Genomic DNA, 40,696 nt, shown 5'->3' on the forward strand with positions numbered 1-40,696 from the left:
ATGGTATACTGGGGCGTGCCGTCAAAATCAAGTTTTGTATCTGCCTGTGTATAGCCACCGATATAGTTTGCCATATACGTGCGTACCGGCCTGCCCTTTTCGTCATACAGCGTGTAGGAGGTTTCGCCGGTAGTGCCTGTGGGGCTGTCCAGCACCCTTGTCCAGCTGCCTACCGGCAACCCTTTGGGTATAGCCATTACCGGCTGTCCCTCTATGATCATTGATGACGCCGGGGTTTCCGGCCCACCCGGCCATGGATAGGCATCGCTGGCATACGTATCATAGTAATTTATGGTAAGCAGCTTAAAGCCCGGTGGTATGATGGTTCTTTTGTAACCAACAGGGATATTATCAATAATGTCACTGCTTCGCTGTACATTACTTACTGCACCCGTATGCTGCGCCTGCAGTGCCGCCCGTGCATTGCTGTTGATGCCCGCAGCGGCATACCAGCCGGTAAAAGCCGGCCTGCTCATAGTGTCATAAAAAGTGTACATCCATCCTTCCGTAGCAGCAACACCAAAAGGCGAGAGGGCAGGGCCGGTGGCTACCACCCTGTCCAGTATGTCATACACTATATATTCCCACTGCTTACCGGGTATCTTTTTCTCGGCAAGGCGGTTGCGGTGGTCATATTTGTAGTAATAGCAGAGGCCGGGGTCAAGAAGGCCTTCAGCAAGCGGCGGTATTACATAGGTGAGGTTGCCAAACTGGTCATACACATAGTAAGTGTCATATTTTTCATCCCGGTCATAAGCCCTTTTGAGCAGTACCTGTCCCTGCATGTTCTTAAACTCCTCGGTGCTTGCACCGTTTTCATTGGTCACTATGCTCTTATTTAGCTGTGCCTCGCTATAGTAGCCCAGGTCGGCAAAGGCTATGTCATATATCCCTGTAGTATTGTTCCATGTGGCGGTCGCGCTAAGGCGCTTCACTTCGTTTTGGACGTTGGCCCGGTAGGCAAATTTTACCGTTTTGTCATCATTGCTGCCGGGGTCGCCTATCCATGCGGCCCCGGGCGCTGCCTGCTTGAGCACCCGGTTAAGCGGTGAACTTTCAAAAAAGCTCCGGCTATAAGGGTTAGGCGTGTTTTCATATTGGGACGTATTATAAAACGTATACGTATTTACCTCGGCGGTACCGTTAAAAGCCAGGTTACTGTTTTCTGAAGCATACGGCAGGTAGCTGTATTCCTGCCGCCCGTAGGCATCGTATTTGATATGGGTGACAATGTCTTTACCGTTACCAGACATTTTACCGGCTATCTGTTGTATGGGCCTCCCTATAGCATCATAATAGGTTACGGTAGCATTAGCCTTGGCCTCATCACTAAAATAAGTAGCTTCCTTGTAAGTATAGGCACGCACGTAATTGTATGTATTGTCCTGGCCGTACAGCAACACCGGTAGGAGGGCCAGGGTATATATAATTTTTTTCATATAAAGTGGTTGTTTGTTTTTTAAAAGTTCCCGCCCCTGAAGTTGTATTTATATTCTGAAACCAGGTTTCCAAACGAGTCACGTACCAGTACCAGCCTGCCCAGGTAGTCATATTCATAAGTAAGGCGCAGCCCTTTGGGGTCGGTTACGCTTTTTACGCCTAGTACGGTATCAAATGTCAAGGTAATAATATGTGAGTTCCTGACATCCTGGTGCGCCCTCAGGTCATTAAGGGCTGCGGTAAGGGTGGTTTCGTCGCCCGTGTCAGAAGCATTTATGATATTAGTTACCTGTGTTGCGGGCAGTGTGGCATAACCTCCCGGCCTGTTATCAATCTTGGCTACCGGCAAAGTGCCGTTATAGCCCCAAATATAGCAGGTACGCATGCCACCTGCCAGGGAAACATCGGTTACATTACCTAAACTGTTATACCCGTGGTAAACCAGGCGGTCTTCCGCGGCAGCGGAGGGCTGCCCCCCTTTTATTAGCTGCACTTTGCCCGGCAATATCTGGTCAGGGGCAAAAACCTTGTATTTATTGATGAGGGGCTGCACCAGTGCCCCGTTTTTGTAACTGGACACCACGAGGGGGCGGTTAATATTGTTATGGAGCAGCATGGAGTTAATTACAGCTTGTTCTGCTGTATCAAATAAAGATGTGGTGTACCCTCCCGCGGGATATTCATATTCCGTTTTTTCGGTAATGGTTTCGCTGCCTTCCCTGTAACTTTCGGTCTGTTCCTTCAGCTGGAAATTTACGGGGTTATATACCATGTCGGTTCTTCGTTCCAATACTGAAGGCACCGCGGTATCATAAAAATACTGTTTTTGCACCGATGATTTCAGGTAGGCATGTGTTTGGTTTATAAACGTAGCGATAAAAAGATTTGGGGTTTCATTACAGTTAAAATAAAACAATGTACAGTCTGCAAACGGACAGGGTTGCGGATAAACCACGCTATAATCACGGTATTGGGCATAGGTTTCATAAAATTGCTTCCACTGGCAAGGTTTTTCACGAGACATTGTGGAACGAATTGCAAATTCTTCTTTTAATTCGTATTCATTTTCCGTTTGTTCGAGTGGCCTGCTTAGTGTATCGTATACAGTCTTGCGTAACAACAACCCTCTTTTATGGTCATAGTTAGGCGTTTCACTAAAGGGGTATAAAAAAACACCTACTGGTAATGGCGCATCTATGGCATTGGTGAAAATAAACTCTGTAAACCCATTTGGCGTACTGCCGTCCAGCTGACTGTTGCCTATGGCCATAATACCATTCTCAATAACAGCGACACGCTTATAGCCTACATAGCTTCCTTTGCATAACTGCGCGGTAAGCTGATTGGTACGGACAAAATAAGTAATTTCACGAGCCAAAAAGCTACCCGGAACATTTTCTGCGACACCGAAAATATATTTCAGGTCTTTCTCCGTGTATTCCTGGTACATGCTCCCAAGTTTGGCGTCTACTGCCCCGGAAGAATATATTATAGGGCGCAACGGGTTGTAGGGCTGCTCCGGCATGCGGTATGAATATCGTATATTTTTCAATACCGAATCACCCGTTTTGTCCCGAAATTCAATAACGCTAATCCTGGGCCCGCCGCCCAGATGGTAGTACGTATATTGTGCGGGCGAAACAAGGGCAGTGTGCCTTACATTTATATAGCCCTGCAACAAATAATTATCTGCGAGCGTCGCAAGCAGATCAACCTTAACAGTCACGCTATAAGTACCTTTAGTCAGCAACTGCCTTTTTGTTAGTTGATTAAGCGGGATTGTAATAGTGGTATTAGTCCCGGCTTTTTTAATTAATACTGAAAAGTTATTTGGGTTGGCATTAACGTTACCCGGAAGTAATGTTTTAGTAATTTCCACATACTGGTCATGTGTCAGCGTAAATTCCGTACCCTGTAAAAAGCTACCTCCTGTACTTGAAGCAAACTGGTGGGTAAACATTGGTACGGTCTGTGCATTCCAGGGGTTATTGTCAAAATTGTCAATCAGTCTGTTACTTTCATGTGAAAAGGTATGAGGCTCCCATTGAAAGGCTTTGACGCCGTCACCCCTGCTTGTTATTTTAACAAGGATACCTTTTTTGAAGGCTTCATTATCATAATAATTAAACGGATAAGCAGGATTATCACGAAAATCACTTTTCATATAGCCCCAATTATCTTTTTCCGCATACTGGTTGGGCAACAGGTTTTTTTGGAAATACTCAAACGTCTGGCTGAAATCAGACCCTGATGTAACCTTCATGAGCCACAGGCGGTTACTCAACGTGGTTTCATATGTCAGGTTATAGGAACGCACGGTATGGTTAGTGCCATTTACCTGCCGGTGTATTGATATTCCTTCCAAGTAGCGCCCCTGGTTTTCCGGATGGGTATTTTCATTGGACAATGAAAATTGTATGCTCGTCTTATCGGTAAAGCTAACCTTTACCAGCTTTTTGGTTTGGGTAGTTATAGAACTTTTGGTTTGTGAAAAGATAGGCCTAAACTGCGTACAATTATACGCATTAAGCAACATTGTTGTGTAGTAATTGGGATTGACTAAATCATTGTAAGTTGATGACCAGGGTGTATCATATTTTTCTTCAGAATTGATGTAATCAAATTTTGCCAGCAACTGTCCGTTGGGCGTAGTAATAGATGTCAGCATCCATGCGGTATTAGCTGCCGGCAGGGTAGGGTTTTGCTGTGGCAGTACGGGTAAATTGATATCCCTGCTTTTTGAACTAACAAAAGAAGCTGTTACGGTAGTTTCAATAGCCGGATTTTGTGGGTTGTCGGTGGTGCCAAAAATATACTTATACCCGTTAGCATCCGTAATCACAAAACCTGTTATTGCTTTTGTGTCATCCATGGTAAAAGTTATATTGAGCTTTTGGTTCATATCAAGCTGCCGGGCTTTGAATATGCCCCCTTCTTTTGCAATCACGAACCGCCCGGAATAGCCCGGCATGCTAATTTGGTATAAGTCGGGCTGGGCGTCGTATTTATCATTAATACATCCTAAAGCATTCCATTTAAATTCTTCCCTTTCGTCATAGGATAAATTATCATAATTCCAAAAGTCATCATTATGAAAGATACCCGTCACATTATCGTAAGAACCACTTCTAGGAAGTTCATCCGCGTATCCTCTCACAGTTCTCGATATTGCGCCTCCAGTATCCAGTGACCAGCCTGTACCTGTCCAGCCGGAGCGCGACTCAATCCGTAATCCCATAGTATTGTACTTTAATACAACAGGTAAGCTCAACTCGGAATTTAGTGCTTTAGTATAAATTGGTATTGAAATATCCGGCTGGCCACTGTAATAGTCTATAGGTACTTCTTCAAAATTCATCAGGTTAGCCACTGTGGGCGAAGGAGGTGTTATACTCGGGGTCTTTATGGCACTGTTTTGGGCATAAGCCCCTATGGTTATGCACGCCACTAAAAAGTTTAAAAATAATTTCATGGGATATAGTATGGCTGGTTATCTTTTTGATTTTACTACTTTAACAGAATCGGTCCCGGCGTTAGTACGCACTTCAACAATGTATATACCCTGCGGGTAGCCACCCAGGTCAACAGGAATGGTCCTGTCGGTTACGGGAAAAGCCTGCAGCTGCCTTCCCGCAAGGTCATAGACGGTGGCGGTACCGCTTAGGAACTCATAGCCTACAATGATGTTGGTAAACTGTTCGGCAGGGTTGGGCGCTGCTTCCAGCATGTCGCGCTTTTCCCCTGTTTTTTCCTTGTCGTTATCCTTCAGCTTCACTATCCAGAAGTCATTGCTGCCTTTGCCGGAGTTGCGGTCTCGCGATACCTGCCCTTTGGATGTTCCTGCCAGCAGGTAGCCGCCATCGCGGGTCTCTATCATCTTTCTCAGGATATCCTCGCCGCTGCTGCCTATAGCCCTGCGCCACTGTTCTTCGCCTTTTGCGTTTATCTTTAGGGTAATGTAGTCGTTAATTTCTTTCCTGTCAGCCTGTGCGGCTGCGGCCGATTCGCTGCGGGTATAACCGCCAAGGAGGAAACTCCCGTCCCGGTTAGCCACAATAGCCGTGAGCAGGTCGGCTTCCCCAACATGGTAGGTCTCTTCCCACAGGAGCTCTCCCTTATCATCAAGCCTCAGCACCCACATATCGGTACCTTTCCTGTTGCTTTTCTTTTTGCTGCCATTTGCGGGTGAGGCTGAGCTTCCGCCGGCAATGTAGCCACCATCCGCAACCTGCTTTAGCGCATAGAGGTGGTCATCCTCATCGCCGCCAAAGTCGCGCTGCCATGCTACTGCGCCGTCCTGGTCCAGTTTCAGTATCCAGTAGTCGCCGCTGCCGTAGCCATTATCAGGCTTATCGGGAGAAGCAGGGGAGTTGCTGTGCCCCCCGATGATATAACCACCGTCTGCTGTCTGCTCAATGCTTTCAAGGACATCGGCATAAAGGCCCCCAAGGGTACGCTGCCATTTTATGTCCCCGTTCTTGTCAAGCTTTATAATCCAGAAATCAAGGCCGCCCCGGCTGCTTTCCCATTTACCGTAAGGGTCCTGCCGGCCTTTGAGTATCTCCGGGCTCACATCAGAGGCTGATGAGGCGCCAATGATATAGCCTCCGTCCGTTGTCTGTACAATCCCTCTCAGCAGTTCCTGCCCGCTGCCCCCTATGGTGCGCTGCCACTGCTCCCCACCTTTGGCGTCCAGTTTTACTATCCAGAGGTCTGTGCCGCCCCTGCAGGAATCTTTTTTATGCAGCCCGGACGGTGAGTCAGAAGTGCCTGCCAGTATAAAGCCCCCGTCGCGCGTGGTCCGTATGCAGTGCAGGAGGTCCTGCCCGGTACCGCCCAGGTTCTTCTGCCAGTCCAGTTCGCCCGCTTCATTCATTTTCCATATCCAGTAATCCAGGTTACCCATGTTGCCCTCGGTCTTGTTCCCGCCGGCGTTGGAAAGCGAACTACCCGCAAGGATAAACCCGTAATCAGCCGAAGGCTGCGCATCAAAAAGATAATCGGCATGCCTGCCTCCATAGGATTTTTCCCAAAGGATATCCTGCGACCACATACTGCACCAGCCCAGAGCCAGCAACAGCAATAAAAGTTTTTGCACCATTAGTTAACAATTGTAAAAATTTTATGAGAAAATTACTTATAATATTAAAATAAAATAATGTTAATAAATTTTATTTTTTAACTTTAAATTTAATTTAATTTTTAGTCAAAATAGTTAAACATTTATTAAAACTAAATTAATAGTGTTTAACATAATCCCGATAAAAATGCAGCAATAAAAAAGCCTCGTTTTTACAGACAATAGGCACCCGGATGTTTTATATAATTTTTAAGTTGGTTTGCCCGGGCCATTACTAAAGGTCGATTTTCAGAAACAGGCTTAGCCTTATAAATAATACGGATAGCTTTCAACGGACTGGTTTTTGGTAAAATGGCAGAAGTTTATGCATGCCATAGAAGAAAAAGACGGGCTGTTTTGCCCGTCCTGATTAGTTGTAATGCGCTGTACACGGGCAGTTGCTTATACCCTGGAATATATCAAGCCCCACGGTTATCATGTGCGTACCACTGTTGAAAGCCAGGAATTCATTGGTAGTGACCTGGTAGGAATAGGCAAAATAAAAATTAGACTTCTTCAGGCCTGCCATAGGGCCTATGTTCAGGGGCTTCATGACCTGGTCGTTCAGGAAACGGTAGCTTACGCCCACCCAATAGTAATCTTCATAATCCATAAGCCTGATCTTCAGGTTGAGGTCAGTTGACGAACGCGTATCACTTTCAAAATACTGCACAAATGCCGATGGTTCAAATTCAATACCGCTACCGCTTTCGCCCCTAAAGGTATAGCCGGTATACAGCTGGTAATTACGCAGCCTGTTAGGTTCGTTAATAGCAAATACATCAAGGTTTTTGTTGAGTATGTTTGAGGCATTAAAGCTCAGGTAAAACTTGCGGAGCCTGTATAGGAATGATACATCAAAGTTGTGGTTTATAACGTAGCGGTTGTCTGTTACGCCAGGGTCAACAGTAGTGAAGTTTTCTACTTCAACCCTGAACTGGTTCATGTTATACGATATTCCCATGGAAAGGAACTGCTCGTCATATTTATCGAGGATCAGGTGGTGCGCAAATGATATTTTGCCTCCATATTGCCGCGTATTCCCGTTTCGGTCATTATAAAAGAAAACCCTACGCCGCTATCATCTGAAATCCGCATATCAGCTGCCAGGGACTGCATGTCAGGCGCGTCTTTTATGCCTACCCACTGCGTAAGCCCGTTTGCCCTTATTTTTACATAATCGCCTATACCCGCGAATGCCGGTGACACCACAAACTGGTTATCGGCAAGGTACTGGGTAAAAGTGGGAATATTAAGTTCCTGCGCCTGTGTTGCCGTTACTGCCAGTAACAATACTAATTTTATGTATATGTTTTTCATTTTTCTGAGTCGTTAGTGTTGTAAAGCCGTGGCCGCAAGCCACGGCTGTTTAGTATTATCTGTATATGGTGAAGTGGCCAACAAATTCCCTGCTGTCCTGTGGATCACCAAGTTTAATGATGTACCAGTAATCGCCGGTTGGCAGTTCGTTGCCGCGGTATTTCCCGTCCCAGCTTTGTCCCTGCCTCAGAACCGCAAGTTTTCTTCCGTACCTGTCAAAAATATCCGTAGTAATGTTAGGGTAGTTTTGCGTGTTGGCCGGAGACCAGGTATCATTCCTTCCGTCATCATTAGGCGTTACCACGTCCGGGATTTCAATATCAACAAACCTCGCGTTTATGTTCGCTGTTGCCGTACAGCCCCTGCTGTCGGTTACCGTCACCGTATGGTTGCCACTGCTCAAGAACACAAACGTATTGCTGCTGCCATTATCATTTCCGTTAAAGCTGTACTGGTAACCGCCACTGCCGCCTGTTGCTGTAGCGGTCAGTTGGTTTAGGCCGCTTTCAGCTAATGTAACCTGTAATGGCACCTGCGGCGCAATAGTAAATTCAGCTACATCCGTACATCCAAGGGTATGCACTATATCAACCCTGTGCGGGCCCACAGGCACATTCACAAACACATTTGAACTTTGCGGCGTACCACCGTTAAGCGAGTAGGTCACACTACCTTCCACAGCTGCCGATACGGCAATGGTCACAGTGGTAGCATTACAGCCATAGTCTATAACCGGCCGTGCATCAATATCAACAGGAGGGGCAAGGGTTACCTCATGTGTAACGATACAGTTATTAGCATCACGCACAAACAGGGTATAGGTTTGCCCTCCGTTGAGGTTTTCAAACAGCAGCTGTCCGTCTACAAAGTTGCCTGTAGCCCCCAGCCTTGTGGCATAAGGAGCAGTACCGCCTGAAATTGCAATTTCAATAGCGCCATTATCATCATCAGCGCATATTTCCTCCAGTATATCAGCAGTAACAACAGCAATGGCTGCCGGCTGGGTAATAACAATGTTCTGGATTTCCCTTATGCAGCCTATGGCATCACGCACCCTTATAGTGTATGTTCCTGCCGCAAGGCCTGTAAAGTTACCAGAAGCTACATAGTTGAAGTCGGGAGAAATAGCATACTGTAATCCTCCTGTACCTCCGGACGCGGTTACCCTTATAGCCCCGGTTGTTGCCCCAAAGCAGCTTATAGTGCCGTTTACGGTAGCCGTGGCATTTACAGGGACACCGTTTTGTATGTTTACCGGCAATGACTGGATACATCCGTTAACATGCTTTACCGTTATAATGTGGTTGCCGGTGGTAAGGTTGCTGAAAGTGTTTGAACTTGTATAGGTTCCGTTATCAACAGCATACTGCACCTGGCCGGCCACTTCGGGGTTAACGTTTACGGTTACTATATTGCCGGGTACATTGCCGGTACAAACAAGCGATACTGAAGCTGTAGCCTGTATATTGACCCCGTCCTGTACCTGCACCTGTATAGGGGTTACGGTACATCCGTTGGCATCCCTTACCTGTATGGTGTACTGGCCTGCAGAAAGGTTGTTATACACCAGCTGTCCTGCAGCAAACGGCGAACCGTTAATTCTGGTCGAATAAGGTGCAGTACCTCCGCTTATTGTAATAGTGATGCTTCCGTTGTTGCTACTGATACATGCTTCGGGGGTTGCAACCGCTGTAGCTGTAAGCGCTGCTGCCGGCTGGGTAATATTAATTCCTGAAATCTCCCTTTCGCAGCCAGCCGCATCGCGTACCCTGATTATGTAGCTGCCGGCGGAAAGCCCTGTGAAGCTTGCCGAAGAAGTGTAGTTAAATGCCGGTGAAATAGCATATTGCAATGCCCCGTTGCCTCCTGAAGCCGTTACACTTATAGCTCCGCTTGTGCCACCAAAACAGGCCACATTTGAAATTACAGTTGCACTTGCTGTAATAGGCTGCAAGGCAGGTATTGTAACCGGTGCAGTGCTCACACAGCCATTAGTATGCTTTACATATACTGTTGTAACACTTACCGGCACGTTGGTAAAGGTGTTATTGTTTACATAGTTGATACCGTCAAGGGAATATTGTACGCTGCCGGTAACAGACGGGTTAACGCTTATGGTAACAACATTGCCAGGGGTATTGTTAGTACATGTTGCTGTTACTGTTGCATTTGGCTGGATGTTTACACCCGGAGCTACCGTAACAGTTAAAGGTACAATATCACAACCGTTAGCATCCCTTACAAACACAGTATAGGTGCCTGCCGCAAGGTTGTTGTATACCAGCTGGCCCTGTACAAATGATGTTGTGTTCAGTCTTGTTGAGTAAGGTCCCGTACCTCCCGAAATTGTAATGGTTATACTTCCGTTACCCTGGTTTATACAGGTTTCCGGTGTTGTAACGGCCGAAGCTGATAGCGCGGCCGCAGGTTGTGTAACCGTAATATTGGTTACTTCTGCCTCACAGCCAATGTTATCCCTTACCCTTATGGTATAGGTACCTGCTGCCAGCCCTGTGAACACATTTGAGCCGCCATAGGTAAAGGCAGGGGAGATGGCATACTGCAATGTACTGTTTCCTCCCGAAGCCGTTACAGTTACTTGTCCTGTTGTACCGCCGAAGCAGGCCACGTTGGCTGTTACGGCCGCGGTTGCTGTAACAGGCTGTAGCGGCAGTATTTCAAAATCATCTGTCCTGATACAGCCGTTGCTGTGGCGTACATATACTGTTTGTGGCCCTGCAGGTACGTTGCTGAAGGTGTTGGAAACCTGGTAAGTAACCCCGTCAAGAGAGTACTCCACGCTGGCTGCCACAGCAGGGTTAACAGCAACAGTAACCACGTTGCCCGGTGTATTGTTGGTACAGTTCGGTGTTACGGTTGCCACGGGCTGTATGTCCACGCCCGGCAGTACAGTATAAGTAAGCGGGGTGATGGTACAGCTGTTGGCATCACGTACGTATATGGTGTAAGTGCCGTCTGCCAGCCCTGTGAAGCTGAACTGGCCCTGTGTGAAGTTCACATTGTCAAGGCTGGTAGCATAAGGGGCTGTCCCGCCTGATACGGTCACTGTTATGGTACCATCATTGGCATTGATACATATTTCAGGTGTACCTGTTACCGTGGCTGAAAGCGCCGCTGCCGGCTGTGTAACCGTAATATTGGTTACTTCTGCCTCACAGCCAATGTTATCCCTTACCCTTATGGTATAGGTACCTGCTGCCAGCCCTGTGAACACGTTTGATGCGCCATAGGTAAAGGCAGGGGAGATGGCATACTGCAATATACTGTTTCCTCCCGAAGCCGTTACGGTTATCTCGCCTGTTGTACCGCCGAAGCAGGCCACGTTGGCTGTTACGACCGCGGTTGCTGCTACAGGCGAAAGATTATCAATAACAAACGTATCGGTTTTTGTACAGCCGTTGCTGTGCCTTACGTAAGCAGTGTAATTGCCCGGAGCAAGATTGGTAAAGGTATTGGATGCCTGGTAAGTAACATCATCCAGTGAATACTCTACATCGGCTACAACTTCGGGATTGACATTTACCACCACGGTATTTCCGGGTACATTATTGGTACATGTCGGCGTCACGGTAACATCGGGTATCACTTCCACAGCCGGCATCATATAGTATTCCAGCGGAGGGTTTATATTACAGCCGTTACTGTCCCGTACAAATATCTGGTAAAATGTATCGCCTGATAAGCCGGTAAATGTATACTGGTTGCCTGTTACTGTTACAAAGTTTATATTATCAAGGCTAACTTCATAACTGCCAGTTCCGCCAACAAGGCTTAAGGTTATGCTTCCGTCTGCGGCATTCAGGCATAGTTCGTCCTGTATAGCTACAAAATCAGCCACCAGCGGTGCAGGCTCATCAATGTTAAAGTTGAGCAGTTGGAAACATCCGTTCTGGTCCTGTACAATTACCTGGTATGGCCCGGGTGCCAGGCCGGTAAAGCTATTGTCTGTATCAAACTGGTTTAGGTTTGGTGATATGGCATATTGTATAATTCCCGTTCCTCCTGTTGCCGTAATGCTAATGCTGCCGTTAGCATCGCCAAAACAAAGAATGTCATTTTCAACAGATGTAACAGTAAGCGGTGCAGGGTTGGCGATAGTAATTATTGCCGATACCTCTTGGCAATCGCCGCTCAGAACACGTACTTTATAGCTGCCTGCTGCCAGCCCGCTGAATGTTTCTCCAGCCTGTGGCCCGGCAAGCACATTGTTAGCCGCATCAAGAAGTTCATACTGGTAATTGCCAAGCCCCCCTGTAGCATTTGATATTATCATAGCGGTACTCTCGCCTGAACAGTATATCTCTGCACTGGTAAGGTCAAGATTGAGTAATAGTTGCGGCACTGCCGGCACAACTACCTGGTTGGTAAGTACTGCCTGGCATCCGTTGTTGTCTTTTACATAGTATTGCTAAGTACACGACAAAAATTGTATTAAATTAATTTCCAGCTTATTNAAGTTAAGCCGTTGCTTAACTTTTTTTATTACCGGGAAAGGCCATGTGGAGAAATTGGTAGACTCGCCATCTTGAGGGGGTGGTGCCGCAAGGCGTGCTGGTTCGAATCCAGTCATGGTCACTTTTTTTTTGACAGAAGAAAGCGTCAAAACGTATGAAAAGCTCTGTAATTGCAGGGCTTTTCTTTTTTTATATAATGTTGCCGGGTGAGTCATTTTCCGTTTTTACAGGCACTGAAGCCGGCAAGAACAAACTGACTGTCCCTTTTAGCCGCGATGGGAGCGGCATCCTCCCTGCCGCCTGCTTTCGCGGCAGGGAGATATAGCAGACAGCGCGACCAAACCTTGCAAAAGAGCGTTTAGCAGGCTGCTGAAAAGAAAAAAAAGTGCGCACAGGGCAGGAGTATTGTTTAAAATTCCGCTGTATACTAAAATGTCAAATTAATAGTTATTTTTACCAAAAATTGCTGCTTATGCGCCAGTATGTACTTTTCCTTTTAATAATTGCCGGATTATCGCTTATTTCCTGCCGTGACGATTTTGAATTTGAGCCGAGTGGCGGCGGGCTTGAATTTTCAAGGGATACGGTTTATCTCGACACCGTGTTTACAAACATTGGGTCAAGTACTTATACGTTAAAAGTGTATAACCGCAGCAATAGGGATATTTCCATTCCATCAGTAAAACTCAAACGGCCTGATTCCAAATACCGCCTGATGGTTGACGGCATGTCAGGGCAGTCATTTGAAAATGTAGAACTGCTGGCTAAGGACAGTATGTTTATATTTATTGAAACCACGGTTGATGTAGCCGAAGCCAACCCGGATGATTTTCTTTATACAGATGAGCTCCAGTTTTTCAATACCAACGGCGTACAGGAAGTACACCTGGTAACACTCATACAGGATGCTATTTTCCTGTACCCGCAGCGTTTTGATGACGGGAGTTATGAATCAATCCCGCTTAATCCGGGTGAGCCTGACCGTATTTATGGTTTTTACCTTGATGAAAATGACCCGAACCATGGCAATGAGCTGAGGTGGACCAATGAAAAGCCTTATGTGATTTATGGCTATGCGGCCGTACCTCCCGGGAAAACCCTTATTGTAGACCCTGGCGCAAGGGTACATTTTCACGCTGACTCCGGCCTGTTGGTGAGCAGTGGCGCTACAATAGCAGCAGGCAATGCAAACAACCCCCCCACAGAAGCAGGGCAAATAGTTTTTGAAGGGGACAGGCTTGAGCCAAGGTTTGCAGAAACCCCGGGTCAGTGGGGTACTGTATGGCTCCGTAATGGCAGTACGGCCAATACTATGAGCAATATAATTATAAAAAATGCCACTGTCGGATTGCTTGTGGAAGGTAATGATGGCACCCCCGAAACGCTTAAACTGCGTAACATGCAGGTATATAACTGCAGCAATGTGGGCATTCTGGCCAGGAACGGGCATATAACAGCCACTAACCTTGTTGTAAACAAGGCAGGTGAGGCGTCGCTGGGGCTTACCTTTGGCGGTATATATAACTTCACACACTGCACCATTGCCAATTACTTCAATAACTTCAACCAGTTCCCTCTGGTGCTCAATGATTATAGGGAAACCAGTTCTACTATTGAGGTTACAGACTTAAATGCACAATTCATTAATTGTATTTTTTTCGGTTTGGGCAACAGGGGAATTTCATTAGAGAATAAAGGTATCCAGGCCAGTACACCCCCGGTATTTGGTTACCAGTTCCAGAACTGCCTGATTAAATTTTTTGACTTCAGTAACGAGTATGCGTCAAACCCCTTATACCAGTTCAACGGCCCGAACTATCCAGGCAGTAAAAGGGCACGCAATTCTTCTGAAAACAGGCCACAGTTCCGTAACCCTCAAAATAACGACCTCAGGATAAGTGAGGGCTCAGCGGCGGTAAATGCAGGTTTTGATGCCGGTGTTCCTGTTGATATTTTAGGGAATCCCCGCAATGGCGCCCCCGATATAGGTGCTTATGAATTTGTGAGTGAATAATTACCTGATTTTCAATAAAATTTCATACTTTAGTTATACAAACAAATTATATCTATCAATTTATGAAAAAAATTTATGCACTAGCCCTTTTGGCAATGGCATTTGCCGGGGGTAAAGCATCAGCGCAAAGTGATGCCGAAATGAAAGCGTGGGAAACGTATATGACTCCCGGCGCAGCACACAAAATGATGGCCACAGAAACCGGCACATGGTACTGTGATATGACCTTTTGGCAAAATCCTGACACCAAGCCGGAAAAAGCGTCCACAACTGCCGAAATTAAGATGATAATGGGAGGAAGGTACCAGCAGTCGGCTTATACAGGAAATGTTATGGGAATGCCATTTGAAGGCCATGGTGTTGTAGCTTTTGACAATGCTACCAAAGAATATATTTCTACCTGGATTGATAATATGGGTACAGGCATGATGGTAATGAAGGGGAAAATGAATCCTGACGGAAAAACCATGGTGCTGACAGGTGAGATGGTTGACCCTGTAGAAGGGAAACCGGTAAAATGCCGTGAGGTCTATACTATTGTTGACAACGATACCCGTAAGATGGAAATGTATGACCTGAGGAGTGGTAAAGAGTTTAAAACAATGGAAATTATAATGAAGAGGAAAAAATAAATTTATAACTTATTAAATTTGAGCGCTGTGGTCACTACAGCGCTCTTTATTTGTTCAAGACGGTATAATTTCATATACTCCTGACATGAAAATTGATCAAAATAAGTATCGGGTTTATGACTGGAAACATTTTATGATGATACACTGGATGCTAAATCCCGGTCTGGTTTTTAATGAGCTTGTGCTTGGCCAGCGCATACCAAAAGTAATGCTGGAAGACAAAACATCAAACAAGCCACGCTTTGAACGTACCCTGGTTCCCTGTCCGCATTGCGATACCTTACATGATGGCCGTACATGGTCTATTCAAAACAATACTGCTTTTAAAAACTGGTTTGGCCTGTATTGCCCATCATGCGGAGGCATTATTCCGTGCCTTTCAAACTTTACTTCTTTACTATTACTTGCTGTTACGTTCCCAATATGGGGCTGGTTCAGGAAGGCACTTAAAGCGCAATGGCTGGCAAAACAGCCTGAAAGGTTTAGGAACATTGATGTTGATATTTTTCCAGACCCTTTTGCTAATAAAGGCTGGATTGCCTATGGACTGATGTTTGGCGTTTCTATGTTCCTTATAATCGATATAGTGACACCACTTTTAACGGATGAAGCCATTACCTGTTTTCATCTTGCTATAGGTGTTCCGGTTTGGATTGTTGCAGGATTAGGCTGGGGCTACTTTATGAAGCTGTTTTCCGGTAAAAGAGGTGAAAAATTATAATGGTTTTGTGGCAGGCCGGTTAGTAGGCCGTAGTAACAGTAGCAGTATTGTAAAGTTGTATTACTTTTGGGTGCCGGCTATTGCCTCACAACTAATTTTAATTAATTTTGCACCTCACAACTACAACACAACATCATAATGATCCATTTCTTCGGTAACCAGACCAATACGGTTTATGCAGTCCAGTCGCAGGGCGAACTTTCTGCAGAAGACACCTCAAAATTAAACTGGCTTTTTGGCAATGCACATAAAATAGAAAAATCCGCCCTTGCGGATTTTTTTGTCGGCCCACGCGCCGCCATGATAACTCCATGGAGTACCAACGCTGTAGAAATTACACAAAACATGGGCATTATTGGTATCACACGGATTGAAGAATTTGTAAAAGTTACTGAAGATTACTCAGGTTTTGACCCAATGCTGTCCCAAAAGTACAAAGGGCTTAACCAGGAAATTTATACGATAAACATCCAGCCTCAGCCCATACTTGAAGTGGACAATATAGCAGCCTATAACGAAAAAGAAGGGCTTGCTCTAAGCATGGAAGAAGTAGACTATCTCGAAAGCCTTTCTAAAAAGCTGGGCAGGAAATTAACTAACAGTGAAGTATTTGGTTTCAGCCAGGTGAACAGCGAGCATTGCCGGCATAAGATTTTTAACGGCACATTTGTGATTAATGGTGAAGAAAAGCCATTATCGCTGTTCAAAATGATTAGGAAAACCAGCGAGTTGAATCCAAATGATATTGTTTCGGCATACAAAGACAATGTAGCTTTTATCAAAGGCCCCCGGGTACAGCAATTTGCCCCTAAAAGTGCTGATAAGCCTGATTATTATGAAGTAAAAGAATTCGACTCCGTTATTTCCATAAAAGCCGAAACACACAACTTCCCGACAACAGTTGAACCTTTTAACGGCGCAGCAACCGGTAGTGGCGGCGAAATCCGCGACAGGCTTGCGGGCGGCCAGGGTTCCCTTCCGCTTGCGGGAACAGCGGTATATATGACCTCATATTCCCGCCTTGAACAGAACAGGCCGTGGGAGAAAGGGATGGACGAGCGCAAATGGCTGTACCAGACACCGATGAACATCCTGATAAAAGCATCTAACGGCGCATCTGACTTTGGCAATAAATTCGGGCAGCCGCTTATTACCGGTTCTGTGCTTACGTTTGAACACGAGGAGGACGCCCGTAAGCTTGGTTTTGACAAAGTAATTATGCTCGCAGGCGGTATAGGCTACGGCAAAGAAAGCCAGAGCAAAAAGCAAAAGCCACAGCCCGGTGATAAAGTAGTAATACTCGGTGGTGAGAACTACCGCATAGGCATGGGCGGCGCTGCCGTATCATCTGCCGATACAGGCGCTTTTAGCAGTGGCATTGAGCTTAATGCCATACAACGCTCCAACCCCGAAATGCAGAAACGTGCTGCCAATGCCGTGCGCGGACTGGTAGAGAGCGACAACAATCCTATTGTTTCCATTCACGACCATGGCGCTGGCGGGCATTTAAATTGTTTGTCAGAACTGGTTGAGGAAACAGGCGGTAAAATTGACTTAGACAAGCTGCCGGTGGGCGATCCTACCCTATCGGCAAAAGAGATCATAGGCAATGAGAGCCAGGAGCGCATGGGGCTCGTGATAGGTGAAAAAGACCTTGACACCCTGCAGCGCATTGCGGACCGCGAGCGTTCGCCAATATATGCTGTAGGCGATGTAACAGGCGACCACCGCTTTACCTTTGAAAGCGTAACTACCGGGGCAAAGCCTATGGACTTTGCGCTTGAAGATATGTTTGGCTCATCGCCAAAAACAATAATGGCTGATAAAACGGTGGCTGTTAACTACCTGGATTTAGAATACTCAGAAGATAAGATACACGAGTACCTTGACCAGGTGCTTCAGCTGGAGGCAGTAGCCTGTAAAGACTGGCTTACCAATAAAGTTGACCGCTGTGTTACCGGTAAGGTAGCGAAGCAGCAATGCGCAGGCCCGCTACAATTACCGCTAAACAACGTAGGCGTTATGGCGCTGGACTATGCCGGTAAAGAAGGTGTTGCCACTACCATAGGGCACTCCCCTGTTTCGGCGCTGGTTGACCCGGTGGCAGGCAGCCGCAACTCTATTGGCGAAGCGCTAAGCAACATCATTTGGGCTCCGATAAAAGACGGGTTGAAAGGGGTATCGCTTTCAGCAAACTGGATGTGGGCCTGTAAAAATGAAGGCGAAGATGCAAGGTTGTATGAAGCCGTACAGGGCTGCAGTGATTTTGCTATTGAACTCGGCATTAACATACCTACAGGCAAGGACTCATTATCGATGAAGCAAAAGTATCCTGGTGGCGATGTTATTGCTCCCGGTACGGTAATAATTTCGGCGGCGGGTAACTGTACCGATATTAATAAAGTAGTTGAACCGGTACTGAAAAGGAACGGCGGCAACATTTACCACATTAACCTTTCTGCCGACCAGTTTAAATTAGGCGGATCGTCATTTGCACAGGTGCTGAATAAGGTAGGTAATGAAGTGCCGACAATTAAAGACGCTGCTTCTTTCAAGAATACATTCAACGTAATACAGGAACTTATTAAGGCAGGCAAAATAGCCTCAGGCCACGATATAGGAAGCGGGGGGCTTATCACTACCCTGCTGGAGATGAGCTTTGCTGAGGTAAACCTCGGCGCTGAATATGACCTTAGCGGCTTAAATGAAGCAGATACGGTTAAGGCGCTGTTTGCCGAGAACATTGCCATAGTTATTCAGGCAGATGCATCTGTTGAAACTGAACTTAAGAATAACAACATAGCGTTTACATTAATTGGCCAGCCAAAAGAAGGCAGGGCTATTACTATAAAGAACGGCAGCACTACCCTTGAATTCAACATCGAAAAAACACGCGATACCTGGTTTAAAACATCGTACTTACTTGACAGGGAACAAAGCGGTGAGCAAAAAGCCAAAGAACGTTACGACAACTATAAGAACCAGCCGCTGGTGTTTGAGTTCCCGAAACATTTTGACGGTAAACGTGTGGCTATTGACGCTTCTAAACCTCGTCCTAAGGCTGCTATTATCCGTGAGAAGGGAAGTAACAGTGAACGCGAAATGGCAAACGCCATGTACCTTGCAGGCTTTGACGTGAAGGACGTACATATGACCGACCTTATCTCTGGCCGCGAAACGTTGGAAAATATACAGTTCATAGGCGCTGTGGGTGGCTTCTCCAACTCTGATGTGTTGGGTTCGGCTAAAGGCTGGGCGGGTGCATTCCTTTACAACGAGAAGGCCAAGACGGCGCTTGAGAACTTCTTCAAGCGTGAAGATACATTATCGGTTGGTATTTGCAACGGTTGCCAGCTGTTCATTGAGCTTGGCCTTATAAACCCTGGCCACGAGCAGAAGCCGCGCATGCTACACAACCAGAGCCGAAAGCACGAGAGCGGCTTCACCAGCGTGAAGGTACAGGAGAACTCATCGGTAATGCTGAGCACACTTGCCGGAAGCACATTGGGTGTCTGGATCTCGCACGGTGAAGGGCGCTTTGACCTCCCTTACGGCGAAGAGCACTACGATATTGTGGCTAAGTACGCCTACAACGGCTACCCTGCCAACCCCAACGGCTCGCACTTTGACGTAGCCATGATGGCCAGCAAGGACGGCCGCCACCTGGTGATGATGCCGCACATTGAGCGCTCTATGTTCCAGTGGAATTGGGCGTACTACCCTGAAGGCCGCAAAGATGAAGTGTCGCCATGGCATGAGGCGTTCGTAAATGCACGGAAGTGGATTGAGAGGAGATAGTAATTTATATCAGTAGCAGCCGGCTAAGGGTACACTTGTTTTAGCTGGTCCCGTTGTACGCTATATCTCCCTGCCGCCATAAGCAGGGCGGCAGGGAGGATGCCGCTTCCACCGGGGCTAGGCCAAACGCCCGTGTTTTTCCGCGATTGTCAATTATATTCTGATATCTTGTTTCCCACCGATTGGAAACAGCAGGAAAGAAGTACTTTTACCCATTAGTTATAGCCAGGTTAAAGCTGCTATATAATAATTCAAATTCAATAACCCTTTAACCTTTATTTCTTTATATCTTTCCCTATTCTTCGCTATTAATAAAATGTTAATAACTTAGATGCTAAAACCCCCGTTTTTATAGCATTATCACCTGTGTTTTTATATATTTGTTCGTTAAACTTAAAAAATCGTTAAGACACATAGTTTATGAGTGAGGAAATAAAGAAAAACAATTATTCGGCAGACAGCATTCAGGCACTGGAGGGAATGGAGCACGTAAGGATGCGTCCTTCCATGTACATTGGAGATGTAGGTACAAGGGGGCTTCATCACCTTGTTTATGAGGTGGTTGATAACTCGATTGACGAAGCGCTTGCCGGGCATTGTGATACTATTTTTGTTGCCATCAATGAGGATAATTCCATAACCGTTGAAGATAACGGCCGTGGCATACCTGTAGACATACATAAAAAAGAAGGTGTTTCCGCACTTGAAGTAGTAATGACCAAGATTGGCGCCGGAGGAAAATTTGACAAGGATTCCTATAAAGTTTCCGGTGGCCTTCACGGGGTGGGCGTATCGTGTGTTAACGCGTTGTCTGACCATCTGAGGGCTACGGTATACCGTGACGGCAAGATATATGAGCAGGAATATGAAAGGGGTAAGTCATTGTATCCGGTAAAGCAGATTGGCGAGACCACAAAAAGGGGTACAACTGTAACTTTTAAGCCCGATGCCACTATTTTTACACAGACTACAGAGTATTCATACGATACGCTCGCAGCACGTATGCGGGAGCTGTCATTCCTTAATAAAGGCATTACCATAACCCTTACGGATAAAAGGGATAAGAACGATAAAGGCGAGTATGTTTCGGAAACCTTCCACTCAAAGGAAGGGCTTAAGGAATTCGTTAAGTTCCTCGATGGCAACCGGGAGCCTATTATCGCCAGTGTTATCAGTATGGAAACAGATAAGGGTGAAATACCGGTTGAGGTAGCGCTAATTTATAATACAAGCTATACAGAAAATATATTCTCCTACGTAAACAACATCAACACGCATGAGGGAGGCACGCACCTTTCAGGCTTCCGTCGTGGCTTGACCAATACACTTAAAAAATACGCTGATAATTCAGGCCTGCTTGACAAGCTCAAGTTTGAAATATCAGGTGATGACTTCCGTGAAGGCCTTACGGCTATTATTTCGGTTAAGGTGGCTGAACCCCAGTTTGAAGGGCAGACCAAGACAAAACTTGGTAACCGTGAGGTAGTAGCCCCTGTAAGCCAGGCTGTGAGCGAAATGCTTGAAAATTACCTTGAAGAAAACCCTAATGATGCGCGTACGATTGTGCAAAAGGTTATCCTTGCCGCACAGGCACGCCACGCCGCTAAAAAAGCCCGTGAAATGGTGCAGCGAAAAACCGTTATGGGCGGCGGCGGATTGCCGGGTAAGCTTTCAGACTGTTCTGAGCAGGATCCGGCAAAGTGCGAGGTATTCTTGGTAGAGGGCGACTCTGCAGGAGGAACGGCCAAACAGGGCCGTGACAGGAACTTTCAGGCTATACTCCCGCTTAGGGGAAAAATACTTAATGTGGAAAAGGCGATGCACCACAAAGTGTTTGAAAATGAAGAAATACGCAACATATTCACCGCACTGGGTGTAACCATAGGTACTGCAGAAGACAGCAAGGCGCTTAACCTTGAAAAACTGCGCTACCACAAAGTAGTTATTATGTGTGATGCTGACGTTGACGGCTCGCATATTTCAACGCTTATCCTTACGTTCTTCTTCCGCTTCATGAAAGAACTTATTGAAAATGGCCACGTATATATTGCCACGCCGCCTCTTTACATGGTGAAGAAAGGCAACAAGAAGGAATATGCATGGACAGATGCACAGCGCGATGAAATCTCACAAAAGTTTGGCAGCGGGTCATCAATCCAGCGTTATAAAGGCCTTGGTGAAATGAATGCCGAGCAGCTATGGGAAACAACACTTGACCCTGCCAACCGTACCCTTCGACAGGTTACTATTGACAGCCTTGCTGAGGCCGACAGGATATTCTCAATGCTTATGGGCGATGAGGTTCCGCCAAGAAGGGAGTTTATAGAGAAGAATGCGGTTTATGCTAATATTGATGCCTAAGCAGGTATTAATAAATATTATTTGTGCTGCAGTTTTTCTCTCGGGTGGAAAGGCTGTCGCGCAAATGGAAGAATTACAACAAATAGGGCGTCTCATTGATGACGCCATATTTTTTTCGGGCAAGTACATAACCCCGGCTACTGATGCCGCCGTTTACCAGGCTGCTTCGGGCTGGGTATCAACGCCACAGGAGCGAAAAAGGTGGGATTTTTCGCTGTCGCTCCACACTAATATTTTTTTTGTGCCGCAAAGCGACAGGAGCTTCACGGTACAAAATTCTGATTTCAGGTTTTTCAGCCTTGAACAGGGCACTTCAGCCTCGGTGCCTACAGCGCTGGGCAGTGATGACCAGGTTTACCTGACAGGCCAGCTGGGCAATAACCAGGTACGCCTTGAAACACCCGAAGGGATTGACAGGGAAGCGGTTATTTATCCTTACCTGCAGGGTACACTGGCCATAGGCTGGGGAACAGAGCTGGTTGTAAAATATTCCCCCGAAGTAAAACTTAAAAGAAGCGAATACCAGGTGTATGGTTTTGGGATTAAGCATAACTTCAGCCGGTACATAGAATCTTTACAGCACAAAAAAATATTTCTTTCCCTTTTGGCTGCTTATTCTAAAGAAGATGTAACCTTTGAATTCTTTAATGTTAATACTGCTGTCGGCACCCTGGGCATAGACTCGCTCAACGGCCTTGTAGATACCTGGCAGTTACAGGTAAACGGCTGCAAAGCAATAGGCAGTTTTGAGTTTATGGGGGGCTTTATAATTAATACCAGTAAAATTAAATACAAGGTGGGCGGCGAAAGAGGTAGTATAGAAGATATAATTCCACTGCGTGATGTGCTGAACAACCGCCTCAAAGAACTTTATAAAACCAGGACAAATTATATCGGTGAAGCCTCTGTTAAATATAATATAGGCAATTTTAGTATACAATCTATCCTTGCTTTTGGTAAATTTGTCAACACAAACGTATCAATACAATATTTATTTATATAATTAACAAAACAACAGAATTATGAAAGTTACAATAGTGGGCGCCGGTAATGTGGGCGCAACCTGTGCCGATGTTATTTCTTACAGGGGTATTGCCGGTGAAGTAGTGCTGCTTGATATTAAAGAAGGCTTTGCTGAAGGTAAGGCAATGGATATTTCGCAATGTGCCACTACTACAGGCTTTAATACAAAAGTATCAGGCAGCACCAATGATTATTCTAAAACTGCCGGTAGCGACGTAGTGGTTATAACTTCAGGAATACCCAGAAAACCGGGTATGACACGTGAAGAACTTATAGGCATCAACGCAGGTATTGTAAAATCAGTTGCCGATAATGTGCTCCAGCACTCGCCTGAAGCTATAATAGTAGTAGTATCTAACCCTATGGACACTATGACTTACCTTACATTAAAAGCTACAGGGCTGCCTAAAAACCGCATTATAGGTATGGGTGGTGCACTTGACAGCTCAAGGTTTAAATACTACCTGTCTAAAGCGCTTAATAAGCCTGCCAATGATATTCAGGGCATGGTTATAGGTGGCCACGGAGACACAACCATGATACCGCTTACAAGGCTGGCTTCATACAATGGTGTACCGGTGTCAGAATTCCTTTCGCAGGAAGCGCTGGATAAAGTAGCGGCTGATACTATGGTGGGCGGTGCCACACTTACCGGGCTTTTAGGCACTTCTGCCTGGTATGCGCCCGGCGCATCAGTAGCTTATCTTGTTGACAGCATCCTGAACGACCAGAAGAAAATGATACCATGTTCCGTACTTCTTGAGGGCGAGTACGGCCAGCAGGATATATGCCTTGGCGTACCATGCATCATCGGTAAAAAAGGGCTTGAGCAGATTGTTGATATCCATCTAAATGATAATGAAAAAGCATTGTTTGCCAAAAGTGCCGATGCTGTCCGCAACATGAATGCCGACCTGAAATCTGTGCTTGTATAAGAAATGGCTTTCAAAAACTTAAGGCTGCCACCGGCAGTCTTTTTTTTATGATATAATTAGCAAATAAATTGGTTAATCATGTCGTATATTATATATTTGCTCGTTTTTAAAAAAAGGAATAATTAATTTTTAGTACTAATGCAGAATAAAGGACTCATTAAATTTTTCGCAATTCTGTTTGCGTTGGTAAGTATTTACCAGCTTTCATTCACCTTTGTTTCTAATAATATAGCTGATGATGCCAGGGCCTTTGCCAAGGGAGATTCTAAAAAAGAGCTTCGTTATCTGGATTCAATAGGAAAAGAGAAAGTTTTCCTTGGTTATACTTACAATGAAGTAAGGGACAAACAAATCAATAAAGGCCTTGACCTTGAAGGCGGAATTAACGTAATCCTTGAAATATCGGTGAAAGATATCATTAAAGGGCTTGCCAATAATTCCAAAAATCCTGTTCTGAACAAAGCGCTTGATGATGCTACCAGGAACAGGCAGGGTAACCAGGATTACCTTGATGCTTTTTTTATTGCGTTTGATAATGAGTCTAAAGGCAATGTGAAGCTGGCTTCGCCTGAACTGTTTACCAACAGGGTTATGGGCGATGACGTAAATATAAAAATGACTGATGACCAGGTTAAGGCTGTTATTAAAAGAAAGGTTAATGAGTCGCTTGACAGTGCTTTCCGTGTACTTACGGAGCGTATTGACAAATTCGGTGTGGTACAGCCCAATATACAAAAGCTTGGCGAGTCAGGCAGGATACTGGTTGAGCTTCCGGGTGCCAAGGATATTGACCGTGTAAAGAAACTTTTACAAAGTACGGCCCAGCTTGAATTTTGGGATGTATGGAAGGTAACTGATATGCAGAACTTCCTTATGGCGGCCAATGAAACGCTAAAAAAGACCGAGAAAAAAGAGGTTGAGGTAAAGGAGCAGCCTAAAAAATCTGATATTGATACGCTTCTTACAGATAAATCAAAAGATTCTTCCGCCCTTGCCAAAGGCGCTAACCCGCTTTTTGAAAAGCTTACTCCCGGCCCTGCAGGCAGCCCTATTGTAGGTATGGCATCTACCAAAGATACTGCTAAAATCAACACATGGCTAAAAAGGGAGGATATACGCAACCTGCTTTCAGGCGATATGCGTTATGCCCGTTTTGCGTGGGGCAAAGAGGATGTCAGGAAAAATCCCGGTATGCTGGAGCTTTACGCGCTAAAGAGCAACAGGGAGAACATACCGCCACTAAGCGGAAATGTAATTACCGGCGCTAACGAAGCCTTCGACCAGATGGGCAAACCGTCTGTAGAAATGCAAATGAACGCAAAAGGCGCACAGGTATGGGAAGAAATGACCGGCAAAGCTTATTCAACACAGGGCAATATTGCTATTGTGCTCGATAATGTGGTATATTCTGCCCCGGGTGTAACATCAGGCCCTATTGCCGGCGGGCGTTCACAAATTTCAGGTGCTTTTGATGTAGCGGAGACCAAAGACTTAGCTAACATACTAAGGGCCGGTAAACTTCCGGCGTCGGCGGATATTGTGCAGTCAGAAGTAGTAGGCCCGTCACTGGGCCAGGAAGCTATTGATAACGGTATAATGTCATCAATAGTAGGTTTATTGCTTGTATCACTGTGGATGGTTGTATACTACGGCAAGTCAGGCTGGTATGCTAATATTGCACTGATAATTAACCTACTGTTCCTTTTCGGTGTGCTTGCCAGCTTAGGCGCCGTACTTACACTTCCCGGTATTGCGGGTATTGTACTCACCATGGGTACGGCAGTTGATGCCAACATTATTATTTACGAACGGGCTAAGGAAGAGCTGAGGCATGGTAAAACACTGGAAGAAGCCATTAAAACTTCATTTAGCTGGAGGGGGGCTATGTCATCTATTACTGACGCTAACGTTACACACGTACTTACCGGTTTAGTCCTTCTAATATTTGGTACAGGCCCTGTAAAAGGTTTTGCTACCACACTTCTTATAGGTATCTTCACTTCACTTTTCACCGCTATCTTTATAACAAGGATGCTTCTTGACTGGAGCGTGAAGAGGGGAGATAACCTTACATTTGTTACGCCACTGTCAAAGAACTGGTTTACGAACTTCCACTTCAATTTCCTTGGGGTTAAAAAGATAACTTATATATTCTCTGCTATTGTAACGGTAGTAAGCCTTGTGTTTATATTCTTTATCAACGGGCTAGACCAGGGTGTTGACTTTGCAGGAGGGCGTACTTTCCAGGTGAAGTTTGAAAAGCCTGTTTCTCCGGATGAGATCAAAGAAATACTTTCGGATGATAATGTGTTCGGAAGTGCCGATGCCAAAATATTTGGAGATCCTTCGCAACTTCGCATCACTACAAAATACAAAGTTGAAGAACATGGGGTAAAGGCAGACGAAGAAGTAAACCTTAAAATGTACGAAGCTCTTAAAAAGTATTACAGCAATAATATTACTTATGAGCAGTTTATAAATACCTATGAAGGAAAAAAACTAGGGATCCTTCAGGCATTAAAAGTAGGCCCTACAATAGCGGATGACATTAAAACAAATTCTTACTGGGCTGTTATAGGTTCTATGGCTATTGTGTTCATTTACCTGATGATAAGTTTCAGGAGATGGCAATACAGCCTTGGTGCTATTGCGGCGGTAGCGCACGACGTAATATTTGTATTGGGTATTTACTCGATATGCTATCCGTTCATGCCTTTCCACATGGAAATGGACCAGCACTTTATTGCAGCCATACTTACTGTAATAGGGTACTCTATGAACGATACGGTAATTGTATTTGACAGGGTAAGGGAGTTCCTTGCCGGTAAAACAAAAGGTAATTTTGCTGAAATTGTAAACAGCTCTATCAACACTACCATGTCCAGGACTATCAACACCTCATTAACCATGATATTGGTATTACTGATCATGTTTATATTTGGTGGTGAGTCTATCCGCGGATTTATATTTGCGATGCTTGTTGGTATTGTGGTGGGTACGTATTCATCACTGTTTATTGCAACACCTGTACTTGTAGATACCGTGTCTAAAAAAGAAAAAGGCCTTATAGAGAAGCGCCACAACGAAGAAGAGTAACAATTATATCCAGATAAAAAACCTGCTTACACCAAGCAGGTTTTTTTATATTTTTAGTTTACGCATACGCAAAAAAGCATATATTCGTTATCTTAGTAACTATTCTAATATTACATTAAGCAACCTTTTTTAATAAACATGACAAATTTGATCTTATTACTGCAGGATACCATTCCTGCTGCTACTGAAGTACAGGCAAAAACGGCGACTGCAACCGCTGAATCGGTAAATTACTTTTCACTGCTTATGAAGGGTGGGGTAATGGTAATACCCATTCTTGTTTTACTTTTTTTTACCATATATATTATTGTAGAAAGAGCACTTTATATTAATAAGAGGACAAAGGAGGATGTAAACCTGATGAACGATGTACGCTACCAGTTGAGTTCAGGTAAAATAGAGGGGGCTCAGTTGGCTGCAGGGAAGGCAGGTACGGCCTATGGTACCATAATTGAAAGCGGTATTGGGCTTATTGGGAGGCCAATGGGCGAAATAGAGGGAATGATGGAAAAAACCACAAATGTAGAGATCGGCCTTATGGAGAGAAAATTAGGATGGTTAGGACTTGTAGCCGGTATAGCGCCAATTTTAGGGTTTATTGGTACCATTGCTGGTGTTATTACTATTTTCTACGATATCTCCATAAAAAAAGAAATTACGATTGATACAATTTCCGCCGGTCTGTATGAAAAGATGATCAGTTCGGGTTTGGGGCTTATTGTAGGTGTTATTGCTTATTCGGCATACCACTTTTTTAATATGATGATAGACCATTTCACGTTGAAAGTGCAGAAGCAGGTAATACAGTTTGTTAATGTTATAACTACCGGAAAATGAAAGTAAGGAGAAATAAACGTTTCCATGCGGAGATTGCAGCGTCTGCGTTAAGTGACATTATGTTCTTTTTGTTCCTTTTTTTCCTGATTATATCTACGCTGGCTAATCCAAATGTAATCAAGCTGGCACTGCCAAAAGCAAAGAGTACTGCACAAACGCATAAATCGCATATGAGCATTTCGGTTAAGGTTGAAGAAGGACAGCCCAATCAATATTACATGAATCAGGAAAAAGTCCCTTTCGACCAACTGTCTTTAAGGCTTGCTGAGCATGTACAGCGAACACAGGACAGCACGGTTATTGTGAGGTTTCCTTATGACCTCAAAGTACAGGATATGGTGAACATCCTTGAAATAGGCGAAAGCCAGAGGCTTAAATTTGTAATTGCCACTTCTAAATAAATAAGTTATGATAAGGCTTACAAAGCAGGAACAGGAATCGGTGTTTATCACTCTGGGAATTTTCTCAGTACTCTTTGTACTGTTATTTTTACTTAAGCACCACCCTTCCAAAATGCCTGAAGAAGACCCTAAACCGATAGAAGTCATGCTTGAAGGCGGCGGCGGCGGTGGCGGTGCAACAATAAATTTTGGAGAAAGTGGGGGCGGCGCAAAATTTCAATCTTCTCAGCCTACAGAAGAGGTAGTTGGGAGCAGTGATGACAAAGCTGAAGCCGTGGCAAATACGAAACCTGTTCCTGTTCGCGACCACCAAATGCAAAATCCGAAACCACAAGTAGATAATATACCCAAAAGGCCACCTAATGCTGCTGTTGATAATTTACTTAGCGGTAGCGACCAGAGTGGCGGTAACGGCAACGGATTAAGTTCAGGAAGCTATGGTGACGGAGGAACCGGAAACGGAACAGGAGGAGGTGACGGTACAGGCAACGGAACAGGCTCAGGTCCGGGTAGCGGAAGCGGTTCAGGTGGAGGCAGTGGTTCCGGCAGGGGGACAGGAGTGGGCAATTATACTTTAGCGGGGCGTAAGGCTCTTGCCAAATCTGAACCAGTTGGATGTAACGAAACTGGTACTGTAACAGTAAAAATTACTGTAGATAGAAGTGGGAGTGTTATAAAGGCTGATACGGATCGTGGTACTAATGCATCGCCATGTCTAATGCAACAAGCAAGAGCGGCGGCGATGAAATGGAAATTTGATGCCGGAAATGCTGATAAACAGGTAGGACAAATTGTTTATAATTTCAAGCATACGGAGTAATGTCTTTAAAGTGTATTTTACTACTCTTATTTATGTCAGCTAATTGGTGTGGCATATTAGCTCAGACAGTCACGTCATCTAAAAGCACTACTGATGCCCTTAACAGTATATTGAACGATGATGACAAAGCAGGCGACCAGGGTGACCCTAACGGTGACAGGGACGCCAATGGAGACGGCAAAGGCGGTGGTAAAGGTAATGGAAGTGGAACCGGTGTAGGCAACTACCAACTGGCAGGCCGAAAAGTAATAGCAAAGCCCCAGCCGCGTTACACCTGTAATGAGCAGGGAACGGTAGTAGTAGAAATTTCAGTTGACCAAAACGGCCGTGTTATCAGTGCCACGCCCGGCGTAAGGGGTACTACTAATTCTGCTAAGTGCCTTTTAGACCAGGCTAAGCAGGCCGCCCTGAATACTAAATTTGACAGCAGTGATGCAGCGCCTGAAAAACAGGTTGGCAAGATTATTTATAACTTCAGGCTTACTGAGTAAAACAATCAACTTATACGTTATTTTTCCGACGGGTTTGCATTATATGTGAAACTTGGGCCTGCTATTATTATTGGGCATAAAACCTATATATAGCCAGGGCAAAATCAACCATCAGCCTTTTATAAAGTTCAGATATTTGATTCCTACAAACAGTAGATAAGTACTTATGGATTTAAGCCCGCCGCGTCAGGCAACGCTTCAATATACATTTCCGAGCCAAACCTGCGCAGGTTACGTGAGTCGTCCAGATGCCTGAATGTCTTTTCGGGTTGCCTTGGCGCCCTCCTCCCTGAACCGGTAATTAAACTGATAGCTTTTGCAAAAAGTGGTTCAGTGGTACTGCCTATCTCTCCCAGGTTTCCCATATCTTCCGGTAACGCCACAGTAGGTTCTATACCCTGGCTGTAGTCGCCAAAGTTATTTTTATTGAGCGTCCTTACTACAATTGGCTGCATGGCATAAAAACTTTCCGTATTATTCCTCCCAAAGTTATCAGAATCATATAAAGTCACGGAACCGACATTTTTTCCTGTTGTAGTATCGCCTATCACTACTACATCAATATAAGGTTTAAGGCAGTTTATGATGAGTTCGCTTGCCGAAGCGGTTGATCGTGTAGTAAGTATGTAAACCCTGTTCAGGTTGAGGCTGTTTATAGCTTCGCCGCCCTGTAGCTGCGAAGTAAAAAGTTCCTGAAGCGCCGCAGGGTTATTACTTTCATAAAAAGCCTGTAGCCTGCTGTTATATTGCTGTTTGGCAAATATCTGGCCATTAAACTGGCCTGTAATCATACTGGCCAGGTAAGTAGCCGTACGTACCGATCCTCCGCCGTTATAGCGCAGGTCAAGTACAAGGTCTGTTACATTTTGCGACTTCATCTGGCCAAAGGCAGCATTGAGTTCGCCGTTGTAACCACTAAAAAAGCCATTATACATAAGGTAACCAAAGGTTTGTCCATCAACAGTGTAGGTGTTCGAAAAATATACAGGGTTTTCAGCATATTCAGCTCTTGTAAGAGTTACTGATCGGCCATTAGGAGTAATATTGCCTCCGTTATAATCAGCAAGATTAAGGGTGTAGGTGGTGGACGAAAGCAGGCTTTGATAATTGCTCACAGTAAGCGGTGTGCCATTAACGGCATAAAAAAGGTCACCTCTTTCAATATCTTCAGTAGCTGCATCTGTTCCCGGTAAAATATAACGTACATAACCAAACACATCTGTTTCACTTCCCGGCTTAAGCCTCAGGCCAAATTCTACCCCATTGCTGGTACTGACACCCTGTAAGGCATTTTCAAGCACCCTGTAGTCTGAAAAGATAACACTCCATTTATCCACTACGCCCCGCTGGTAAAGCAGGCTGTTAAATAACGATTCCGGACTGCTGAAACCTTTCAGGAAGTTGTTTAACTCCCCCTGGTTGCCAAACCTGTTATCAGCCAGTACGGGTACCTGGCCTTTCCATAAATAATACAGGTTAAGGCCCTTGTATACAAAATCACTTACCGGTACTGCATTGTCGTCCTGATCTTCGCACGACGGGAACAGAAACACACCAATGAGGAGCGAAACAAGGAATATACATATCTTTTTCATTAGAGCTAAATTTTATTAAACAACGTAAATGTACTACATTTAGTTTTATGTTGTAACAAAAATTATACCTGTTCGTCTTGCTTTTATAACCGGTAATAAAACCCAGGCCGATGAATCAGTCAGAGTTCATAAAAACCATAACGCCTTTTAAAGACAGGCTGTTCAGGCTGGCAAAACGTTTGCTGGTAAGCACAGAGGAAGCCGAGGATGCTACGCAGGAGGTGCTGGTGCGGCTATGGAACAACAGGGAAAAACTTAAAAGCTATTCGAGCGTTGAAGCCCTTGCCGTTACCATTACCAAGAATTACTGCCTGGACCAGCTAAAATCAAAAAGGGCTACCGAAATGCGCATTGTACACTCTAACTACAGCGACAGGCAGGCGGGGCTGCTGCAGCAGGCGGAAGACAGGGACAGCTGGGACTGGGTAGAAAAAATTATTGACAGGCTGCCCGAACAGCAAAAACTGATAGTGCAGCTGCGGGATATTGAAGAATATGAATTTGAAGAGATAGCTAAAATAATGGACATGAACGAAACGGCCGTAAGAGTGGCCCTTTCAAGAGCAAGGAAAACAATACGGGAAGAACTTAAAAAATTACACAGCTATGGAATTAAAGCAAATTGAAAATTTACTCGATAAATATTTTGAATCAGAAACCAGTATTGCCGAAGAAAGGGAGCTTAAGGCTTACTTTGCTTCGCAGGATGTGGCGCCGCACCTGGAGCAGTACCGGCCAATGTTCGGGTATTTCCCCCAATCAGGAACACAGCAGTTTAGCAAAACCGTGCCATTAAAACCCGGAAAACAAAAAAAATATGTAGCATGGCTATCGGTGGCAGCAAGCGTTGTGGTATTGTTTGGCATGTTTACTTTTTTTAACAACAGCAGGCCGTCTGCCGGGCAGGAGCTCGGTACTTATAACGACCCTGAAGTAGCTTTCCGCGAAACACAGAAAGCGCTGGACATGCTGTCAAAAAATGTAAATACCGGAGTAAACAGTATGGAATACATACATAAATATGAGGAAACAAGGACAACAATATTTAAACATTAAAAAAATGAAAAAGCTAATAATAACATTCGTATTACTAATAACACCTGCTCTTTTCTTTGCACAGGCATCAGCCTTTGACAAATTTGAAAAAGAAGGTATTGATGCCGTGATTGTCAATAAAAAGATGTTTGAGCTAATGGGCAATATGAAGCTCGACCCTAAAGACAAAGACGCCCAGCAGTACCTCAACCTTATTAAGAAATTAGACAACCTCAAAGTGTTTACTACTTCAAATACCAGGTATGTTGCCGAAATGAGGAGTACTGTGGACTCTTACCTCAAAAAAAATCCGCTGGATGAACTTATGAGGATTAACGAAGGCGGCAGGACAGTGAGGATCTACGTAAAATCGGGCGCCACCTCATCGCAGGTTAAAGAACTGCTGATGTTCATGGACGGCGGAAAAGCAGATACCGTACTTATGTCGCTTACCGGCAACTTCGACCTCAGCGAGATATCACTGCTTACTGACAGGATGAAACTACCCGGCGGCAGGGAACTGAAAAAAGCAGCAAAATAAGCAAGCCATGATACGTACCTTATTTGTCGCCATAGTGCTTGTTGCCACACTGCTGTTTGTGTCGTGTGATAATAAACCCACGTTACAGAAATATTATGTAGAGCATTCAGGTAAGCCTAATTATTCCACAGTAGATATTGCGCCTACATTTATTAATACTAAAAAACTCAAACTTTCAGCAGAAGAAAAAAAAGCACTCCAGTCCCTTAAAAAGTTCAATGTGCTCATTTACCAGAAGAAAAACGCCAAAGCAGGCGAATACGAGCAGGAGAAAGAGAAAGTAAAAAGCCTGATTAGGAAGGATAACTATGAAGAACTGATAAAATTCAGCGGCGGCGGCATGGGCGCCTCTATCAGTACAAAAGGGCAGGGGCAAAATATCGATGAATTTGTGGTTTTTCTCAATAATGCCCAAACAGGCTTTGGTATTGTCAGGGTGCTTGGCGAGGATATGACACCCAACAATATTATGACCATAGCAGGCCTCATACAAAAAGCCGGTATCGACAAAGAGCAGTTAAAGCCTTTACAGCAATTAATAGCCCCTCAGCCCGAAGGTTCCAAAGACGTCATAAAAGTGCAGGAAAATAAGTAGCGTACGTTACATAAACTTAAATCCCGGATTCGTTTTCCGGGATTTTTTTATTATAACCAGCCTAAAAAAGAAATGGTTCCCTGCCACTCTATCACCACAATATTTAATTTCAGGAGCAGGGGGCCTCAGGCATTTTTGGAGGCATCCCTTCCCGCTGTCTCGCTATATCTTCCCGCCGCAAAAGCAGGCGGCGGGAAGGATGCCGCTTCCATCGGGGCTATTTTTATAGATAGCGCTCCCCGGGCACATACCCGTTCAGAAAACAAGGAAATCAATGTCGGTACATCCCCGTCCTGCCGGAAAGGAACTTTATAATACTTTGTACCTGCTTATCAGTGTCCTTGATTTTAGCAATGCTAAATATCAGGCTCCTTTTTTTTCCCGGAGTATAGCTTTCAAAGATTTTTTTTGCTTCCTCATCCTGTTCCAGCAGCGCCTCAAGTACTTCGGGCATATCTACGCCCAGTGGGTCAGGGTCAGGCGCAAGGGTAAAGGTCACTAAATCGCCCGGCTCTTTGTCCAGCCGCTTCAGGTGTTTGCTGCTTACAATAACAAAAAAATTACCTTCACCCAGGTGGTTCAGGCCACATCGCAGGGTTAATATACCATCAATAGTACAGATAAGCCTCGTTTTTCTTTTCTCAGGGAATGTATCCACGGTTTCCGCCGAAACAAAAAGATAGCAGTAGCCACCTTTGTGCTTTTCAAGCTGCAGTAGTTCCTGTTCAAACTCCATGGTTATCGTTATTTACTGTCCCTAAAGTATTTTAGCGGGACAACCAGCATGCCAAAGCACTCACCGTGTTCCTTGCCGATGTGCTTGTGGTGCATTTTGTGGGCGCGCCTCACAGCCCTGGCATAGCGGTTGTTGGCATTCCTGAATATTTTAAAACGCTGGTGTATAAATATGTCATGCACGAGGAAATAGGTGAGCCCGTAAGCAAAAATGCCTATACCGATAGCAAGCCCGATTTCAAGATATTGGTATTTCCACAAAAGGAAAAAACCGATACTTACAAGGGCATAAAAAATAAAAAAGGCATCATTGCGCTCAAACCATGAGTCATGGTACTTGCGGTGATGGTCGCTGTGAAGGCTCCACAAAAAGCCATGCATAATGTATTTATGCGTAAACCACGCCATGAATTCCATGAGGAAAAAAGTAAGCACAAAAACCAGGATGTGTATCCACATAATCATATAATATTAAACCTGTAATCAATATAACATTTAGCCAGCAAGCCTAATTTTTCATAATCAGGCACGCGTATGCGGGTGGTAGTTATTTTAACAGCAGGTGTATTTTTTAATTTCTTCAACAGCTTTTTATAATATACATAGGCTGTGTAAACGCCAAATTTAGCTTCGGCTGGCAACCGCACTATCCCGTTATAGCCTTCAGCAAGGTCAGCTTCTATTTCCTTTATTATTTCTTCTTTGGCTGACTGGTCCATCTGCTTCAGGTTGAGTGAGGGGAAATAAGTACGCTGCAGGTCTTCCGTATCAGCTTTTAAGTCTCTCAAAAAGTTAATTTTCTGGAAAGCCGAACCCAGCCTCATGGCGGGATGCTTAAGTTCATCATACTTTTGCCTGTCGCTCCCGGTAAATACTTTCAGGCACATGAGCCCCACTACATCGGCACTGCCGTAAATATAATCATTATATTCGCCAATGCTGTTATAATTTTTCTTCACAAGGTCAAGCCTCATGCTTTTCATAAACGCCGCTATGAGTTCATATGGTATGTCATAAGCCTTAACGGTGTGCTGGAAAGCATTCAGTACGGGATTCAGGCTGATGCCGTGCTTAAGCGCGTTATCAAGGTCTTTTTGAAATAATTCAAAAAGCGTTTCTTTATCATAATCATGGAAAGTATCAACTATTTCATCGGCAAGCCTTACAAAGCCGTATATGTTATAAATGTCCTGCCTTATTCGGGGCGATAACATCTTTACCGCCGATGAGAAAGAGGTGCTGTAGGCTTTGGTTACACTCCTGCTGCTGAGGAATGATACCTGGTCAAAAATTGATTTCATAGTGCTGCCTTAATTGTTCTTTTGTTATTTTTTAGTTGTTTTTCTATGAGTTGCGCTACAAGTTTTCCTGAAATCAGTGATGGTGGTACACCCGGCCCCGGTACGGTCAGCTGGCCTGTGAAATAAAGGCCCCTCACCTTACTGCTCCTTAACTTAGGCCTTAGGAAAGCGGTTTGCAACAAAGTATTGGCAAGGCCATAAGCGTTGCCCTTGTAGGAGTTATAATCTTTAATAAAATCATTTACACAAAAAGATTCCCTGAACAGGATGTTTTCCCGCACTTTTTGCCCCGTTAGCTGCTCCAGCCGCACTATAATTTTATCAAAATAGCGTGCCCTGAGTTCAGCAGTGTCTTCAATACCGGGCGCCAGCGGAATAAGGAATATGCCCGCTTCATGGCCTACAGGTGCGCAGTCCCTATCGGTTAATGATGGGAAACTGGTGTAAAAAAGAGGCTCATCAGGCCATTTGGGATTATCATAGATATCGCTTGCATGTACATCAAAATCTGTATCAAAAAAAAGGGTGTGATGCTCAATATTGTCCAGTTTTTTATTAAAACCTACATAAAACAGCAGCGACGACGGGGCAAAGGTTTTATTCTCCCAGTATTTTTCCGTATACCTGCGGTGTTTTGGCTCGAGAAGGGTTTCCGTATGGTGGTAATCGGCACCGCTCACAATAATATCAGCTTCTTCCATTTTGCCGTTAGCTACAATATAATGTGCTTTATTATCGGTTACCCCTATTTTAGTTACTGCAGCATTGGTTATTATCTTTACGCCTAAAGACTCGGCCAGTGCGCCCATGGCTTTTATTACACTATACATGCCCCCTTCAGGATGCCAGGTGCCCAGCCCGAAATCAGCGTAATTCATAAAGTTATAGAAAGAAGGTGTAGCCGAAGGCTTCGCGCCAAGGAAAAGCACAGGGAATTCCAGTATCTGTACCAGCTTTTTATTTGTAAATCTCCTGCGTACATCCTTAGATATATTGCCGAAAAACTGGCCTACTTTCATCACGGTTTGCGGTGTTACCAGTTCGAGCGGCGATTCGCCTGGGCGGTACACAAGATCTTTTATAGCGATGTCGTAATTGCTCCTTGCCTCATCCATAAATTCCTGCAGCACGATGGCACTTCCCGGTTCTATGGCTTCAAAGGTGGCTTTTATATCTTCAAGGTTATCGGCAATATCAATATAATCATGATTACCAAAGTAAACCCGGTAGGCAGGCGATAGTTTTATAAGCTGATAATAATCAGCGGGCGATTTGCCGAAGTCAGCAAAAAAACGTTCAAAAACGTCAGGCATCCAGTACCATGTGGGGCCAATATCAAAGCAAAATCCATCTTTTTTAAGTTGCCTCGCACGGCCTCCTATGGTGTTGTTCTTTTCAAAAATAGATACATTATGCCCCTGATGTGCCAGATAGCATGATGCAGCAAGTGATGAGAATCCCGATCCTATTATATTTATTTTTTTTGCCATACTATTTTTGGTATTCTATAAATGCCTTAAAATGCCCTATTGAATCAATAATTTTAATTTTATCATTCAGTTTTTCACGTTGTATAAATTCGCCCATCTTCCCCAATATAAAGAGTTTGGTATCATCATCATTTAAAATCTCTGATTTTAGTTCTTCAATATACGGATTTAGTTTCTGAATTTCAGGCTGTACAGTCAAATAAGTTATAAATGTTATATTATTAAAATATTTTTTTACATCGACAAGGCTGCTGGTGGGTACTCTTTCGCCCAGATATATTGCCTTATGGCCGCTAAGTATCAGTTCGTAGTTGACGAACATAAGGCCTAATTCGTGTATTTCATTCATGGGAAGGAAAAGCACAAATGTCCTGTCCGTTTTCACGGGCGGTTCGATCATCAGCTTTTCTGTATTGGCGGCCAGTTTTTGTTTAATAAGGAAACTTATAAAGTGCTCATGTGCCGGTGTTATGGTGCCGGTTTGCCAAAGGAAGCCGATTTCATGCATTAGTGGGATAAAAAGGTCATAAAAAATTTCCCTGAAGGATTTCTCCCTTAACAAGGTATTATAGGTGTTAATGAACAATGCCTGGTCAAAATTCATCATAGCCAGCTTGAACGAGTTAAGCACATGGTTAGTCATGTTCTTATTGCGCAGTATTTCCCGTACAAGAACAGGTATTTTTTCTTCAGGCATTTTTGAAATGGCCGATATTTTATATCCAAATGAGTGTAATGTGGAAATATTAAGCAGCTTCTGAAGGCTTTGTACATCATAATACCTTATGTTGGTATCACTGCGCATAGGCTGCAGTACCTTGTATCTCTTTTCCCAGATACGTATGGTATGCGCCTTTATTCCCGAAAGATTCTCAAGGTCCTTAATATTAAAAACGTTTTTTATGTTGTTCATTTTTTTTTATGAAAAGTTAAACAAATATAAAGCTATTTTGATTATGTTGTTTACAATTTTAATTTTTTTATTAAACAAAATTTTAAGTTGTTCTACTTTTTGTTTATAGCCTGTCTTTTATTAAATCATTAAACTTTAAATTTTGGGCTTAATCCCTTCATAATTAAACTTTTTTATCCCGAAATAAAATGTACCTTTGCACCTTCAAAAAAAATTACATGGCATCCATAAGAAACATTGCGATTATTGCTCACGTTGACCACGGGAAAACAACATTGGTTGACAAAATTATGTACCACTGCCAGTTGTTCCGTGAAAATGAGAACACCGGCGACCTGATACTGGATAACAACGACCTGGAGCGCGAACGAGGAATAACCATAACATCAAAAAATGTTTCGGTGACCTATAAAGGTACCAAAATCAATATAATTGATACCCCGGGCCACGCTGATTTTGGTGGCGAGGTAGAGCGTGTGCTTAATATGGCTGACGGCGTTTTACTATTGGTGGATGCTTTTGAAGGCCCTATGCCACAAACCCGCTTTGTACTCCAGAAAGCTATTGACCTCGGCCTGAAGCCCTGTGTAGTGATCAATAAAGTAGATAAAGAAAACTGCACTCCGGAGGAGGTCCACGAGAAAGTATTTGACCTCATGTTTGAGCTTGGGGCTGAAGAGTGGCAGCTTGATTTTCCAACTGTTTACGGTTCGGCAAAGCAGAACTGGATGAGCACCCACTGGAACAGTAAAACAGAAAGCATAGAGCCACTGCTGGATATGGTGCTTGAGCATATACCGGCGCCTAAAGTATCTGAAGGTACGCCGCAGATGCTTATCACATCACTTGACTTTTCCAGTTTTACAGGGCGTATCGCCATAGGGCGCCTACAAAGGGGGGTGCTTCGTGAAGGCATGAATATAAGCCTTGTGAAGCGCGACGGAAAAATCATTAAATCAAAAATAAAAGAACTTCATACGTTTGAAGGCCTTGGCCGTAAAAAAGTAGAAGAAGTACAGGCAGGCGACATCTGCGCACTGGTAGGCCTTGAAGGTTTTGAGATAGGCGATACGGTTGCCGATTTTGAAAATCCGGAAGCGCTGGCCACTATTGCTATAGATGAGCCTACCATGAGTATGCTCTTCACTATAAATGATTCACCTTTCTTCGGGAAAGAGGGTAAGTTTGTTACTTCACGCCATATTAAGGACAGGCTGTCGAAAGAGCTTGAAAAGAACCTTGCCCTTAGGGTAGAGGAGACTGACAGTGCCGATAAGTTTATGGTGTTTGGCCGGGGTGTACTGCACCTCTCGGTACTTATTGAAACGATGAGGAGGGAAGGCTATGAGCTTCAGATAGGCCAGCCTCAGGTTATTATCAAAGAAATTGACGGGGTTAAATGCGAGCCCGTAGAAGAACTTACTATTGACCTGCCGGAGAGCCTCTCGGGGCGTGCTGTTGAATTTGTGACCGTGCGCAAAGGCGAAATGCTGAGCATGGAGCCAAAGGGTGACCGGATGATTATTAAATTCAATATACCTTCGCGCGGTATCATCGGGTTAAGGAACCAGTTGCTCACAGCTACCGCGGGTGAAGCCATTATGTCGCACCGCTTCATTGAATACCAGCCCTACAAAGGCGAAATACCCGGTCGTATCAACGGTTCGCTTATTTCTATGGAAAACGGGAAAGCCATACCATATTCTATCAATAAGCTACAGGAAAGGGGCAAATTTTTTGTGGATCCCAATGAAGATGTATACGAAGGCCAGGTTATTGGTGAAAATTCCCGTGGTGACGACATGGTAGTAAATATTACCAAAACCAAGCAGCTTACTAACTTCCGTTCGGCCGGAGCTGATGATAAGACCAGGATTGTCCCGGCTATCAAGTTTTCATTGGAAGAAGCGCTGGAGTACATCCAGAAAGATGAATATGTGGAAGTGACACCTAAGTCAATCCGCCTCCGCAAAATTTACCTGAACGAAAATGACAGGAAGCGGTATAAGATTGTTTAAGCTAATTTTTAGATTTTAAAGGATGAAATTCAAGAAGCTGCGCTATTAGCGTGGCTTTTTTATTTTATAAAAACTGGGTTTCAAACAATATGCTTTCTTATAAAAGTTGCCTTTATAAACAATTGACTATTAAAATTATAAGTAATTTTTAAGTAAAAATTATCTTATATTAAGTAGGGTATATTGTTTTACTCTTGTTCACATATTACAATTTGTTTAACCAATCAATTTATCTATGAAAAAGTACCTTTTGTTATTAGCTATTATTAGTAATAATAGTTTTTACGCCCAGACAACTAATCCTGCCCCGTATTGTGCAGCTAATTTTGTTAATCAAGCTCCTTTTAATTTACCAGACAGGTTGATATCTAACGTTTCTTTTGGTTCGTTAGCTAACAATTCAGGTTCAAATCGTTGGCCTGGAAACGGATATGTTTTTTATAACAATATCTCAGCACCTTCTGTTGTACTAAATTCATCATACCAATTAACCGTGAACTACAACCAAAATTCAACACACAGGGTTGCGGCTTTTATTGACTTCAATCGTGATAATGATTTTATAGATGCTGGTGAGAAGGTAATGGATGTAATGTTTCCATTTAATACCGGTACTACAGTAAATGTACAAATTCCTGCTACCGCTGCAATCGGAGAAACCCGGCTTCGTGTAGTCCTGTACGAAGATGATATGTACACCGGTTCTGAAGGGCCGGCTACTTCTTGTTCTAATCTTGCATTATCAGTTGGGGAAACCGAAGACTATAGAATAAATATGGTTACAAGTTTATCGAATCCATCCTATATCCAAAATGATGACATTGTTTTATTTCCTAATCCCGTAGCCGATTTTATAGAGATAAAATCTGAAAAAATTTCAGATATTAAAAATGTATTAATATATGATTCTATCGGTAAAAAAGTTATTGATCTTTCTTATGCAGAATCAATCCTGTCCTAAATAAAATTTAACACTATCAAACTTAACCA

General features: G+C 44.2%; 29 protein-coding genes, 1 tRNA gene and 1 pseudogene. 20 read left to right on the forward strand and 11 right to left on the reverse strand.

Going from position 1 to position 40,696, the window contains the following annotated elements; genetic code table 11:
• From CHU92_RS10760 to CHU92_RS10780, 5 genes and pseudogenes are all read right to left on the reverse strand, one after another.
• A partial coding sequence (locus CHU92_RS10760; RefSeq protein ID WP_243389590.1) for a DUF6443 domain-containing protein occupies nucleotides 1–1,439 on the reverse strand: 1,439 nt, incomplete at its 3' end.
• A gap of 20 nt (nucleotides 1,440–1,459) precedes the next feature.
• A complete protein-coding gene (locus CHU92_RS10765; protein WP_129583063.1) occupies nucleotides 1,460–4,912 on the reverse strand; it encodes an RHS repeat domain-containing protein in 3,453 nt (1,150 codons plus the stop codon).
• Nucleotides 4,913–4,930: 18 nt separating this feature from the next.
• Nucleotides 4,931–6,541, reverse strand: a complete 1,611-nt coding sequence (locus CHU92_RS10770) for a T9SS type A sorting domain-containing protein (protein WP_094415446.1) — start codon at nucleotides 6,539–6,541, stop codon at nucleotides 4,931–4,933.
• 388 nt (nucleotides 6,542–6,929) lie between these two features.
• A pseudogene (locus CHU92_RS10775) lies at nucleotides 6,930–7,879 on the reverse strand (PorP/SprF family type IX secretion system membrane protein).
• Nucleotides 7,880–7,934: 55 nt separating this feature from the next.
• Complete coding sequence (locus tag CHU92_RS10780; RefSeq protein ID WP_129583064.1) at nucleotides 7,935–12,242, reverse strand: T9SS type B sorting domain-containing protein; 4,308 nt, start codon at nucleotides 12,240–12,242, stop codon at nucleotides 7,935–7,937.
• A 151-nt stretch (nucleotides 12,243–12,393) separates the two neighbouring features.
• Between CHU92_RS10780 and CHU92_RS10785 the strand changes: the two genes are divergently transcribed.
• The 14 genes from CHU92_RS10785 (at nucleotide 12,394) to CHU92_RS10845 (ending at nucleotide 29,483) form a co-directional block, all read left to right on the forward strand.
• A tRNA-Leu gene (locus CHU92_RS10785) sits at nucleotides 12,394–12,475 on the forward strand.
• 33 nt (nucleotides 12,476–12,508) lie between these two features.
• Nucleotides 12,509–12,679: a hypothetical protein gene (locus tag CHU92_RS15875; RefSeq protein WP_165764638.1), complete on the forward strand. Its 171-nt coding sequence runs from the start codon at nucleotides 12,509–12,511 to the stop codon at nucleotides 12,677–12,679.
• 147 nt (nucleotides 12,680–12,826) lie between these two features.
• Nucleotides 12,827–14,368 carry a choice-of-anchor Q domain-containing protein gene (locus tag CHU92_RS10790; protein ID WP_094415450.1) on the forward strand — a complete coding sequence of 514 codons (1,542 nt, stop codon included), beginning with the start codon at nucleotides 12,827–12,829 and terminating at the stop codon, nucleotides 14,366–14,368.
• Between the two features lie 62 nt (nucleotides 14,369–14,430).
• Nucleotides 14,431–15,000 (forward strand): DUF1579 domain-containing protein, encoded by a 570-nt coding sequence (locus CHU92_RS10795; RefSeq protein ID WP_094415452.1) that lies wholly within the window; start codon nucleotides 14,431–14,433, stop codon nucleotides 14,998–15,000.
• Between the two features lie 85 nt (nucleotides 15,001–15,085).
• Nucleotides 15,086–15,721 carry a hypothetical protein gene (locus tag CHU92_RS10800; RefSeq protein WP_094415453.1) on the forward strand — a complete coding sequence of 212 codons (636 nt, stop codon included), beginning with the start codon at nucleotides 15,086–15,088 and terminating at the stop codon, nucleotides 15,719–15,721.
• 138 nt (nucleotides 15,722–15,859) lie between these two features.
• Nucleotides 15,860–19,519, forward strand: coding sequence for a phosphoribosylformylglycinamidine synthase (purL, locus tag CHU92_RS10805; RefSeq protein WP_094415455.1), 3,660 nt, complete (start codon nucleotides 15,860–15,862; stop codon nucleotides 19,517–19,519).
• 420 nt (nucleotides 19,520–19,939) lie between these two features.
• Entirely contained in the window at nucleotides 19,940–21,880 is a 1,941-nt protein-coding gene (gene gyrB / locus CHU92_RS10810) for a DNA topoisomerase (ATP-hydrolyzing) subunit B (RefSeq protein WP_094415457.1), read from the forward strand.
• Nucleotides 21,873–22,883, forward strand: coding sequence for a DUF6588 family protein (locus CHU92_RS10815; RefSeq protein ID WP_094415459.1), 1,011 nt, complete (start codon nucleotides 21,873–21,875; stop codon nucleotides 22,881–22,883). Before gyrB ends, CHU92_RS10815 begins: the two co-directional genes overlap by 8 nt.
• 19 nt (nucleotides 22,884–22,902) lie before the next feature.
• A complete protein-coding gene (gene mdh, locus CHU92_RS10820) occupies nucleotides 22,903–23,838 on the forward strand; it encodes a malate dehydrogenase (RefSeq protein WP_094415461.1) in 936 nt (311 codons plus the stop codon).
• 138 nt (nucleotides 23,839–23,976) lie between these two features.
• Nucleotides 23,977–26,934: a protein translocase subunit SecDF gene (gene secDF / locus CHU92_RS10825; protein WP_094415463.1), complete on the forward strand. Its 2,958-nt coding sequence runs from the start codon at nucleotides 23,977–23,979 to the stop codon at nucleotides 26,932–26,934.
• 138 nt (nucleotides 26,935–27,072) lie between these two features.
• Nucleotides 27,073–27,771 carry a MotA/TolQ/ExbB proton channel family protein gene (locus CHU92_RS10830; protein ID WP_094415465.1) on the forward strand — a complete coding sequence of 233 codons (699 nt, stop codon included), beginning with the start codon at nucleotides 27,073–27,075 and terminating at the stop codon, nucleotides 27,769–27,771.
• On the forward strand, nucleotides 27,768–28,172 hold the full coding sequence (locus tag CHU92_RS10835) for an ExbD/TolR family protein (RefSeq protein WP_094415467.1): 405 nt from the start codon (nucleotides 27,768–27,770) through the stop codon (nucleotides 28,170–28,172). Before CHU92_RS10830 ends, CHU92_RS10835 begins: the two co-directional genes overlap by 4 nt.
• A gap of 7 nt (nucleotides 28,173–28,179) precedes the next feature.
• Nucleotides 28,180–28,992: an energy transducer TonB family protein gene (locus CHU92_RS10840; protein ID WP_094415469.1), complete on the forward strand. Its 813-nt coding sequence runs from the start codon at nucleotides 28,180–28,182 to the stop codon at nucleotides 28,990–28,992.
• Between the two features lie 32 nt (nucleotides 28,993–29,024).
• Nucleotides 29,025–29,483, forward strand: a complete 459-nt coding sequence (locus tag CHU92_RS10845; RefSeq protein ID WP_207759840.1) for an energy transducer TonB family protein — start codon at nucleotides 29,025–29,027, stop codon at nucleotides 29,481–29,483.
• 164 nt (nucleotides 29,484–29,647) lie between these two features.
• Here the strand turns inward: CHU92_RS10845 and CHU92_RS10850 are convergent, their stop codons facing one another.
• The gene (locus CHU92_RS10850; protein ID WP_094415471.1) at nucleotides 29,648–31,078 is read right to left on the reverse strand and encodes a S41 family peptidase; all 1,431 of its coding nucleotides are present in this window, start codon (nucleotides 31,076–31,078) and stop codon (nucleotides 29,648–29,650) included.
• Between the two features lie 110 nt (nucleotides 31,079–31,188).
• Here CHU92_RS10850 and CHU92_RS10855 point away from each other — a divergent pair, with 110 nt between their 5' ends.
• Genes CHU92_RS10855 through CHU92_RS10870 form a run of 4 tightly spaced genes read left to right on the forward strand, consistent with a single transcriptional unit; the run spans nucleotide 31,189 to nucleotide 33,249 of the window.
• Nucleotides 31,189–31,704, forward strand: a complete 516-nt coding sequence (locus CHU92_RS10855; protein WP_094415473.1) for an RNA polymerase sigma factor — start codon at nucleotides 31,189–31,191, stop codon at nucleotides 31,702–31,704.
• The gene (locus CHU92_RS10860; RefSeq protein WP_094415474.1) at nucleotides 31,685–32,134 is read left to right on the forward strand and encodes a hypothetical protein; all 450 of its coding nucleotides are present in this window, start codon (nucleotides 31,685–31,687) and stop codon (nucleotides 32,132–32,134) included. Before CHU92_RS10855 ends, CHU92_RS10860 begins: the two co-directional genes overlap by 20 nt.
• 4 nt (nucleotides 32,135–32,138) lie before the next feature.
• Nucleotides 32,139–32,654: a DUF4252 domain-containing protein gene (locus CHU92_RS10865; RefSeq protein WP_094415476.1), complete on the forward strand. Its 516-nt coding sequence runs from the start codon at nucleotides 32,139–32,141 to the stop codon at nucleotides 32,652–32,654.
• 7 nt (nucleotides 32,655–32,661) lie between these two features.
• A complete protein-coding gene (locus tag CHU92_RS10870; protein ID WP_094415478.1) occupies nucleotides 32,662–33,249 on the forward strand; it encodes a DUF4252 domain-containing protein in 588 nt (195 codons plus the stop codon).
• Between the two features lie 271 nt (nucleotides 33,250–33,520).
• On the opposite strand, the gene CHU92_RS10875 is transcribed toward CHU92_RS10870, so the two are convergent.
• From CHU92_RS10875 to CHU92_RS10895, 5 genes are read right to left on the reverse strand one after another with little or no spacing between them, the layout of a single operon-like run.
• Entirely contained in the window at nucleotides 33,521–33,985 is a 465-nt protein-coding gene (locus CHU92_RS10875) for a YdeI/OmpD-associated family protein (protein ID WP_094415480.1), read from the reverse strand.
• An 8-nt stretch (nucleotides 33,986–33,993) separates the two neighbouring features.
• Nucleotides 33,994–34,443 carry a sterol desaturase family protein gene (locus CHU92_RS10880; RefSeq protein ID WP_094415491.1) on the reverse strand — a complete coding sequence of 150 codons (450 nt, stop codon included), beginning with the start codon at nucleotides 34,441–34,443 and terminating at the stop codon, nucleotides 33,994–33,996.
• Nucleotides 34,444–34,445: 2 nt separating this feature from the next.
• Nucleotides 34,446–35,285 carry a phytoene/squalene synthase family protein gene (locus CHU92_RS10885; RefSeq protein WP_094415482.1) on the reverse strand — a complete coding sequence of 280 codons (840 nt, stop codon included), beginning with the start codon at nucleotides 35,283–35,285 and terminating at the stop codon, nucleotides 34,446–34,448.
• Nucleotides 35,282–36,775 (reverse strand): phytoene desaturase family protein, encoded by a 1,494-nt coding sequence (locus CHU92_RS10890; RefSeq protein WP_094415483.1) that lies wholly within the window; start codon nucleotides 36,773–36,775, stop codon nucleotides 35,282–35,284. Before CHU92_RS10890 ends, CHU92_RS10885 begins: the two co-directional genes overlap by 4 nt.
• A gap of 1 nt (nucleotide 36,776) precedes the next feature.
• Nucleotides 36,777–37,688 (reverse strand): MerR family transcriptional regulator, encoded by a 912-nt coding sequence (locus CHU92_RS10895; protein WP_094415485.1) that lies wholly within the window; start codon nucleotides 37,686–37,688, stop codon nucleotides 36,777–36,779.
• Nucleotides 37,689–37,906: 218 nt separating this feature from the next.
• Here CHU92_RS10895 and typA point away from each other — a divergent pair, with 218 nt between their 5' ends.
• Together typA and CHU92_RS10905 are read left to right on the forward strand one after the other, a co-directional pair.
• Nucleotides 37,907–39,706: a translational GTPase TypA gene (typA, locus tag CHU92_RS10900; protein ID WP_094415487.1), complete on the forward strand. Its 1,800-nt coding sequence runs from the start codon at nucleotides 37,907–37,909 to the stop codon at nucleotides 39,704–39,706.
• Between the two features lie 235 nt (nucleotides 39,707–39,941).
• On the forward strand, nucleotides 39,942–40,667 hold the full coding sequence (locus tag CHU92_RS10905) for a GEVED domain-containing protein (protein ID WP_094415489.1): 726 nt from the start codon (nucleotides 39,942–39,944) through the stop codon (nucleotides 40,665–40,667).
• Nucleotides 40,668–40,696 lie beyond the last annotated feature (29 nt).

Origin of the sequence: Flavobacterium cyanobacteriorum (assembly GCF_002251835.1) — a bacterium.
Classification (GTDB): Bacteria; Bacteroidota; Bacteroidia; order Flavobacteriales; family Flavobacteriaceae; genus Flavobacterium; species Flavobacterium cyanobacteriorum.

What these genes read in the sequence shown, in the direction of transcription:
- CHU92_RS10765 (WP_129583063.1), bottom strand. Translation starts at nt 4,912, where the DNA reads ATGAAATTATTTTTAAACTTTTTAGTGGCGTGCATAACCATAGGGGCT.
- CHU92_RS10770 (WP_094415446.1), bottom strand. Translation starts at nt 6,541, where the DNA reads ATGGTGCAAAAACTTTTATTGCTGTTGCTGGCTCTGGGCTGGTGCAGT.
- CHU92_RS15875 (WP_165764638.1), top strand. Translation starts at nt 12,509, where the DNA reads ATGAAAAGCTCTGTAATTGCAGGGCTTTTCTTTTTTTATATAATGTTG.
- CHU92_RS10790 (WP_094415450.1), top strand. Translation starts at nt 12,827, where the DNA reads ATGCGCCAGTATGTACTTTTCCTTTTAATAATTGCCGGATTATCGCTT.
- CHU92_RS10795 (WP_094415452.1), top strand. Translation starts at nt 14,431, where the DNA reads ATGAAAAAAATTTATGCACTAGCCCTTTTGGCAATGGCATTTGCCGGG.
- CHU92_RS10800 (WP_094415453.1), top strand. Translation starts at nt 15,086, where the DNA reads ATGAAAATTGATCAAAATAAGTATCGGGTTTATGACTGGAAACATTTT.
- purL (WP_094415455.1), top strand. Translation starts at nt 15,860, where the DNA reads ATGATCCATTTCTTCGGTAACCAGACCAATACGGTTTATGCAGTCCAG.
- gyrB (WP_094415457.1), top strand. Translation starts at nt 19,940, where the DNA reads ATGAGTGAGGAAATAAAGAAAAACAATTATTCGGCAGACAGCATTCAG.
- CHU92_RS10815 (WP_094415459.1), top strand. Translation starts at nt 21,873, where the DNA reads ATGCCTAAGCAGGTATTAATAAATATTATTTGTGCTGCAGTTTTTCTC.
- mdh (WP_094415461.1), top strand. Translation starts at nt 22,903, where the DNA reads ATGAAAGTTACAATAGTGGGCGCCGGTAATGTGGGCGCAACCTGTGCC.
- secDF (WP_094415463.1), top strand. Translation starts at nt 23,977, where the DNA reads ATGCAGAATAAAGGACTCATTAAATTTTTCGCAATTCTGTTTGCGTTG.
- CHU92_RS10830 (WP_094415465.1), top strand. Translation starts at nt 27,073, where the DNA reads ATGACAAATTTGATCTTATTACTGCAGGATACCATTCCTGCTGCTACT.
- CHU92_RS10835 (WP_094415467.1), top strand. Translation starts at nt 27,768, where the DNA reads ATGAAAGTAAGGAGAAATAAACGTTTCCATGCGGAGATTGCAGCGTCT.
- CHU92_RS10840 (WP_094415469.1), top strand. Translation starts at nt 28,180, where the DNA reads ATGATAAGGCTTACAAAGCAGGAACAGGAATCGGTGTTTATCACTCTG.
- CHU92_RS10845 (WP_207759840.1), top strand. Translation starts at nt 29,025, where the DNA reads ATGTCAGCTAATTGGTGTGGCATATTAGCTCAGACAGTCACGTCATCT.
- CHU92_RS10850 (WP_094415471.1), bottom strand. Translation starts at nt 31,078, where the DNA reads ATGAAAAAGATATGTATATTCCTTGTTTCGCTCCTCATTGGTGTGTTT.
- CHU92_RS10855 (WP_094415473.1), top strand. Translation starts at nt 31,189, where the DNA reads ATGAATCAGTCAGAGTTCATAAAAACCATAACGCCTTTTAAAGACAGG.
- CHU92_RS10860 (WP_094415474.1), top strand. Translation starts at nt 31,685, where the DNA reads ATGGAATTAAAGCAAATTGAAAATTTACTCGATAAATATTTTGAATCA.
- CHU92_RS10865 (WP_094415476.1), top strand. Translation starts at nt 32,139, where the DNA reads ATGAAAAAGCTAATAATAACATTCGTATTACTAATAACACCTGCTCTT.
- CHU92_RS10870 (WP_094415478.1), top strand. Translation starts at nt 32,662, where the DNA reads ATGATACGTACCTTATTTGTCGCCATAGTGCTTGTTGCCACACTGCTG.
- CHU92_RS10875 (WP_094415480.1), bottom strand. Translation starts at nt 33,985, where the DNA reads ATGGAGTTTGAACAGGAACTACTGCAGCTTGAAAAGCACAAAGGTGGC.
- CHU92_RS10880 (WP_094415491.1), bottom strand. Translation starts at nt 34,443, where the DNA reads ATGTGGATACACATCCTGGTTTTTGTGCTTACTTTTTTCCTCATGGAA.
- CHU92_RS10885 (WP_094415482.1), bottom strand. Translation starts at nt 35,285, where the DNA reads ATGAAATCAATTTTTGACCAGGTATCATTCCTCAGCAGCAGGAGTGTA.
- CHU92_RS10890 (WP_094415483.1), bottom strand. Translation starts at nt 36,775, where the DNA reads ATGGCAAAAAAAATAAATATAATAGGATCGGGATTCTCATCACTTGCT.
- CHU92_RS10895 (WP_094415485.1), bottom strand. Translation starts at nt 37,688, where the DNA reads ATGAACAACATAAAAAACGTTTTTAATATTAAGGACCTTGAGAATCTT.
- typA (WP_094415487.1), top strand. Translation starts at nt 37,907, where the DNA reads ATGGCATCCATAAGAAACATTGCGATTATTGCTCACGTTGACCACGGG.
- CHU92_RS10905 (WP_094415489.1), top strand. Translation starts at nt 39,942, where the DNA reads ATGAAAAAGTACCTTTTGTTATTAGCTATTATTAGTAATAATAGTTTT.